This is a genomic window from Paenibacillus sp. MMO-58 (assembly GCF_037146255.1).
Classification (GTDB): domain Bacteria; phylum Bacillota; class Bacilli; order Paenibacillales; family Paenibacillaceae; genus Pristimantibacillus.
This window is the reverse complement of sequence record NZ_JBBCVY010000018.1, coordinates 1-57,671: the sequence shown is the minus strand read 5'-3', so window position 1 is coordinate 57,671 and position 57,671 is coordinate 1. Positions and strand designations below refer to the sequence as shown.

The 57,671-nt window shown below is 51.5% G+C and carries 54 protein-coding genes and 1 rRNA gene (1 of these 55 running past the window's edge); 53 read left to right on the top strand and 2 right to left on the bottom strand.

What is annotated here, in order from left to right; all coding sequences use genetic code 11:
* The 12 genes from purR to spoVT form a co-directional block, all read left to right on the top strand.
* Positions 1 to 145 carry the 3' portion of a pur operon repressor gene (gene purR, locus WFJ73_RS30830; protein WP_012772034.1) on the top strand. It extends 680 nt beyond the left edge of the window, so only the last 145 of its 825 coding nucleotides appear in the window; its start codon lies off the left edge, out of view; the stop codon is at positions 143 to 145.
* Between the two features lie 63 nt (positions 146 to 208).
* Positions 209 to 604, top strand: coding sequence for a RidA family protein (locus tag WFJ73_RS30825; RefSeq protein ID WP_127497020.1), 396 nt, complete (start codon positions 209 to 211; stop codon positions 602 to 604).
* Positions 605 to 733: 129 nt separating this feature from the next.
* Positions 734 to 1,018 (top strand): septation regulator SpoVG, encoded by a 285-nt coding sequence (spoVG, locus tag WFJ73_RS30820; RefSeq protein WP_012772036.1) that lies wholly within the window; start codon positions 734 to 736, stop codon positions 1,016 to 1,018.
* Between the two features lie 228 nt (positions 1,019 to 1,246).
* On the top strand, positions 1,247 to 2,647 hold the full coding sequence (glmU, locus tag WFJ73_RS30815) for a bifunctional UDP-N-acetylglucosamine diphosphorylase/glucosamine-1-phosphate N-acetyltransferase GlmU (RefSeq protein WP_336776689.1): 1,401 nt from the start codon (positions 1,247 to 1,249) through the stop codon (positions 2,645 to 2,647).
* A gap of 59 nt (positions 2,648 to 2,706) precedes the next feature.
* Positions 2,707 to 3,360, top strand: a complete 654-nt coding sequence (locus WFJ73_RS30810) for a 50S ribosomal protein L25 (protein ID WP_336776688.1) — start codon at positions 2,707 to 2,709, stop codon at positions 3,358 to 3,360.
* Positions 3,361 to 3,486: 126 nt separating this feature from the next.
* A complete protein-coding gene (gene pth / locus WFJ73_RS30805; protein ID WP_336776687.1) occupies positions 3,487 to 4,047 on the top strand; it encodes an aminoacyl-tRNA hydrolase in 561 nt (186 codons plus the stop codon).
* Between the two features lie 63 nt (positions 4,048 to 4,110).
* Positions 4,111 to 4,341: an anti-sigma-F factor Fin family protein gene (locus WFJ73_RS30800; RefSeq protein WP_012772040.1), complete on the top strand. Its 231-nt coding sequence runs from the start codon at positions 4,111 to 4,113 to the stop codon at positions 4,339 to 4,341.
* Positions 4,342 to 4,467: 126 nt separating this feature from the next.
* Positions 4,468 to 7,995 (top strand): transcription-repair coupling factor, encoded by a 3,528-nt coding sequence (gene mfd / locus WFJ73_RS30795; RefSeq protein WP_336776686.1) that lies wholly within the window; start codon positions 4,468 to 4,470, stop codon positions 7,993 to 7,995.
* A gap of 161 nt (positions 7,996 to 8,156) precedes the next feature.
* Positions 8,157 to 9,263, top strand: coding sequence for a peptidylprolyl isomerase (locus tag WFJ73_RS30790; protein WP_336776685.1), 1,107 nt, complete (start codon positions 8,157 to 8,159; stop codon positions 9,261 to 9,263).
* Between the two features lie 124 nt (positions 9,264 to 9,387).
* Positions 9,388 to 10,260, top strand: a complete 873-nt coding sequence (locus WFJ73_RS30785; RefSeq protein WP_336776684.1) for an SPFH domain-containing protein — start codon at positions 9,388 to 9,390, stop codon at positions 10,258 to 10,260.
* 12 nt (positions 10,261 to 10,272) lie between these two features.
* The gene (locus WFJ73_RS30780) at positions 10,273 to 10,458 is read left to right on the top strand and encodes a hypothetical protein (RefSeq protein ID WP_336776683.1); all 186 of its coding nucleotides are present in this window, start codon (positions 10,273 to 10,275) and stop codon (positions 10,456 to 10,458) included.
* A gap of 491 nt (positions 10,459 to 10,949) precedes the next feature.
* A complete protein-coding gene (gene spoVT, locus WFJ73_RS30775; RefSeq protein WP_336776682.1) occupies positions 10,950 to 11,489 on the top strand; it encodes a stage V sporulation protein T in 540 nt (179 codons plus the stop codon).
* A 70-nt stretch (positions 11,490 to 11,559) separates the two neighbouring features.
* Here spoVT and WFJ73_RS30770 read toward each other — a convergent pair whose 3' ends face one another.
* The gene (locus WFJ73_RS30770) at positions 11,560 to 12,414 is read right to left on the bottom strand and encodes an AraC family transcriptional regulator (RefSeq protein WP_336776681.1); all 855 of its coding nucleotides are present in this window, start codon (positions 12,412 to 12,414) and stop codon (positions 11,560 to 11,562) included.
* 186 nt (positions 12,415 to 12,600) lie between these two features.
* On the opposite strand from WFJ73_RS30770, the gene WFJ73_RS30765 reads away from it, so the two are divergent.
* Positions 12,601 to 13,899 (top strand): alpha-glucosidase/alpha-galactosidase, encoded by a 1,299-nt coding sequence (locus WFJ73_RS30765; protein WP_336776680.1) that lies wholly within the window; start codon positions 12,601 to 12,603, stop codon positions 13,897 to 13,899.
* A gap of 510 nt (positions 13,900 to 14,409) precedes the next feature.
* Here the strand turns inward: WFJ73_RS30765 and WFJ73_RS30760 are convergent.
* Positions 14,410 to 15,540, bottom strand: coding sequence for a glycerate kinase (locus WFJ73_RS30760; RefSeq protein ID WP_336776679.1), 1,131 nt, complete (start codon positions 15,538 to 15,540; stop codon positions 14,410 to 14,412).
* Between the two features lie 193 nt (positions 15,541 to 15,733).
* Here WFJ73_RS30760 and mazG point away from each other — a divergent pair, with 193 nt between their 5' ends.
* From mazG to WFJ73_RS30560, 40 genes are all read left to right on the top strand, one after another.
* The gene (mazG, locus tag WFJ73_RS30755) at positions 15,734 to 17,212 is read left to right on the top strand and encodes a nucleoside triphosphate pyrophosphohydrolase (protein WP_336776678.1); all 1,479 of its coding nucleotides are present in this window, start codon (positions 15,734 to 15,736) and stop codon (positions 17,210 to 17,212) included.
* A gap of 202 nt (positions 17,213 to 17,414) precedes the next feature.
* On the top strand, positions 17,415 to 17,687 hold the full coding sequence (locus tag WFJ73_RS30750; protein WP_012772051.1) for an HU family DNA-binding protein: 273 nt from the start codon (positions 17,415 to 17,417) through the stop codon (positions 17,685 to 17,687).
* A 3-nt stretch (positions 17,688 to 17,690) separates the two neighbouring features.
* Entirely contained in the window at positions 17,691 to 17,969 is a 279-nt protein-coding gene (locus tag WFJ73_RS30745; protein WP_012772052.1) for an RNA-binding S4 domain-containing protein, read from the top strand.
* Between the two features lie 159 nt (positions 17,970 to 18,128).
* The gene (locus tag WFJ73_RS30740; RefSeq protein WP_336776677.1) at positions 18,129 to 18,869 is read left to right on the top strand and encodes a hypothetical protein; all 741 of its coding nucleotides are present in this window, start codon (positions 18,129 to 18,131) and stop codon (positions 18,867 to 18,869) included.
* A 160-nt stretch (positions 18,870 to 19,029) separates the two neighbouring features.
* A complete protein-coding gene (locus tag WFJ73_RS30735; RefSeq protein WP_336776676.1) occupies positions 19,030 to 19,845 on the top strand; it encodes a DUF817 domain-containing protein in 816 nt (271 codons plus the stop codon).
* A 108-nt stretch (positions 19,846 to 19,953) separates the two neighbouring features.
* Positions 19,954 to 20,238 (top strand): sporulation protein YabP, encoded by a 285-nt coding sequence (gene yabP, locus WFJ73_RS30730; RefSeq protein WP_127496999.1) that lies wholly within the window; start codon positions 19,954 to 19,956, stop codon positions 20,236 to 20,238.
* Positions 20,235 to 20,840: a spore cortex biosynthesis protein YabQ gene (gene yabQ / locus WFJ73_RS30725; RefSeq protein WP_336776675.1), complete on the top strand. Its 606-nt coding sequence runs from the start codon at positions 20,235 to 20,237 to the stop codon at positions 20,838 to 20,840. Before yabP ends, yabQ begins: the two co-directional genes overlap by 4 nt.
* A gap of 30 nt (positions 20,841 to 20,870) precedes the next feature.
* Positions 20,871 to 21,182 carry an FtsB family cell division protein gene (locus WFJ73_RS30720; RefSeq protein WP_012772057.1) on the top strand — a complete coding sequence of 104 codons (312 nt, stop codon included), beginning with the start codon at positions 20,871 to 20,873 and terminating at the stop codon, positions 21,180 to 21,182.
* Positions 21,183 to 21,279: 97 nt separating this feature from the next.
* Positions 21,280 to 21,768 (top strand): S1 domain-containing RNA-binding protein, encoded by a 489-nt coding sequence (locus tag WFJ73_RS30715; RefSeq protein ID WP_127496997.1) that lies wholly within the window; start codon positions 21,280 to 21,282, stop codon positions 21,766 to 21,768.
* 712 nt (positions 21,769 to 22,480) lie between these two features.
* Positions 22,481 to 24,973: a stage II sporulation protein E gene (gene spoIIE / locus WFJ73_RS30710; protein ID WP_442956006.1), complete on the top strand. Its 2,493-nt coding sequence runs from the start codon at positions 22,481 to 22,483 to the stop codon at positions 24,971 to 24,973.
* Positions 24,974 to 25,200: 227 nt separating this feature from the next.
* Entirely contained in the window at positions 25,201 to 25,929 is a 729-nt protein-coding gene (locus WFJ73_RS30705; protein WP_127496995.1) for a vWA domain-containing protein, read from the top strand.
* Positions 25,913 to 26,830 (top strand): serine/threonine protein kinase, encoded by a 918-nt coding sequence (locus tag WFJ73_RS30700; RefSeq protein WP_336776674.1) that lies wholly within the window; start codon positions 25,913 to 25,915, stop codon positions 26,828 to 26,830. The genes WFJ73_RS30705 and WFJ73_RS30700 overlap by 17 nt, the downstream gene beginning before the upstream one ends.
* 54 nt (positions 26,831 to 26,884) lie before the next feature.
* Positions 26,885 to 28,312 (top strand): tRNA lysidine(34) synthetase TilS, encoded by a 1,428-nt coding sequence (gene tilS, locus WFJ73_RS30695; RefSeq protein ID WP_336776673.1) that lies wholly within the window; start codon positions 26,885 to 26,887, stop codon positions 28,310 to 28,312.
* A gap of 54 nt (positions 28,313 to 28,366) precedes the next feature.
* On the top strand, positions 28,367 to 28,906 hold the full coding sequence (gene hpt, locus WFJ73_RS30690; RefSeq protein WP_012772064.1) for a hypoxanthine phosphoribosyltransferase: 540 nt from the start codon (positions 28,367 to 28,369) through the stop codon (positions 28,904 to 28,906).
* Positions 28,907 to 29,008: 102 nt separating this feature from the next.
* Entirely contained in the window at positions 29,009 to 31,021 is a 2,013-nt protein-coding gene (gene ftsH, locus WFJ73_RS30685) for an ATP-dependent zinc metalloprotease FtsH (protein ID WP_336776672.1), read from the top strand.
* A gap of 331 nt (positions 31,022 to 31,352) precedes the next feature.
* Positions 31,353 to 32,420, top strand: coding sequence for a BMP family lipoprotein (locus WFJ73_RS30680; protein ID WP_336776671.1), 1,068 nt, complete (start codon positions 31,353 to 31,355; stop codon positions 32,418 to 32,420).
* Positions 32,421 to 32,530: 110 nt separating this feature from the next.
* Positions 32,531 to 34,075, top strand: coding sequence for an ABC transporter ATP-binding protein (locus tag WFJ73_RS30675; protein WP_336776670.1), 1,545 nt, complete (start codon positions 32,531 to 32,533; stop codon positions 34,073 to 34,075).
* 5 nt (positions 34,076 to 34,080) lie between these two features.
* Positions 34,081 to 35,175, top strand: coding sequence for an ABC transporter permease (locus WFJ73_RS30670; protein ID WP_336776669.1), 1,095 nt, complete (start codon positions 34,081 to 34,083; stop codon positions 35,173 to 35,175).
* Positions 35,172 to 36,134: an ABC transporter permease gene (locus WFJ73_RS30665; RefSeq protein WP_012772069.1), complete on the top strand. Its 963-nt coding sequence runs from the start codon at positions 35,172 to 35,174 to the stop codon at positions 36,132 to 36,134. Before WFJ73_RS30670 ends, WFJ73_RS30665 begins: the two co-directional genes overlap by 4 nt.
* A gap of 251 nt (positions 36,135 to 36,385) precedes the next feature.
* A complete protein-coding gene (gene nadA, locus WFJ73_RS30660; protein ID WP_012772070.1) occupies positions 36,386 to 37,324 on the top strand; it encodes a quinolinate synthase NadA in 939 nt (312 codons plus the stop codon).
* Between the two features lie 46 nt (positions 37,325 to 37,370).
* On the top strand, positions 37,371 to 38,987 hold the full coding sequence (nadB, locus tag WFJ73_RS30655; protein ID WP_336776704.1) for an L-aspartate oxidase: 1,617 nt from the start codon (positions 37,371 to 37,373) through the stop codon (positions 38,985 to 38,987).
* Entirely contained in the window at positions 38,980 to 39,864 is an 885-nt protein-coding gene (gene nadC, locus WFJ73_RS30650; RefSeq protein ID WP_336776668.1) for a carboxylating nicotinate-nucleotide diphosphorylase, read from the top strand. The genes nadB and nadC overlap by 8 nt, the downstream gene beginning before the upstream one ends.
* Positions 39,861 to 40,631, top strand: a complete 771-nt coding sequence (locus WFJ73_RS30645) for a type III pantothenate kinase (RefSeq protein ID WP_127496986.1) — start codon at positions 39,861 to 39,863, stop codon at positions 40,629 to 40,631. The genes nadC and WFJ73_RS30645 overlap by 4 nt, the downstream gene beginning before the upstream one ends.
* A gap of 2 nt (positions 40,632 to 40,633) precedes the next feature.
* Entirely contained in the window at positions 40,634 to 41,533 is a 900-nt protein-coding gene (hslO, locus tag WFJ73_RS30640) for an Hsp33 family molecular chaperone HslO (protein ID WP_336776667.1), read from the top strand.
* Positions 41,534 to 41,552: 19 nt separating this feature from the next.
* Positions 41,553 to 42,527, top strand: a complete 975-nt coding sequence (locus WFJ73_RS30635) for a peptidylprolyl isomerase (protein WP_336776666.1) — start codon at positions 41,553 to 41,555, stop codon at positions 42,525 to 42,527.
* Positions 42,528 to 42,688: 161 nt separating this feature from the next.
* Complete coding sequence (gene cysK / locus WFJ73_RS30630) at positions 42,689 to 43,627, top strand: cysteine synthase A (RefSeq protein ID WP_336776665.1); 939 nt, start codon at positions 42,689 to 42,691, stop codon at positions 43,625 to 43,627.
* A gap of 104 nt (positions 43,628 to 43,731) precedes the next feature.
* Complete coding sequence (locus WFJ73_RS30625) at positions 43,732 to 45,297, top strand: anthranilate synthase component I family protein (protein WP_336776664.1); 1,566 nt, start codon at positions 43,732 to 43,734, stop codon at positions 45,295 to 45,297.
* 33 nt (positions 45,298 to 45,330) lie between these two features.
* Positions 45,331 to 45,912 (top strand): aminodeoxychorismate/anthranilate synthase component II, encoded by a 582-nt coding sequence (gene pabA, locus WFJ73_RS30620; RefSeq protein WP_336776663.1) that lies wholly within the window; start codon positions 45,331 to 45,333, stop codon positions 45,910 to 45,912.
* On the top strand, positions 45,909 to 46,790 hold the full coding sequence (gene pabC / locus WFJ73_RS30615) for an aminodeoxychorismate lyase (protein ID WP_336776662.1): 882 nt from the start codon (positions 45,909 to 45,911) through the stop codon (positions 46,788 to 46,790). The genes pabA and pabC overlap by 4 nt, the downstream gene beginning before the upstream one ends.
* On the top strand, positions 46,787 to 47,671 hold the full coding sequence (folP, locus tag WFJ73_RS30610) for a dihydropteroate synthase (RefSeq protein ID WP_336776661.1): 885 nt from the start codon (positions 46,787 to 46,789) through the stop codon (positions 47,669 to 47,671). Before pabC ends, folP begins: the two co-directional genes overlap by 4 nt.
* A gap of 20 nt (positions 47,672 to 47,691) precedes the next feature.
* Complete coding sequence (gene folB, locus WFJ73_RS30605; protein WP_336776660.1) at positions 47,692 to 48,078, top strand: dihydroneopterin aldolase; 387 nt, start codon at positions 47,692 to 47,694, stop codon at positions 48,076 to 48,078.
* Positions 48,056 to 48,607 carry a 2-amino-4-hydroxy-6-hydroxymethyldihydropteridine diphosphokinase gene (gene folK, locus WFJ73_RS30600; protein ID WP_336776659.1) on the top strand — a complete coding sequence of 184 codons (552 nt, stop codon included), beginning with the start codon at positions 48,056 to 48,058 and terminating at the stop codon, positions 48,605 to 48,607. Before folB ends, folK begins: the two co-directional genes overlap by 23 nt.
* A complete protein-coding gene (locus WFJ73_RS30595; protein WP_012772083.1) occupies positions 48,559 to 48,768 on the top strand; it encodes a helix-turn-helix domain-containing protein in 210 nt (69 codons plus the stop codon). Before folK ends, WFJ73_RS30595 begins: the two co-directional genes overlap by 49 nt.
* 85 nt (positions 48,769 to 48,853) lie before the next feature.
* On the top strand, positions 48,854 to 49,870 hold the full coding sequence (dusB, locus tag WFJ73_RS30590; RefSeq protein ID WP_336776658.1) for a tRNA dihydrouridine synthase DusB: 1,017 nt from the start codon (positions 48,854 to 48,856) through the stop codon (positions 49,868 to 49,870).
* 262 nt (positions 49,871 to 50,132) lie between these two features.
* Complete coding sequence (gene greA, locus WFJ73_RS30585; RefSeq protein WP_251657645.1) at positions 50,133 to 50,609, top strand: transcription elongation factor GreA; 477 nt, start codon at positions 50,133 to 50,135, stop codon at positions 50,607 to 50,609.
* An 86-nt stretch (positions 50,610 to 50,695) separates the two neighbouring features.
* Entirely contained in the window at positions 50,696 to 52,222 is a 1,527-nt protein-coding gene (gene lysS / locus WFJ73_RS30580; protein ID WP_336776657.1) for a lysine--tRNA ligase, read from the top strand.
* 249 nt (positions 52,223 to 52,471) lie between these two features.
* Positions 52,472 to 55,912: a phospholipid carrier-dependent glycosyltransferase gene (locus WFJ73_RS30575; RefSeq protein WP_336776656.1), complete on the top strand. Its 3,441-nt coding sequence runs from the start codon at positions 52,472 to 52,474 to the stop codon at positions 55,910 to 55,912.
* 22 nt (positions 55,913 to 55,934) lie between these two features.
* Entirely contained in the window at positions 55,935 to 56,918 is a 984-nt protein-coding gene (locus WFJ73_RS30570; RefSeq protein WP_336776655.1) for a glycosyltransferase family 2 protein, read from the top strand.
* Positions 56,908 to 57,354 (top strand): GtrA family protein, encoded by a 447-nt coding sequence (locus tag WFJ73_RS30565; RefSeq protein ID WP_336776654.1) that lies wholly within the window; start codon positions 56,908 to 56,910, stop codon positions 57,352 to 57,354. The genes WFJ73_RS30570 and WFJ73_RS30565 overlap by 11 nt, the downstream gene beginning before the upstream one ends.
* Positions 57,355 to 57,561: 207 nt before the next feature.
* A 16S ribosomal RNA gene (locus WFJ73_RS30560) occupies positions 57,562 to 57,671 on the top strand; the annotation flags it as partial.

Genomic DNA, 57,671 nt, shown 5'->3' with positions numbered 1-57,671 from the left:
AGCGGGCGTGGGCGTATTTGTAGAATCGGGCGAAGTGGAGCATGAAGAGCGTCTGCTCGAGGATTACGTATCGCTTGCGACATTGACGGCCGTTGATCTGAAGACGAAGCAGACAAAAGTTATTCCGGGCAACTATTTCAAATAAATAAGCATAGCGGCGCAACCGTTTATGCTTGAATTACATGAATAGGAAGGTTGGGAATTCGCAATGACAGACAAAAAGCTGCAAGTAATTGCTACAGATAAAGCGCCGGCTGCAATCGGGCCGTATTCGCAGGCTATTAAGGTAGGGGATCTGCTATTCACCTCCGGTCAAATTCCGCTGGACGCATCGGGCCAACTGGTAGAGGGCGGAATCGAGGAGCAGACTCACCAAGTTTTTCGTAATTTACAGGCAGTATTAGAAGAAGCAGGAGTAACATTAAATAATGTTGTAAAAGCAACAGTATTTATGAAAGACATGAATCAATTTGCAATTGTTAATGGCATCTATTCTTCCTACTTCGGCGACCATAAGCCAGCACGCTCCGCCGTTGAAGTGGCGCGGCTTCCGAAGGATGTGCTTGTCGAAATCGAGCTCATTGCATCGACTGTTGTCGAATAGAAACGAAAAAAAATTATCTGTAAAAAAATATTTTAAATATCGCATATTTTTCCAAAAAAGCAGAAGGAATTAGCACAAAAATGTGGAAGTATACACCAAGTCTCAGATAGGCAAAGGTGGTGAACACAAGTGCAAATTACTGATGTCAGACTCCGCCGTGTAAATTCGGAAGGGCGTATGAAAGCTATTGCTTCTATCACCATTGACAATGAATTCGTTGTTCACGATATTCGCGTCATCGATGGTAACAATGGCATGTTTGTGGCTATGCCTAGCAAACGTACGCCAGATGGAGAATTCCGGGATATCGCTCACCCAATTTCTTCGACGACCCGGGAGAAAATCCAAGCTGCTGTACTCGCCGAATACGAGCGTGCGGCAGTGGAAGAAGTGGCAATTGAAGAAGGAGCTTAAGCCTATCCTTTAAGTAACGGAATTGCGTCCCTTTGTCAGGACGGCATACGCCGTTTTAACAAAGGGATAATAGAAAAGAGGGCCGCGAGGCTCTCTTTTCTTTTTTTGTATAATGGGATATAGTCTTTTACAAGGTGGCGGAACGCGTATTTTTGCGTATCTTTTTCATAGGATTTCAAAACTTATAAATATCAACATTCAAAATAGGTAGTGTAGGAGGAATTTCAATTGAAGGTAATGACGATTGTATTGGCTGCCGGTCAAGGCAAGCGGATGAAATCGAAACTATATAAGGTTCTTCATCAAGTGAGCGGCAAACCGATGGTTGGCCATGTGCTCGATACGGTTAATGAAGCAAAGAGCGAGCGGACGGTAGTTATCGTTGGTCACGGGGCGGAGATGGTAAAAGGCTATCTCGGCGATCGCGCGGAATACGTGCTGCAGGAGCAGCAGCTTGGCACCGGCCATGCCGTACGTCAAGCAGAAGCGCTTCTCGGTTCGGAGGAAGGAACAACGATCGTCATTTGCGGCGATACTCCTCTTGTGCGGGCGGAAACCATTCAATCGATGCTGGCTTTGCATACATCCAGCGGCGCGGCAGCAACGGTTCTGACGGCGTCCTTCGATAATCCTACCGGTTATGGACGCGTTATTCGCGGCGCGGATGGCGCCGTACAGCGCATTGTCGAGCAGAAGGACTGCTCTGCCGAGGAAGCGGCCGTGAAGGAAATCAACACGGGGACGTATTGCTTCGACAACAAAAAGCTGTTTGCGGCTCTCGCAGAAGTGAAGAACGAGAACGCGCAAGGCGAATACTATTTGACCGATGTTATCGGTATTTTCCGTGATGCGGGCGACACCGTTCAAGCCTACTGCACGCCGGACCTGGCGGAAGCGATTGGGGTAAATGACCGCGTAGCGCTGGCAGATGCCGAACGATTCATGCGTGAGCGCATTAACCGCAAGCATCTAATTGAAGGAGTAACGATTATTGATCCTGCCAATACGTACATTGAAGCCGATGTGCGCATTGGAGCAGATACGATTATATATCCGGGTACCGTTCTGCGCGGCAAAACGGTTATCGGCGAGGACTGCGTAATCGGGCCTCAGGCCGATATTACCGATTCCGAGATTCTAAGCGGCGCTGCCGTAAAATATTCGACGGTTGCCGATTCGGTTGTGGGCAAGGACAGCACGGTTGGTCCATACGCGAACCTGCGTCCCGGCTCGAAGCTTGGTGAAGGCTGCAAGGTCGGCGATTTCGTCGAGCTCAAAAACGCTACGCTTGGCGATGGCAGCAAAGTGTCCCATTTGAGCTATGTGGGCGATGCCGTAGTCGGCAAAGACGTTAATATCGGCTGCGGAGCGATTACGGTCAATTACGACGGCTTCAACAAAGCGATTACGGAGATCGGCGACAACGCTTTTGTAGGCAGCAACGTCAATCTGATCGCGCCGGTGAAGCTTGGCGAGGGAGCTTACGTCGTAGCCGGATCGACCATTACTCATGACGTTCCGTCCGGTGATCTGGCGATTGCGCGTCAGCGTCAAGAGAACAAAGCGGGTTATGCGGATAAGATCCGTGCCCGCGCGAAAGCGAAGAAAGAAAGAAGCAAGAAAGAATAGGTTTTCCAATGGTTGGGCAAAGTGATATGGAAATTGACTTTTAGGAGGTTCCTATCCCGATGTCCATACCGATGATGGCAGAACAAAGAACAACAACCATGAAAAGCGAGCTCCGCAGCTTACGGGCAAGCGGCAGAGTGCCTGGCGTAGTATACGGCAAACAGCTTGCTTCCCCGGCTTCCGTTGCCATTCAGGAGAAGGAGCTGCTCGCGTTACTGCGCAGCCACCCGAATGCGGTTATCGATCTTGATATTCCTGGAGCCGGCAAGCAGTCGGTCATGATTGCGGAGGTACAGCGCGAGAAGCTGTCGCATAAGCTGCTTCATGTTGATTTTCAACAAATTAATATGAATGAGGAAGTAACGACGCATGTCCGTATCGACCTGGTTGGCGATTCGCAGGGCGAGCGCGAAGGCGGTATCGTCCAGGCTTTGCTGCATGAGCTGGAGGTGCGTTGTCTGCCGGGCAGCATTCCGGATTCGATTCCGGTCGATGTAACGGGGCTTCTGATGGGCAGCAGCTATCTGGTTGGCGATGTTCAGGTACCGGCTGGCGTAACGATCGTAACCGATCCGTCGGCTGTGCTTGTCACGGTCCTGGTACCTCAGAAGGATCTGACGGCGGAGGAAGCGGAGGCGCAGGAAGTAGAAGCGAAGGAAGCGGTATCGCGTTCCACGGAGGCGCAAATGCACGAGGTCGATTTTGCAAAATAAAGCAACGGATAAACGGTATCTGCCCTTTGCGGGAAGATACCGTTTCTTCCTTTCGTGCAGGGAATATTGCCCATCGTGTAGAATGAATATAGACATACGCAAAATGAGATTGGAGAGCAGGATAGCATGAAGTGGATTGTAGGGCTGGGGAATCCCGGCACAACCTATCAAAGCACGCGGCATAATGTAGGCTTTATGGTCATAGACGAGCTGGCTCGGCGCTGGAACATTCAAGTGACGCAGAGCAAGTGCAAGGCTTTGATTGGCGAAGGAAATGTACATGGCACGAAGGTTGTCCTTATCAAGCCGATGACTTATATGAATCTGTCCGGGGAATCGGTGCGGGGGTTCATGGATTACTTCAAGGCTAATCTGGAAGACGGACTTATTGTTTACGACGATATGGATACGGAGGTCGGTAAAGTACGGCTTCGTTATCAGGGCAGTGCGGGAGGCCATAACGGCATCAAGTCGCTTATTCAGCATTTGGGCACGCAGCAGTTCAACCGGATCCGAATGGGCGTCTCGCGTCCGCAGCCGGGCCGCAACATTGCCGATTACGTGCTGGATAATTTCCCGAAGAGCGAGCAGGAAGCACTGAAGAGCATGATCGAGCAGGCCTGCGACGCGGTGGAGTATAGTCTGAAGGCGAGCTTCGACAATACGATGGCCAAGTTTAACAAGTAACCGCCTAAGCTCGGACAAAACGGGCATACTGAAGGGTATAACTATTCTTCAGGAGGCATACATATGGCTGTGAACTATATTTGCCGGCACTGCCGGACGCCGATGGGGACGATAGAGGAGAAGGAAATTTCCGAGTCGCGGCTCGGTTTCCATTTCTTGACCCCCGAAGAGCGCAGCGATATAATAGCGTATAACTCGAACGGCGATATTACGGTTAAGGTTGTTTGCGATTACTGCCGCGAGGCGCTGGAAGCAAACCCGGAGCTTTTGCTCGTCGTAAATCCGCTGCAGTAGTGTAACGCAATAGCGTTCGTAGCCTTGGCATTCGGCTGAGGCTTCTTTTCGATGATTCCTATTGTAAAATAAAGCTTCTATTTCTTTGCCTTTTGTCTTGTGTATAGAAACGGGGTGCCTTCACGATTGAAAGCGTTAGTACAGGCTTTTGCCGCGGATCCGGATGTACAATCGATTATAGCCGGCGTCCGCAAAGGAATGCGCGAACAGATGATATCGGGACTTGCCGGCTCTTCCAGGCAAGTACTCGTTGCGGCGGTGAAGGATGATTTAGACCGTCCGCTGCTTGTTGTCACGCATAATATGTATGCCGCACAGAAAATTGCAGAGGATTTGCAGGAATGCATCTCTGCCGATGATGTATTGTTATATCCCGCGAACGAGCTGGTAGCTGCCGAAGCGGCGATCTCAAGTCCTGAGACGCTGGCGCAGCGCATGGATGTGCTGATCAAGCTGTCCGAAGGCTTCCGCGGGATTATTGTCGTTCCGTTCTCCGGCATTCGGCGCTATCAGCCGATTAAAGGGGTTATGTCGGATGCTAAGATTACGGTAAAGGTTGGCGACACGATTGAACTGGATGATTTCCTGCGCCAAATGACCGGTCTTGGCTACGTCCGCGCGGACCGCGTGGAGTCCAAAGGCGAGATGAGCGTACGGGGCGGTATCGTAGACTTTTATCCGCTTACCGCGGAGCTCGCGTACCGGATCGAATGGTTTGGAGACGAGATAGATTCCATCCGTACCTTCGACCCTTCCGACCAACGTTCGCTTGATAACCTGCAGACGTTTACCGTAACGCCTTGTCAGGAGATCGTTGCCGACAAGCGGCGCTTTAGCGCTGCAGCGGAGCATGCAGCAACTCTCCTTGCCCAGCAGCTCGACAAAATGACGGATCGAATGGCGAAGGATCGCCTCCGTCAGGAAATCGGCGGCGAGATTGAGAAGCTGCGGGAGCAAGTCTATTTTCCTGAAATCTATAAATATATATCCATGCTGTACCCGGAAAGACAGACCATTCTGGACTATATGCCGGAGGATACGGTTCTTATCCTGGATGAGCCGACAAGGCTGATCGAGACGGGCCGCCAGCTGGAGCGGGATGAGGCGGAATGGTCGACCCATCTGCTCTCCAACGGCAAATCGCTGCCAAGCTTTACGCTCGCCCGGGAATCGGATGAGATTTTGCATCACCGGAAGTTCCAAACGCTGTTTATGTCGCTCTTCCTGCGTCAAATCCCGCATTCGCAGCCTCAAAATATCCTGAATATGACGAGCCGCGCGATGCAGAATTTCCATGGGCAGATGAATGTGCTTAAGGCGGAGATGGAGCGGTGGAAAAAGACCGGCGCGAAGGTGATGATGCTAGGCGGCAACGCCGAGCGGCTCGACCGGATCCGCCGCGTGCTGCAGGATTACCATATCGAGCCTCCGATCCTGATTGAAGGTAATCTTCAATCCGGCTTTGAGCTGCCATCCTCCCATCTTGTCATTATTACGGAAGGCGAGATGTTCTCGCAGAAGCAGCGCAAGGCGCGCCGGATGGACAAGAAGATCGACAACGCCGAGCGGATCAAGAGCTATACCGAGCTGAAGGTCGGCGATTATGTCGTTCATCAGAATCACGGTATCGGCAAATACGTCGGTATCGGCACGCTGGAGATCGGTGGCATTCATAAGGACTACCTGCATATCTTGTATGCTGGCGGAGATAAGCTGTCCGTGCCGGTCGAACAGGTCGACATGATTCAGAAATACGTCGGTTCCGAAGAGAAGGAGCCGAAGATCAATAAGCTGGGCGGCAGCGAATGGGTACGGGCAAAAAATAAAGTCCGAGCCTCCGTTCAGGATATTGCCGATGACTTGATCAAGCTGTATGCGGAGCGTCAGTCGGCGCCCGGATTTGCTTTCGGCCAGGATACGGCCTATCAGAACGAGTTCGAAGCGATGTTCCCGTATGATGAGACGCGCGATCAGCTGCGGGCGATCGAAGAGATCAAGAAGGATATGCAGAAGCCGCAGCCGATGGATCGTCTTCTGTGCGGCGATGTAGGCTACGGCAAGACCGAAGTGGCGGTTCGCGCCGCTTTCAAGGCCGCAATCGAAGGAAAGCAGGTAGCTATTCTAGTCCCAACGACCATTCTTGCCCAGCAGCATTACGAAACTTTCCGGGAACGATTCTCAGGATATCCGTTCAACATTCAGGTATTAAGCCGGTTCCGTTCCCGCAAGGAGCAGAACGATACGATGAAAGGCCTGAAGGCGGGTACGGTCGATGTAGTGATCGGCACGCACCGCTTACTGTCGCAGGATGTTATCTTTAAAGACTTGGGTCTGCTTATCGTCGACGAAGAGCAGCGGTTTGGCGTGTCGCATAAGGAGAAGCTCAAGAAGCTGAAGACCAATGTCGACGTGCTGACGCTGACCGCTACGCCTATTCCGCGGACCTTGCATATGTCTATGTTGGGCGTTCGCGATTTGTCGGTCATCGAGACGCCGCCGGAGAACCGTTTCCCGGTGCAGACTTATGTCGTCGAATACAGCACCTCGCTCGTGCGTGAAGCGATTGAGCGGGAGTTGGCGCGCGGCGGGCAGGTATATTACCTGTATAACCGCGTGCAAGGGATTTATCAAATGGCCGAGCAGATCAATGCGCTTGTGCCGGATGCCAAGGTTGCGGTCGGTCATGGCCAAATGTCGGAGCAGGAGCTGGAGAAGACGATTCTGGACTTCCTGGACGGCGAGTCCGACGTGCTTGTCAGCACGAGCATTATCGAGACCGGCGTCGATATCCCGAACGTAAATACGCTGATCGTGCACGATGCGGACAAAATGGGTCTCTCCCAGCTGTACCAGCTGCGTGGCAGGGTTGGCCGTTCAAACCGGATTGCTTACGCCTACTTCACCTATCAACGGGACAAGGTGCTCACCGAGGTGGCGGAGAAGCGCCTGCAGTCGATCAAGGAATTTACGGAGCTTGGCTCAGGCTTCAAGATTGCAATGCGCGACCTTTCCATCCGCGGAGCGGGTAATTTGCTTGGGGCGGAGCAGCATGGCTTTATTGCTTCCGTCGGTTTTGATCTGTATTCGCAGATGCTGGCTGACGAGATTGCGAAGCGCAAGGCGGAGATGGAAGGCGTGGAAGTGAAGGAAGAGCGCCGCGTCAGCACGCTGATCGACGTCAGCATCGATGCTTACTTGCCTTCCGATTATATTTACGACAGCATCCAGAAGATCGAGATCTACAAGAAAGTGGCTACCGTTACGTCTATTGACGAAGCGGAGGATCTGGCAGAGGAGCTGATCGACCGTTTCGGCAACCTGCCTCAGGCCGTGGACAATCTGCTCTCGGTTGCGCGGCTTAAGGTATACGGCACGCAATACGGCATTGAACAGATCAGCCAGAAGGGCGACGACCTTATCGTCCGCTTCGGCGAACGCGAGAAGAAACGGATTGACCGCAAGCTGGTGGATCAGCTGTGCGTGCAGTACGAGAACCGGTTCCGCCAAGGCGCGATTCAGGATGAGTATCCAACGCTTCTGCTGCGTGGCAAAGGGCTTGAGATGGATCAAAGGGTCCAGCTTCTGGAAGGTTTCCTGAAGAAATTCAAGGATGCAAGAAAAGGCGAAGAAGCACTGCAGGACGCAAAAGGCTAATGATAGATAAACGTATATTTTCCATATACTAAGCTTGCATCACGTCTAAAAGTAACAGGCAGCTCCTCCTTGCGAAGAGCTGCCTGTTACAAGCTTGTGGTCAAGCCTTGTCGTTTTCTGTTACAATACAATAAACTTCTCAAATTGAAAGGGGATTCAACATGTTGCACACAAAACGCAAATCGACATGGCGCAGAAGCGCACTGCTCGTAATCGCGGCAGTGCTGGTCATGACGATCATGGCGGCTTGCGGTGGCAAGAAAGAAAGCGAGGGCGGCTCCAATGGCCTCACTTTCGCAGGGGCGGGCAAAGGCACTGTCGTTGCAACTTACAAAGACGGCACCGTCACAGAAGCGGAGTTCAACAAGTACCTGGATATCTTCAACATCATGCAGCCGGGCTATGAGCAAGTGATTGCAATCCCGCAGTTCAAGGAGCAATTGCTCCAGCAATTCGTTTCGTACAAGATCCTTGCCAAGCAAGCTACTGAAGCAACGCTCAAAAAAGCAGGCGATGAAACGAACGACCAGATGAAGAGCTTTGAAGATACGCTCAAAACAAATGCCGACGTTAAAAAGACGCTGGACGACAAAAAAGTATCTACAGCTGACGTAAGAACCTACCTCAACCTGATGCTGGTTGTGGTTGAGCATATGAATTCGAAAGTAACGGACGACGAGATGAAAGCCGAGTACGAGAAAAACATCGGCAACTATAATCCGGTAACCGTTCGTCATATTCTCGTAGCAACAACGGATCCTTCGGATTCCACGAAGACGCTTCGCACGAAAGAGGAAGCTCTTGCCCGTGCAAAAGAAGTGAAAGCGAAGCTTGATGCAGGCGGAGACTGGACAGCCCTTGCTAAACAGTATTCCGACGATACAGGCTCGAAAGATAACGGCGGCGAATACAAAGACGCAAAAGCCTCGGATTGGGTAGAGGGCTTCAAAAATGCGGCTCTGACGCAGCCTGTCGGCAAAATCGGCGATCCGGTTGAGACGGAATACGGCTACCATGTCATTTTGGTTGAGAAACGCGACCAAGCAGCCTATGACAAAATTACGGAAGATCAAAAGAAAGAAGTTCAAAGCGCTGTTGCTTACAACCACATGAATACGTTCATGACGGATGAAATGCCGAAGCAGGACGTGAAAATTACGCTGCCTGAAGCATCCGCTTCACCAAATGCTTCCGCATCGCCAGGTGCTTCGGAGTCGCCAGCGGCTTCCGAATCCCCGGCAGCGTCGGAGTCTCCGGCAGCTAAATAAAGGCCTTTAAAGAAAGCTGATCTCATCATGCAAATGACGGATCAGCTTTTTTTTATGAAATTCTTTCTTGTTTTTGTAAAAAGTGATATCATAATTATATCAAAATAATATAAGGGGTGTTCTTATGAAGGAATATAAGGCTTGGCACGTAAACGGATTCCTCGCATTGCTCGCCGCGATTATTTCTTTTGCCGGAGGTATCGCATTTATTATATTTGGCGCCGATCAGCTGGACCCGAATGTTTTTCTGATTGTTCTTGGGATATTGCTTGAGGTGGTCTTTATCGTAGCGGTATCCTCGCTTACAATCGTTCAGCCAAATGAAGCGAAGGTTATTACCTTCTTCGGTACGTATGTTGGTACGGTCCGCGAGAGCGGTTTATGGATTGTTGTGCCGTTCACGAACAAGAGGAAGGTATCGATGAAGGTCCGCAACTTCAACAGCCAGACCCTGAAGGTGAATGATGCGGAAGGAAATCCGGTTGAGATTGGCGCCGTTGTTGTGTTTAAAGTGACGGAGACGGCAAAAGCGTCTTTTGACGTGGACAATTACGAGCGCTTCGTGGAAATTCAGAGCGAGACGGCTGTCCGTCATATCGCTGCCCAGTATCCTTACGATACCTTCTCCGACACCGCACAGCAGTCGCTGCGAGGCAATGCGGATGAAGTAGCGGCGGAGATGATGAATGAGCTGCAGAATCGCCTGGCCGTAGCCGGCGTAGAAGTACTGGAGACCCGCCTGACGCATCTGGCTTACGCGCCGGAGATCGCAAATGCCATGCTGCAGCGTCAGCAGGCGATTGCAATCGTATCGGCTCGTCAAAAAATTGTAGAAGGCGCGGTTGGCATGGTGGATTCCGCTTTGAAGCAGCTGGCGGAGAACGGAATCGAGCTGGATGAGGAGCGTCGCGCGGCAATGGTCAACAATCTGATGGTTGCCATTGTATCGGACCGGGGAGCAACGCCGGTTATTAATACGGGCACGCTGTACTCCTAAGAGGACAGTCCAATGGGGAAAGATAAGAAAGCTTTTGCGCTCCGGCTCGATCCAGATTTACACCGTGCCATCGAGCAATGGGCGAATGATGAATTCCGCAGCGTGAACGGGCATATCGAGTTTTTGCTCCGGGAGGCGCTTGGCAAAGCCGGAAGGCTTCCCAAGCCAGCGCCCAAGAATCCGGCTAATAATGAGTGATGTTTGGCAGCCGCCGTTCTATCCTTTAAAGGGTGAAACGGCGGTTTTTTTTGAATGGATTTTTTCACGTGGAACAATTAGCGGGGTTAATTATTAAAAAGAAGGAAATGAAGCAAGGTTTTTGCCATAGAAGGGAATGCTTTAAATGGTGCTTTACGGATTGTCTTACCACATCTGTCCGAGATCCCCTGGCTTCAGCAGGAAACCCGCAGGAAGCGGCGGATAGCCGTGCATAAGAAATTGGGAGCCGATGAATACTATGGTCAGATTCACAAAAGAATTCGTTATCGAACGCGCTAGACAGAAGAGCCGCCGAATCACAACCAGCATAACGGCAGCTTTAGAATAGGCGCTCCGCTAGCTGAATCATTCTTTTTCCGCGAGAACGCTTTAACCCTTGGATTATGAACGAGGAGGGCGGCAATCGCTTGTTATGAAGGCTAATCGTATCCAGTGACTTAAAATCCTCTAGGAAAGTGGGGCAACAAGAAATGAAAGCAACTGGAATTGTACGTCGCATCGATGATCTCGGGCGTGTGGTGATTCCGAAGGAGATCCGCCGTACTTTACGTATCCGCGAAGGAGATCCGCTCGAAATATTTGTTGACCGCGATGGTGAAGTAATCCTGAAGAAATACTCTCCAATCGGTGAGCTTGGTGACTTCGCCAAAGAGTATGCCGAATCCTTATTCGAGAGCACCAACCATGTTACCCTCATTACCGACCGCGATACGGTTATTGCCGTAGCCGGCGCTTCGAAAAAAGAACTGCTGGAGAAGCAGATCGGCTCGATTTTGGAAGGATGTATGGATAACCGCAAAACGACTGAAGGCGCTTCCGGCACATACGAGATCGTTAAGGATATGCACGACACATACTCCGCTTATGTAGCAGCACCAATCGTTGCAGGAGGGGATCCAATCGGCACCGTTGTCCTGCTCAGCAAAGACGATACGGTTAAAATGTCACAGATGGAAACCAAAATGGTGGAGACGGCGGCAGGCTTCCTGGCGAAACAAATGGAACAATAATCAAACGAAAATTAAGGCTTGGTTCCCGTTAACCGACTGCAGATTGCATCGTAACGGAAACCAAGCCTTTTCATGTGGCGGTGCGGTTGATATGATCGCGGGATGCCCGGGGAGAGCTGCCGATCACTCTCTTGAACATTTTCGAGAACAGGAACGGGTCGGTATAACCGACGGAGCGGGCGATGTCGCCAATGGTGAGCTCTTGATGATGCAGAAGCTCAACAGCCCGGTTCATCCGGAAACGGAGCAGGAAGGCCTGCAAGGAGACGCCTAGCTGCGTTTTGAATAATCCGGACAGGTAAGTGCGGTCGAGCCCCACGAAATTCGCGATGTCCTGAACGGAGATCGGAAGGCTGTAGCTGTTCTCGATAAAGGCAACCGCTTTGTTGATGTAGGCTTCTTTCGTATTAACGGCATGCGCCGGAGCAGAGGGCTGTTTATTGCAGGCGACCAGCCGGGCCATGTACTGGTACAGGAGACTTTGACTGAATAGATCCCCGCTGCCGGGATGATCCTCTAGGGCTTGATGGAATTGCTCATAGACGGATTCGAAAAAGTCCTTCTGCTCCGTCGCGTCAAATATCGGATTTGCAGGGCTAAGGCCGGCCCGCTGCAGAAGCGATTTCGCATGAAGTCCTTTTAATCCTACCCAGGAATAAGTCCAAGGGTTCTCCTCGTCAGCTTTGTAATGCACAAGCGAACCCGGAATGATAAGAAAGCCTTGGCCGGCATGCAGCTCATAGCTCAGCTCGCCTAACCGGAATTGACCGGTGCCGCTGTGGATGTAATGGATAATATACATATCGCGCAGTCCGGGGCCCCAATAGTGCCCGGGATCGCAATCCTGCTTGCCCCAAAAGAGCAGGCTTAAGTCCATATAACGCTCTGTTGCCGGACTGGGCAAATAAATTTCGGTTAACGGCATAGGGCGGTTCCCTCCAGTGTGGATGGTACACAGCTTATTTCTTTATTATAAACAAGGCGGCGCGGCTCGTCATAAGGAAATGGGATTATGACAAATAAATAAGAGGCTTTGCCATGTTCGCTTGCCTGCTTCGGATATATAGTGGAGGAGTCAATTCCTTTTACGAAAACGGAGGCGGAAGCAAAGATGTCTAAAATTACTTTTCTAGGTGCGGGAAGCACGGTATTCGCGAAAAATGTTCTTGGTGACGTAATGTCAACGGAGGCCCTGCAAGGCTTCGAGCTTGCCTTATTCGATATTGATGCGGGGCGGCTGCGCGATTCCGAGCAGCTGCTGTTGAATATGAAAGCATCCCTCGGAAGCAGCTGTGTCGTTAAAGCCTATTCCGATCGGAAAGAAGCGCTCCGCGGAGCTAAATATGTGGTCAACGCCATTCAAGTCGGCGGATATGATCCATGTACGATTACGGACTTTGAGATTCCGAAAAAATACGGGCTTCGCCAGACCATTGCCGACACGGTTGGTATCGGCGGCATTTTCCGCAACCTGCGCACGATTCCGGTCGTGCTTGATTTCGCAAAGGATATGCGTGAGGTATGCCCGGACGCTCTGTTCATGAATTATACCAATCCAATGGCGGTTCTGACGAACGTGCTGTCGACGGCGGGCGGCGTTAGAACGGTGGGCTTGTGCCACAGCGTACAGGCTTGCGTGTCCGATCTGTTTAAAACCTTGGGGATGGACGCTACGGGAGTGGAATCCAAGATTGCGGGCATCAACCATATGGCCTGGCTGCTTGAAGTGAAGAAGGATGGCGTGGATCTGTATCCGGAGATCAAGCGCCGTGCGGCGGAGAAGCAGAAGGAGAAGCATCATGACATGGTCCGGTTCGAAATGATGCTGAAGTTCGGCTATTACATCACGGAGTCGTCCGAGCATAATGCGGAGTATCATCCGTACTTCATCAAGCGCAATTATCCGGAGCTGATCGAGCGCTTCAATATTCCGCTGGATGAGTATCCGCGCCGTTGCGTCGAGCAGATCAAAGGCTGGAATAATATGCGTGAATCGCTGCTTGCCAACAGTAATATCGAGCATAAACGCAGTCATGAATACGCTTCCCATATTATGGAGGCCATTGAAACGGGCAAACCGTTCAAAATCGGCGGCAACGTCATGAACACCGGTCTGATTACCAACCTGCCGAAGGAAGCCTGCGTCGAGGTTCCGTGCCTTGTTGACCGCTCGGGCATCAATCCGACGTATGTCGGCGATCTGCCGCCGCAGCTGGCCGCGCTCAACCGCACGAACATCAATACGCAGCTGCTGACGATTGAAGCGGCGCTGACGCAGAAGAAAGAGCATATTTACCATGCGGCTATGCTGGATCCTCATACTTCGGCGGAGCTATCGATGGATGATATTGTGGCTTTGTGCGACGATTTGATCGAGGCTCATGGGGATTGGCTTCCTGCGTATAAGTGATGCGAGATGATCGATGGTGGGCGGGGGCAGAAAATATACTTCCTTCCAGTTGCTGTTGTACCCATGAAATTTTGAATTAACTCGCTCAGGCGAGATTTCATGGGTACAAAGGCAAGCGCTACGCTCCTCCAGTAAGTATATTTCCTTTACCCTATCTATCGATCGCAGCGCGATCAAAAACCGCACAAAGCGCGGTTTTTATAGGCAAATAAGGCCGCCCACTCCTATTGGGCTGCCTTATTTTTTTCTTGGCGGCCTGGATGGGCTCAGGCCGTCTCTAAAATAGCTCGGCTGCCCGGGTCAGTAGGCAGCCTATTGCAGTTTATAAAGCAATTGATGGAGGGGAGGAATTGTATCCCTTTAAGGAGCGGAGCGTTTGCCTTTGCCGTCTAAAAGCCTCGTTTACGAGCTTATTCAAGCTTTTAGACGGCAACAGCAACCGAAAGAGATACGATCCTGGACTGAGATCGCATATGCGTCAAAATGTTCAGCTCATCTCCGTACGGAAAATCAATTGCGCCCCGCCAGGAAAGTACGGATAACTTGCTCGGCCGCCTGTTCAAGCAGGATGGGGGCACGCTCCATCGCTTCCCGCAAGGTCATCGGCGTATTCATGATGCTATGCACGCTGCTAATGCCCTCCGCATGCAGAACATCCATGCCGGGGCCGACGAATCCGGCCAACGCAATCGCAGGTACTCCATTTTTCTTGGCCAGTTGAGCGACGCCCATCGGCGCTTTGCCGGAGGCCGTCTGGTGATCGATACGGCCTTCCCCGGTTATGACCAGATCCGCTCCGTTTAAATGCTCCTCCAGATGCACATGCTCCAGAACGACATCAATGCCGCGGCGAACGGAAGCGGGGAAGAAGGCCAGATAGGCGCCGCACAAGCCGCCGGCTGCACCTGCGCCAGGGCGATCGTGGAGTCGGATTCCCGTCTTTGCTTCGATTAAATTCGCCCACACCGTCATCCCTTGCTCAAGCTGGTCTACCTTCTCGGGAGACGCGCCTTTCTGCGGACCAAAGACGCGAGCAGCCCCTTGCTCCCCTATAAGCGGGTTTTGCACGTCAGTGGCGATAACAAAGGAAGATTCCGCAATGCGCGGATCCCATAGACTGTCGTCAATCGCCGCAATATCCGCTAGAGCCCCTCCGCCGGGCGGTACGGGCTTGCCCTGCCGATCCAGCAGTCGCATTCCTAGCGCCTGCAGCATGCCGGTACCTCCGTCATTGGTGGCACTGCCGCCTACGGTGAGCAGAAACCGCCGGCATCCAAGGTCTAGCGCATGGCGAATAAGCTCGCCTGTCCCGTAGGTTGTCGTCAGGGAGGGATCACGCTGCTCCTCCGTCAGCAAGCAAAGGCCGGAAGCTTCCGCCATCTCAACAACGGCAGTCTGTCCGATTATTCCGTAAGAAGCGCTAACGCTTGCCCCAAGCGGGCCGGTTGCGTTAACGGTTATGCGCTCACCGCTCGTAGCCGCGAGCAGGCTGTCGAGCGTTCCCTCACCGCCGTCAGCGATCGGAAGCTTGACGATGTCGGCATCCGGCGCGCAACGCCTGATGCCTTGAGCAATAGCTTCCGCCGCCGAAGCGGCGGACAAGCTGCCTTTGAAAGAATCCGGTGCTATAACGATTTTCACGAGCAGCCATCTCCTTTTACGTTTCTTATTGCTTTTAGTATACCTGATTCCCGGGTCTCTGCGCCGCACCTCGGCGTAGCAGATAAAAAGCCTGCCAATTGCCCTCTCCAGCATCCGGGCATTATTAATCCCCACGCAAGAAATGGTATACTACCTGTAGAATCTGCATGTGGCAGGGAGGAGCATTGCGAAAATGGCACAAACGATAACGGTAGTTGGCCTGGGATCGGGCGATCCCGATCAATTAACGCTTGGCGTGTGGCGGAGGCTGCAGGAGGCGGAGACGATTTATGTCCGCTCGGAGCAGCATCCGGTGATGTCGCTGCTGCGGGAGCATCAGCTGGCTTACACGTCCTTTGACAGCGTTTATGAACAGCATGACACCTTTCCGGAGGTTTATGATACAATAGCGGATACGCTTGTCCGCAAGGCGCTGGAGGCATCCGCGCCAATCCTGTATGCCGTGCCGGGGCATCCGATGGTAGCGGAGCGCACGGTACAGCTGCTGCGCGAGCGCTGCTCGCTGGCTGGTATAACGCTCGAAATTATTGGCGGGGAAAGTTTCCTTGACCAGACTTTTATCCGTCTTGGCATTGATCCGATCGAAGGGTTCGCGCTGCTTGATGCAGCCGAGCTGAAGGCGGCTCACGTGCAGCCGCGCGTACATACGATTATTGGGCAGGTCTATGATGCTTATACGGCATCGGATGTAAAGCTCGCGCTTATGGAGCGCTACCCGGATGACTACGAGGTTGTCGTTGGTCATGCGCTTGGCGTAACGGGCGAGGAACAGATCCTTAAGGTTCCGCTGTACGAGCTCGACCGGACGCCGGGCTTCGGCAATCTGTCGCTGATCTGGGTGCCGCGTACGGAAGAGGATGCCGTTCTTAACCGCACGTTCGACCGTCTGCATGAGATCGTTGCTATTCTGCGCAGCCCCGGAGGCTGTCCGTGGGACCGCGAGCAGACGCATCAGTCCATCCGCAAGAATTTCATTGAAGAGCTGTATGAAGCGCTTGAAGCCATCGATAACGATGATCCCGACAATATGCGGGAGGAGTTTGGCGACGTGATCCTGCAGGTGATGCTGCACAGCCAGATGGAAGAGGAGACGGGAGCGTTCTCTGTCTATGACGTTATCGAAAGCCTGAACGAGAAGCTGATTTTCCGCCATCCGCATGTGTTTGGCGACCGCAGCGCCGGGGATGCCGGCGAAGCGCTTGTCAACTGGGAGCAGATGAAGGCCGAGGAGAAGAAGCTTAAGGGCGAAGCCGATGCCCGCAAATCGCAGCTGGACGGCATTCCGAAGGATCTGCCGGCGCTTATGAAGGCCTACCAGCTTCAGAAGAAGGCGGCGAAGGTTGGCTTTGATTGGGAGGAGCTGGAACCGGTTCTGACCAAAATAGAAGAGGAGCTTCGCGAGCTGCGCGAGGCGATAGATTCGAAGGATTCGGAAGAGCAGGCAGGAGAGCTGGGAGATTTGCTGTTTGCGGTTGTGAACGCTTCTCGCTTTATCCACGCTGATCCTGAGGAGGCACTCTCTCGCACCAATGCAAAATTTAAGAGCCGATTCTCTTATATTGAGGAGCAGCTTCGTATAAACGGCAAAACTTTTGACCAGACTGATTTAACAGAAATGGATCGTTGGTGGGAAGAAGCGAAGCGACAATAGAGCCTCGGATTCGCCACGAATCGCAACATTTCTGCATCTTTCGGTAAATTTTTTTACTCGTGCAGCAGGATTTTTTTACTGACAAGCAGAATAAGTATCAACGTGTTTGTGTTTATGCTTAAAATTACCAAACAAACGGCAGCGCCCATTAGCAGCGCTGACCGAACAAAACAGGCGAATTGAATTTAGGAGGATATTAATAATGAACAAAACAGATCTGATCAACAACATTGCAACAAAAAGCGGTTTGACTAAACGTGACGTAGAAGCAGTATTGAACGGCTTCCTCGGCGAAGTTACTGACGCGCTTGCAGGCGGAGACAAAGTACAACTGATCGGCTTCGGTACTTTCGAAACTCGTAAACGTTCCGGCCGCGTTGGCCGCAACCCGCAAACGGGTAAAGAAATCTCCATCCCAGAATCCAAAGTTCCTGCATTCAAAGCAGGCAACAAACTGAAAGACGCTATCAAGTAATACATGCGTCTCGATAAATTCCTCAAAGTATCCCGGTTGATCAAGCGCCGTACGGTAGCAAAGGACGTGTCCGAGCAAGGGCGCGTCTGGATCAACGGCCGTGAAGCGAAAGCTAGCAGCACGGTTAAAGCAGGGGATGAGCTTACGATCCAATACGGACAGAAGACGGTAACCGTTCGTGTCGAACGAATTGCCGAAACGACCCGTAAGGATGAAGCCGGTGAGCTTTACACTTTGATCAAGGAAGAACAACGCCCGCGCGAGGATAACCTCGGCTGGTAAACAATAAAGAGCTGTCACCTTTAGTGGCAGCTCTTTTTTCAATTCTAAGAGTTTATTTGTTTCATGTAGACAGGGCTTATAATTGACCGGATTGAAACGCGCCCTCCGTCTAAGGACGGCGAAGCCGTTTCACCTTGATGCTCAGGAGGTAGACAAGCCTTGATTCCAGCCATGACGAATTTGCCCGAAGTCCGTCCTTCAAAGGGCGGAGGCGTATTGGGACTGACCTTTTCTCTCTTTATAAAAAATGCCGCAGTGCTGCTGCTCATAACGGCAATTACGATCGTGCCGGTTGAACTCATAATTTGTTACGGTTTTTCTAACCTGTCTATCGATAATATTGTCAAAGACATCATGATCTCTCAGCTATTCTTAACCCTGCTGACCCCCGTTGTCGTTTACTACTTGATTGAGAGACTTCGGGGCGGCAAGGGCAGCGTTGCCGATGCTTACCGATGGGGGCTCCGCAAGTGGCTGAGGATGATCATGTATAATTTTCTCCAGGGCGTCATTCTTTCGGCGGGGCTCCTGTTTTTCATCGTTCCGGGTTTGTTCATGTATGTAAGGCTTCTGCTGCTCCCCGCTGTCGTCTCTATCGAGAATACTTCCGTGACGAATCCGCTCGAGAGCAGCCGCAATATGGCCGTAGGACAATTCTGGCGTTTTCTCGGACTTGGCGTCGTCATCAATCTATTTAGCTTTCTCCTAGGCTTGGGTGCAAGCAAATTGCTGCTAGAATCGGGGAATATCAACGGGATTACGGTTACGCTTTATTATCTGTTCATAGACTGGGTATCGCTGATTGGAGTTATTCTATCTCTCGTGCTTTATCTCAAGATCAGAACGGAGCAATATGCGGCTGCAGCCCAAGCAGCTGAAGAAGCTGCCGTAACGGCATAACCGGTTAAGGGAAAGAGCATTTCTCTCAAAGAGAGAAGTGCTCTTTTTGTTTCTCTAAAACAAAAATATCAATGATATCATTAAATATTTATTGTAAAACGATAAATATTTATGGTACTTTAATGGTGGTTTTCCATTATGCAGAGGAGGGGGCATACTTATGGAATTGCAGCCCTTATTGAATGCGGTCTGGATCCGTCGTATTTGGCAGCTTTTTATTTTTGGTTATCAGCAGGCCATGTCCTGTATTTTTCCGGTTATTATTTTCGCGTCTCTGGCTTTAACCAAGGTTATATCTATACCTTACGTTCATCGTTACGATCTGCTGCTGCTGATCTGCCTGTTTACCCAGGTTGGCATGGTGGTATTTAAGCTGGAGACCATTGACGAGCTTAAAGTAATTTGCATGTTCCATATTATTGGATTGATGCTTGAGCTGTACAAAGTGCATATGGGCTCCTGGTCTTATCCGGGCGAAGGCTGGTCGAAGCTGTTTGGGGTGCCGCTTTACAGCGGATTTATGTATGCCAGCGTCGCCAGCTACATCTGTCAGGCATGGAGGAGGCTGTCGATTTCCGTATACGGGTGGCCGCGGCAGCGTTATGCCGTAATAGTCTGCATCGCTATTTATTTGAACTTTTTTACTCACCACTATTTGTGGGATATGCGGTGGGTGCTGACGCTGCTTCTGGTTATTGTCTTTTACCGGACTTCTTTTGCCTATAAGGTGGGGGGGAGGGAGTACCGCATGCATGTTGTGTTGTCCTTTCTGCTTATCGGCTTCTTCATCTGGCTTGCGGAAAATATTTCGACGTTTATGGGGGCATGGGCCTATCCGGATCAGGAGCATACCTGGCATATCGTCCATTTGGGAAAAATCAGTTCCTGGTACTTGCTTGTTGTCATCAGCGTCATTATCGTGGCGCAGCTGAAGCGCGTAAAAAGCGCAAGGGACGGAGGCAATCCTTCGCTCTAGCGAAACCGATATGAAAGAGTAGATTTGCCCTCGCGCGGATGTTCTAAAGTTCGTCCAACCCCCATAAGCTAGTCTCAAGCTATGCTTTCGAAGTGGAGGGACGGGTCAATGGTTGAACAAAGCAAAGGGCAGAAGCGGCAGGAAGTCAAAATGCTGAACCGCAAGCTGCTCGAAATTACCGGCGTGCTAAATGTGGAAAGTTTCGACAGCGAAGAGTTTCTGCTCGATACCGATCTTGGCTTCTTGATGATAAAAGGGCAAAACCTGCATATCAAGCATCTCAATCTGGAACAAAACCTTGTCGCCATCGAGGGGTATGTCCATTCACTCGCCTATTTGGACGCCAATACCTCTACCAAAACTAAAGGCTTATTCGGTAAGCTGTTTAAGTGACCTCCTTAAGCCTACAGTTTCTCACAATGGGGATGATGCTGCTATCAGGCATCGGGATGGGCGTGGTCTTCGACGGCTACCGGGTTGTGTCGAATGAATTACGCTTCCCGCGGTGGACGCTGCCGGTACTCGATATGGTGTACTGGCTAGCCGCATCGCTCCTTGTATTTCGTGTGCTGTACGCCAGCAACTATGGCGAGGTGCGGGCGTATGTTTTCCTCGGCTTGCTTATTGGCGTGTTATGTTATTACTGGCTGCTGAGCAAACCGGTCATTCGTACGGTAAAATGGCTGATTGATGCGGTACGAGCCCTCATCCGGTTCACGCTGCGGACATTTGACCTTCTAATTGTGAAGCCGGTCGTCCTGTTATACCGGTTTATCCGCGTCTTAATCGGATTTGGGACCGCGCTCACTATTTTCCTGTTAAAAATTGTGCTACAATTGGTTCGTCCGTTCTGGTTTTTGCTGCGTTTTCTGCTTGGTCCGCTTACGCGCCCGCTATGGCGATGGCTTGGTCCAATGATTTCCAGACTGCAGCTCAAAGAAAGATGGGACAAGATCCTATCGGGTGTTATAAAATTATGGAAACGCCTGTTTTAACGTGTTATTCATTTTAGGAGGTTTACCGTTATGACGACTGCCACAGCCAATCCATCGACAGGGAACGCAGGATCCAAACGCCGTCTGCGTATATGGGCCATGTGCATCACTCTATTTTTGTGCTGGGCGGCGTATACCTTTATTGGTCAAATCAAGGATGCGCGTGCCACACAGGCGCAATTGACGGAGATCAAGAAGCAGGTAGATGATTCCACTCTTCAGTCCAAGCAGCTTCAACAACAGATAGATCGGCTTAACGATCCGGAATATATCAGACAACTTGCAACGAAGGAACAAGGAATGGTAACACCTGGAGAACAGCAGATTCAGGTCATTAAATAGACGCAACAACGGGTGAACGTCTGTTGACCTTACTTTGACGATTCGGTTATAATCACGATAGTAACGCTATTTAGCTTAGGGAGGAACATTTTATTTTATGGCAATTGAAGTAGGAGCCAAGTTAGAAGGCAAAGTGACAGGCATAACGCATTTCGGAGCATTCGTTGATTTGTCCGGGGGTGTCACAGGGCTCGTTCACATCTCGGAAATTGCCGATAACTACGTCAAAGACGTGAAGGATCACCTGAAAATTGACGATGTTGTTAAAGTCAAAGTGATCAACGTTGATAAAGACGGTAAGATCGGACTTTCCATCAAACAGGCAGTTGACCGGCCTGAGGGCCAGGCAGCACCACAACGTGAACCACGTGCAGGCGGTGGCGGCGGTTTTAATCGTGGAGGCGGCGGCGGTCAAGATCGCGGTGGACGTCCTTTCAACAAGCAGTCGGCTGGCAGACCGTCTTACAACAAACCGTCATTCGAGGATAAAATGTCTCGCTTCCTGAAAGATAGCGAAGAACGTATCTCCTCCCTGAAGAAAAATACCGAAGGCAAACGCGGCGGCCGCGGTGCTAAACGGGTCTAAGCTGGATTTTATACAATCATATGAGGGCAGAACCTAAACGGTTCTGCCTTTTTTACCACAAAAGACCTTATAAATTCCGAGAGTCGGAACTTATAAGGTCTTTTTGGCGATAAAACCTACCGCTAAACGCGGTCGCCCATCTTCGAATTGCATGGATAAGGGTTTTCTCACGGCAGCACGCCTTCTCGCCACTCCCCAAACTCTAAGTTTATAAGCGACTTAAGCGGGGTAATAAAGATCATCCCGTATAGAGCGACAAACTTCCTCATAAAAGCAGACTCCAGCAGTCTCCGTGATGCTGTTAACGGAGTTCCGCTAAGCCCTTGCTGGCCCCAAACGCCAGAAAAAAACGCTCAATTCACGTTTTTCAGCCCCCGCTATGCGCTTTTTTCAAAAAATATACCTCATTTCAAAAAAAGTTTTAGCTTGTTTCCCCGATACTCCCTGCAATCCCGACAGCAGAAAACAAAGATTTCGCGGACAGAACGAGGCGCGAAGCGACGGTTTTTGTTGAAGCGGCAGTAGTGCCAATAGTCACGTGTCAGGTTTAAATCCAGTAACGGCGCGGATTTGAAAGCGTTGACAATTTGTGGGTGAAGGATTTCTCTTTTGTCGGAAAAAACTTTGGCACGCCCACGGTAAACTGACAAACTTCATACGGACATGCTCCTATAATGAGAACCACAACAAAACGAAATGGGTGGTGTTCGATATGAAAAAAGAAAACGTGATTATGTTTCCTGCAGGCGAGCAACAAATGGGATGGGGACGTTCCATTATGGAGAAGGGCCGTGGATGGTTATCTTCGAGAAGGCTGGTCCAGCTGGTGCTAGCGAAGAAATGGACAATCATGCTTGTGGGGCTTGGCTTCCTGCTCGGAAGGGCGGTGATCCTGGAATCCCTGATGCCCTTCGCTGCGGCTTACTTTGCGGTCGTCTACTTTCTTCGAAAAGACGCGTTCGCCTGGACAGCCGTATCGCTCGTGGCCGGGAGCTGGTTCGCGGTTACGCCCGCACCCTTATGGATCGGGATGGAGCTCGCCGTTCTATTCTTATTATTTAAAGGCCTGGAGGCTTACGAGAAGGCGGAGCTCGGGACTGCTCCCTTACTCGTCTTTATCTCCACCTTACTTGTGCAGCTATTTGGACTCTTCATAGGAGATACGATGAGCTGGTATGGGTTCATGATGGTGGTGGTGGAGGCAGCGCTCAGCTTTGTGCTTACGCTTGTCTTTATTCAGGCCATACCGGTTCTGACCATGGCGAAAAAAACCGCCTCTCTCAAGAATGAAGAGATTATCTGCCTGATGATTCTGCTTGCCTCCGTCATGACCGGAGCGGTAGGCTGGCAAATTTACGGTCTGTCCGTTGAACATATTATGTCGCGCTTCCTGCTGCTGTTGTTTGCTCTTGCAGGAGGGGCTCCGCTTGGAGCCTGTGTCGGCGTAGTTGCCGGACTTATTCTTAGTCTCGCCGACTTTAACGCGGTTGTGCAAATGAGCTTGCTTGCTTTCGCGGGGTTATTGGCCGGCCTTCTGCGCGAAGGCGGTAAAGCCGCGGTTGCTTTCGGCATGCTGCTCGGCACCTCTATCCTCGCTATCTATGTGGGAAGCGGATCGGATGTGATGACCTCGACATGGGAGTCGGTCACCGCAGCTGTCCTGCTTATGCTTACCCCCAAAATTATGATTCGAACCATCGCCCGCTATGTTCCGGGTACAAACGAGCATGCCAAGTCGCAGCATGAGTATGCCAAGCGTGTACGCGATGTAACGGCGGAGCGGGTATCCCAATATTCGGAGGTGTTCCGCCAGCTCTCGAAGAGCTTTGGCCAGCTCAATAACACGGCAGGGGCCGTGAAGCAGGAGGAGGAGCTTAATCATTTCATGCAGGCGGTGTCGGCGCGAAGCTGCGCAGACTGCCACCGGAATAAGGCTTGCTGGGAGGGCAAGTATTTTCAAACCTATCAAATGATGAAGGACATGATCTCGGCTGTGGACGAGGATCGCATTCCAACGCACAATATGCCGCGCACATGGGCGTCCCATTGCGCGAAGCCTGCTCAGGTGCTTGGCATTATCGAGCAGGAGTACGAGCTTTATAAGAATGATATGCATTGGAAAAAGCAAATATTCGATTCAAGGCAGCTTGTGGCGGATCAATTATCGGGCGTATCGCAGGTGATGGAGGACCTGGCGCATGAAATTAAAAGGGAGGGGCAGACCCTGCATCTGCAGGAGGAACAGATCCGTGAAGCATTGGAGGGACTAGGATTATCCATACAGGAAATTGAGGTCATTAATCTGGAAGAGGGGAATGTGGAAATCGAACTGTATCACCATTTTGCCAGGGGTTACGATGAATGCCGTAAAATTATCGCTCCGCTCTTATCGGATATACTGGGCGAGCATGTGGCCGTCAAATCGGAGAGACCGGCAGAGAAGAATGGCGAGCCAACCCTTGTCGTGTTTGGTTCGGCTAAGGAATTCGAGGTGGAGACAGGCATTGCCGGTGCCGCCAAAGGAGGCGACCTGCTGTCGGGAGACAGCTTCAGTATGCTGGAGCTTGGCAATGGCAAATTCGCCGTAGCCATTAGTGACGGCATGGGCAATGGAGAACGCGCGCGCCAGGAGAGCAGCGCAGCCCTGTCGATTTTGCAGCAGCTTTTGAAGTCCGGGATGGATGAGAAGCTTGCCATCAAATCGGTCAATTCGATTCTTCTCTTGCGATCGCCGGATGAGGTGTTCGCGACAATCGATCTGGCGATGATCGATTTATATACGGCGAGGACAACCTTCATGAAGATCGGCTCGACGCCAAGCTTTATTAAACGAGGAAACGAGGTGATTCCGGTAACGGCAAATAATTTGCCGGTTGGTATTTTGCAGGATATCGAATTCGACCTGATCTCCATGCCGCTGGAGCCGGGCGATACGATCGTCATGATGAGCGACGGAATTTATGACGCGCCGGGACATGCGGTCAATAAGGAGATGTGGATGAAGAGAATTATTCAGGAGCTGAAGACCGAAGAACCGCAGGAAATGGCCGATGCCTTGCTGGAGACCGTGGTGAGGTATCATGAGGGCGATATTAAAGATGATATGACGGTGCTTGTCGCAAAGATCGATAAGCATTTGCCGGAATGGGCGTCGTTCCGATGGCCGGGAATTAACCGGTTGGAGCGGCCGCGGACGGTAAGCTGAAGGAGGCAGATGACAAATGGGTGGATGCAGGCTCTTAGACTAAAGCGCGGCAATTTGCGCTTTGGCTCCGAGAGCCTTTTTGCTTGGCATAGGCTTGATTATAAATTATTCTTTGCAACGGCTGCATAATTTCTCGGGAAATAGGGCAATCTAGCGGTTTATCCCTCGCTTCAAACGGCAAAACTAATAGAGAGGTTATGCTTGTTTTGAAGAGGAGGCAAGGAATAATGAAACAAATATTGCTGGTGACGGACGGCTGCTCCAACGTCGGAATGAGTCCGGTTGTAGCGGCGGCGCATGCGAAGTCGGAAGGTATTGCGGTCAATGTAGTAGGTATTCTTGATTATGGCGATGTAGGGGAACTCGGTGCATCCGAAATAGAAGAGATTGCTCGCGCAGGAGGGGGGCTTAGCAGGCTTGTAAATATGCGGCAGCTGTCGCAGACGGTTCAAATGATGACGAGAAAAACGGCGGTTCAAACGATTCAGCTGGCGGTCCAAAAGGAACTGAAGCAGGTGCTTGGCAACGGCTCGATCGAAGCGCTCCCACCCGAGAAGCGGAGCGAGGTCGTCCGTGTAATCGACGAGCTTGGCGAGACATCCAAGCTGCAGGTTGCCCTGCTGATAGACGCAAGCGCCAGCATGAAGCCAAAGCTTCGCGCGGTGGAGGAAGCAATTCATGATCTTATGCTAAGCCTGCAGGCGCGTCAGGGGCAGAGCGAGATTGCCGTATTCCATTTTCCAAGCAGCAAGCATGGCGAGGACTGCAAGCTGGATCTGGATTGGACCGATAATCTGAAAGGGATTTCTTCTATATTTACGAAATTCCCTATGAGCGGGACGACGCCAACGGGTCCGGCGATGATGCAAGTCATTGATTTTTACCGGCAGGGGGATTATGGTAAGAAGAGCAGAAACGATGAAACGGATGGGATGATGAGTGACTACGTCGTTTAAGTTGAATCTCCGCCGCGGTGCCGTTGTTACGGGGAAATGGAAGCATTCCCGTTATCGAGTCGAGCGGTTGCTTGGAGAGGGAGCGAACGGCAAGGTTTATCTCGTTCATGCTGACCGCGGCTGGTGCGCATTAAAAGTTGGGATGGACGCCATTGATCTGCAGTCGGAGATCAATGTTCTGCAGGCTCTCGAGAAGCAGGACCGGAAGCAGACCTACCTTTATGAAGTGGATGACCTGCTTGGAGAGGGCGGCAAAGAGTATCCTTTCTATATTATGAGATACGTGCGCGGCGTAACGATTTCCGACTTCCTGGAGAAAAACGGGCCTGAGTGGTTCCCGCTCATTGGTCTTAACCTGCTTGGCAAGCTGGCCGAGCTTCACCGTAGGGGCTGGGTATTTGGCGATCTGAAGATCGATAACGTGCTGGTCGCCGACTACGGGTATGTGGAGCTAGTCGATTACGGCGGCGTTACGGCGATGGGCAAAGGGATCCGCCAGTTCACCGAAATTTATGACCGCGGCTTTTGGAATGCGGGATCGCGTTCGGCGGATGCCAGATACGATCTGTTCTCCTTCGCCGTGCTTTGCATCATGCTCCATGAGCCGAAGAAGCTTCACGCGCTGACGGGAGGGTTGCCGCAAATCCGCTCAACTGAAGAGCTGGAACGTTTAATTAGCGAGTGTAAGGGGCTGGCTCCTGTAGCGGGATGGCTCAAGCAAGCGCTCGGCGGGCAATTCTTTGACGCTTCGGAAGGAGCGGAGGCCTGGCGGAGGCTGCTGCACCGCAGGGATACGCGGGTAAAAAGCGCGAAGACGCCCGGATGGCTGAAAGGGCTTGCCGCCGTTTCGGCCGTTGTGCTTGGTGTTTCGGTTTACTGGCTGCTCCGTAGTGGTATATAGCTGATATATAGAAGAAACATATACTAAAAGGGGAATGGGGAGATACATACGCATATGGAAACGGGAGACCATAAGCTGCTGACCGACATGATGAAATATAGAACAACCGAACAGCTATGGTCAAAGGGCGACCGGATCGTGGCCGCTGTATCCGGCGGTCCCGATTCAATGGCTCTGCTGCATCTGCTCTGGCTGGCAGCCCGGCAGGAACAGCTTACAGTTATTGCGGCCCATGTTAATCATGGCTTTCGCAAGGAGGCATCCCGGCAGGAGGCGGAGGTTGTCCGCCAATATGCGGAGAAGCTGGGCGTACCCTTCGAGATGATTGAGCTCGATATGCCCGCATACATAGAAGAAACGGGAAAAAACGCGCAATCCGCGGCGCGGGAAAAGCGTTATGCTTTTCTACACGAAATTGCGGCAAAATACGATGCGTCTGCCATCGCGCTTGCCCATCATGCCGATGATCAGGCGGAGACGGTTATGATGCGGGTCATCCGCGGAGCGGGCCTAGCCGGCCTTGCAGGAATGGCTCCAAAAAGGAAAGAAAAAAACGTGGAACTTATTCGACCATTACTTCGTATGAACAAGTCAGACATTGTGCGCTACTGCTCCGGGCAGGATGTTCCTTATTGCTTGGACGGCAGTAACAATGAGCGATATTACTTTCGGAATGTCGTTCGGCTGGATGTTATCCCTTATCTTTCGCAATTTAATCCTCAGCTTACCCACTCGCTAAGGCGGATCGCCGATGTGGCGGGGGCGGAGGATGATTGGATGGAGCTTGAAGGACAGCGGCTCTTTGCATCGCTTGTAACGTCATCGCCGGATGAATGCAAGCTTAATGCCGGTGAACTGATCGGTCTTCATGTCGCTTTACAAAGAAGATTGATTAAACTAATATTAAATTATCTTTCGAAGGATGCAGAAATTGCCTCCTTTGACGCGATTGAGACGATGCGGCTTGCGGCAGCCCCTGCAGCCCCGAGTACCTGGCGATACGATGCAGGCTCGGGTGTTCGGTGCATCCGCGAGTATAGCAGCATCCGATGGGTGCGAGTGCTGAACGCATCGGAAACCTCCGAAGATAGCTATGCCTTTTCCATTTCCGGGGATTCGAGGTCGGCGTTTATCACAGCCGGCGGAAGAACGCTGCATATCGAGCGGCTGAAGCGGGGTGAAGCGGTAAGACCAGCGGGACGGAGCGAGGTTTGCTTTGATGCGGACCAGCTTGATTTTCCGCTTACGGTACGAAATCGGCAGCCTGGCGACCGAATTCAGGTTTTAGGATTAAATGGGTCTAAAAAAGTGCAAGATATGTTCGTTGACGAAAAGATCGCGCCATCCGAGCGTGAGCGATATCCGCTGCTGGTTGATGCGAATAACCGCCTGCTCTGGATTCCGGGGATACGACGTTCGAGCCATGCGCAAACCGGTCATGAGACAACGGACTTCCTGTTCATTCGAATGGAGAACGAATAAGAAGCACTGCTGTATTCATAATTATAAAGTGAAAGATATAGGAGGATTTACATTTTGTTGAACGATATTAAAGAGGTACTCTACGACGAAGGGCAAATCAAGGCGAAGGTGAAGGAGCTTGGGGAAACGTTAAGCCGCGACTTCGACGGGCGTAATCCGCTCGTTATTTGCGTCCTCAAAGGTGCGTTTATTTTCATGTCCGACCTGGTCAAAGAGATGCCGATTAAACTTGAGATCGATTTTATGGCGGTATCGAGCTACGGGGCTTCGACCAAATCGTCGGGAGTCGTGAAGATTATTAAAGATCTTGATGCTTCCGTAGAAGGGCGTGACGTTCTGATCGTCGAAGATATTATTGACAGCGGTCTGACGCTGAGCTACTTGATCGATGTACTGGAGCGCCGTAATGCCAAGTCGGTAACGGTTGCCACGCTGTTCGACAAGCCTGCACGCCGTTCGGTTGATCTTGAAGCAGACTACACCGGGTTCTCGCTGCCGGATGAGTTTGTTGTCGGCTATGGCCTCGATTACGCAGAGAAATACCGCAACCTTCCGTTCATCGGAATTCTGAAGCCGGAAGTTTACGAGAAATAGAATTTGCGGTTAAACCGGCATGTCTCCCCTCACCTTAGTTCTATTGAGATGGAAAGTCATGCTATGTTAAAATATTAAAAGCGTCTTGAGAGGAGGTAGGGGATGAATCGGATCATCCGTAATACTGGATTTTATTTGATCATCTTTTTAGTAACGGTTGGGATTATTCAGTTTATCAGCAGCCAAAATAATACTACCGTCGGAATACGTTACGATCAGCTTCGCCAAGCAATCAGTTCCAACAACGTAGAAGAACTGACCGTGAAGTACGATGGCTATACTTATTTGGTTTCAGGTAAATATAAAGAACCGCCTGCGGACTCCAAAAACGGAGAGAAGAATTTCTCTTCGCGAATTGGTTTGGAAGCGGGGCAAGACATTCTTGATGCAGAGAAGCAATACGGATTTAAGCTGAACTACAAGCCAATGGATACACCCAGCATCTGGCTTACGTTCCTTACTTCCATAATTCCGTTTGTGATCATATTTATTTTGTTCTTCTTCCTGATGAATCAAGCTCAGGGCGGCGGCGGCAAAGTGATGAACTTTGGCAAGAGCCGCGCAAGGCTGTACAACGAAGAGAAGAAGCGCATCACCTTTGAGGATGTGGCAGGTGCCGACGAAGAGAAGCAAGAGCTTGTCGAGGTCGTTGACTTCCTGAAAGACCCTCGCAAATTCAACGTCGTGGGTGCACGTATTCCGAAGGGCGTATTGCTTGTGGGTCCTCCGGGTACCGGTAAAACGCTCCTTGCCCGTGCGGTAGCCGGCGAGGCAGGCGTACCATTCTTCAGCATCTCCGGTTCGGACTTCGTGGAAATGTTCGTCGGTGTCGGCGCATCCCGTGTCCGTGACCTGTTCGAGAATGCGAAGAAAAACGCCCCATGTATCATCTTTATCGACGAGATCGATGCGGTTGGTCGTCAGCGCGGCGCCGGACTTGGCGGCGGACATGACGAACGCGAGCAAACGCTCAACCAATTGCTCGTTGAGATGGACGGCTTTGGTGCTAACGAAGGCATTATTATCGTCGCTGCGACGAACCGTCCGGATATTCTGGACCCGGCGCTTCTTCGTCCGGGGCGCTTCGACCGTCAAATCACGGTTGACCGTCCAGACGTAAAAGGCCGCGAAGCGGTACTGAAAGTCCATGCGCGCAACAAGCCGCTTAACAAAGATGTGAAGCTTGATGTGATTGCAAAACGTACGACAGGCTTTACAGGCGCGGATCTTGAGAACCTGCTGAACGAAGCAGCGCTCCTAGCAGCCCGCCGTAACAAGAAAGACATTGCCATGCAAGAGGTTGACGAGGCGATTGACCGCGTAATCGTTGGTACGGAGAAGAAGAGCCGTGTCATCAGCGACCGCGAGAAACGTATTGTCGCTTACCACGAAGCTGGCCATACCATTGTCGGCTACTTCCTGGAGCATGCGGACATGGTACACAAGGTAACGATTATTCCACGCGGCCGTGCCGGCGGTTACGTCATTATGCTTCCGAAGGAAGACCGTATGCTCGTAACGAAGCAAGAGCTGCTTGATAAAGTAACGGGTCTGCTTGGCGGACGCGTTGCAGAAGAATTGTTTATCGGCGAGATTGGTACTGGCGCATACAGCGACTTCAAGCAAGCGACCGGTATCGTCCGCAGCATGATCATGGAATACGGTATGAGCGATAAGCTTGGTCCGATGCAGTTCGGCCAATCGCAAGGCCAAGTATTTCTCGGCAGAGATCTTGGTCACGAGCAGAACTACTCGGATAAGATTGCTTATGAGATTGACCAAGAGATGCAAAACTTTATCAATGATTGCTACACTCGTGCGAAGCAGTTGCTTACAGAGAAGAGCAGAGAAGTACATTTGATCGCTCAAACGCTGCTTAAAGAAGAAACGCTCGAGCTTGAGCAAATCAAGAATTTGATCGAATCCGGCGGTCTTGAAGGCGGAGATGCGCCTTCAGGAGAAGGAAGCGGTGCGGCGGAATCCTCTTCCGAGCCAATCGTAGATACGATCGGCGGCGTGAAGGTCCGTATTCAAACCCGCGATGCAGGCGAGATTACGCCTCCTGAGCTGGATGAACAAAAACCAGACGACGAAGATCCGAACAAAGGATCATAATTAGAAAACAGCCGTCCGATGTTTGCTTGATAGCAAACGAAGGACGGCTGTTTTTTGTTTGCCGTTCGGGTTTTGAGGGTATTAATCAGAAGACGAATCAGGATTATGTTAGCTATTTATCCGAAAATTCCGAATGTTTATCGCACAAATGTTACATAATCGACATGATGTTTAGTGAACAAAATTTCTGTGTCAAATTAGTTGACATAATGTGATTGACGGCTGTTAGATTGTAATTATAATTAAGGAGAATAGTGGCGCTGGACATCAAGAATAATAAAGATAGTGCAATTGCCCTAAACACAAATATAAAGCAGGGGAGAGAACAGGTATGAAGAAACAAGTTGGTTTAATGCTTATGATCATCCTGGCGTTGACATTTGTCTTGTCCGCATGCGGCAGCAAGAGCCATGACAACTCCAATAACTCTAACAAAGGCAGCAACGAGGGTGCTGCATCCCCGGGTACTTCTGGAGCGGCCTCCAAACTTAAAATTGGCATGGCTACAGACGTTGGCGGCGTTAATGACAAATCCTTTAACCAAAGCGCTTGGGAAGCTCTAAAGAAAGTAACGGCTGATACCGGTGCTGAAACGAAATATCTTGAATCTAAAGGCGATGCCGACATGGAGCCGAACCTGAAGGCTTTCGTATCGGAGAAATATGATCTGACTTGGGGCATCGGCTTCCTGTTTACGGACGCGATGACGAAAGTCGCAACTGAGAATCCAAACTCCAAATTCGCTCTTATCGATGCTGAAGTAGATCTGCCTAACGTTGAATCCGTATCTTTCGCGGAAAATGAAGGCTCCTTCCTCGTTGGCGTTGTTGCCGGTCTGATGACGAAAACAAACAAAATCGGTTTCGTTGGCGGCATGGAAATTCCGGTTATCAAAAAGTTCGAAGCCGGCTTTAAAGCTGGTGTAGAAGCGGTTAACCCTGAAGCTGCAAAAAGCATGAAAATTAACTATGTAGGCGACTTCTCCAAGCCTGACCTTGGGAAGCAAGCGGCTGCAACGATGTATGACGCTGGCGTCGACATCATCTTCCACGCTTCGGGTGCATCCGGTAACGGTGTATTCAACGAAGCTAAATCCCGTAAAGACGCTGGCAAAGATGTATGGGTAATCGGCGTAGACAAAGACCAATCGCTTGAATTCGGCGACGAAATCACACTGACTTCCATGATGAAGGGTGTAGAAGCGGCTGTTTATAAAGTTTCGACAGACCTGATCAACGGTACATGGCAAGGTGGCCAAGTCGTAACGCTTGGTCTGAAAGACAATGGCGTAGGTTTGCCAGAGACTTCTACGAAAAACGTTCCGGCTGATGTTCTTGCGAAAGTTGAAGAGTACAAACAAAAAATCATCAGCGGCGAGATTACGGTGCCAGTTAAATAATTTTCTTTGAGAAAATCATTTAATGTCGCTGTGTCAAGGCAAGGCCGGCAGTAAGCCGGTCTTGTCCTTTTTTGCCATACAGGTAGAAACCCCGGGGGGATGATGAAAGAATGGACCGGAGCACAACGGCTGTTGAACTAAAAGGGATAACGAAACGTTTTCCAGGGTTAGTGGCCAATGACAACATTAATTTTGAACTGAAAAAAGGCGAGATTCATGCACTGCTCGGAGAGAACGGGGCGGGCAAATCGACGCTAATGAACATTTTGTTCGGCTTGTATCAGCCTGAAGAAGGCGAGATTTGGGTTAACGGCAAGAAAACCGTCATTGACGGTGCAGGTAAAGCAATCGAACTTGGGATCGGCATGGTCCATCAGCATTTCAAGCTTGTGCAGCCGTTTACGGTTGCAGAGAATATCGTGCTCGGCAACGAGCCATCGAAATTTGGTTTTCTGAAATATAGACAAGCAAATCAGAGAGTTCGGGATCTCTCCGAACGTTACGGATTGAAAGTAGATCCGCAGATGCGGATTCAAGATATTACAGTCGGCATGCAGCAGCGGGTAGAAATTCTGAAAACCCTGTACCGCGGGGCCGACATTCTCATCTTCGATGAGCCTACGGCTGTACTGACCGTCCAGGAAATCGAAGAGCTGATTGAAATTTTGCGCAATCTGTCGGCTGAGGGCAAGTCGATTATTCTGATTACCCATAAGCTGAAGGAAGTTATGGCGCTGGCAGATTCGGTAACCGTTATCCGCAGAGGCAAGGTTATTCGAACCCTTCCAACGTCGGAAACAAACGAACGGCATTTGGCCGAGCTGATGGTCGGCAGAGACGTCACCTTCGAAGTCGAGAAATCGAAAAAGGAGCCTGGCGATGTTGTGCTGTCCGTTGATTCGCTGCGCATGAAGGGCGATCAAGGCAAGCAGGTTCTCGATGGCATCAGCCTTGATGTACGCGCCGGCGAGATTCTTGGTATCGCAGGGGTTGACGGCAATGGCCAAAGCGAGCTTATTTACGCCATTACGGGGATGCGAGGGGTTAACGGCGGAAGCGTAAAACTGAACGGCAAGGATATTACGAACCGAACGCCTCGCGAAGTGTCGCTGGCCGGCGTGAGCCATATTCCGGAGGACCGGCATAAGCATGGTCTCGTCCTTGATTTTACGCTAAGCGAGAATATGATTCTCGGCAGTTATTTCGACCCGCAGTTCGGCAAGAACGGCTTTATCGACTTTAAGGCAATGGACACGCTGGCCGATAAGCTGGTCAACGAGTTTGATGTCCGCGGCTCCGGTATTCATGCGAAAGCACGCTCGCTCTCCGGCGGTAACCAGCAGAAGGCGATTATCGCCCGTGAGCTCTGGAAAAACCCGGACCTGCTTATTGCGGTTCAGCCAACGCGTGGTCTCGATATCGGCGCGATTGAATACGTACATAAGCGGCTTGTCGAAGCGCGGAATGAAGGCAAAGCGATTCTGCTCGTTTCCTTTGAGCTGGATGAGCTGTATTCCTTGTCCGACCGAATCACGGTTATGTACGAAGGACGTTTGATGGGTGAAGTGGATGCCGATCATCGCGATGATCAGCAGCTTGGCCTGATGATGGCGGGCGATGCATCCGCTGCCGCCACAGCAGAAGGGAGGAAGTAGAACGAATGAACACGATGAGAAAAATATTCGACAAGTCTTCCTTCCTTGTGCCGCTGGTGGCGATCATCCTTGGTCTCATCTGCGGCGCGCTTGCGATGCTTGCGGGCGGATATGATCCTTGGATGGCTTATACCGCTTTGGTGAAGAAGCTGTTCGGCAGTCCTTACGATATCGGTGAAGCGATCCGGGCGATTACGCCGCTTATCTTTACCGGTATTTCGGTAGCTTTTGCTTTCCGTACGGGCCTCTTTAACATTGGCGCTGACGGTCAATTTCTGATGGGGATGACGGGCGCAACGATTATTGGGGTAACGCTTGATCTGCCATGGTATATTCATGCGCCGCTTGCGATTATCGTTGGCGGATTGTTTGGCGGATTGTGGGCGGCGCTCGCCGGTTACCTGAAGGCAGCGAGGGGCGTTAATGAGGTTATCTCCTCCATTATGCTGAACTGGATTGCCCTCTTCCTGTCCAACTATATCGTAGGCACGTATCTCGTCATGGAAGGGCAGCAGAAATCAAAGCCGGTTCACGAATCGGCGCTTGTATCGATTAAGTGGCTGTCCGAAAGCATGGGCAATGCCCGTATGCACTGGGGAACGCTGTTTGCGATCATCGGCGTGATTGTGTTTTACGTTATCTTGTGGCGCACGAAGAAAGGCTACGAGCTCCGCGCGGTTGGCCTCAATCCGAATGCTGCCCTGTATGCGGGGATGAACGTTAACCGCACGATTATTACTTCGATGTTTATCAGTGGCGTGTTCGCCGGGCTTGGCGGCGTATTCGAGATTCTTGGCGTCTTTGGTTACCAGACGGTTATGGCCGCATCATGGGGTTATGGCTTTGACGGCATCGCGGTTGCCCTTCTTGGCGGCAATACGCCAATCGGCGTATTCCTTGGCGCTGTGCTGTTCGGCGGATTGAGCTACGGCTCGGCCGGCATGAGCTTCGGAGCGAATGTGCCGCCGGAGATTGTACGGATCGTTATCGGATCCATTATCTTCTTTGTCGCTTCACATGGACTCGTGAAGTTCTTCCTGAAGCCGTTTATGGCTCGCCGCTCGAATAAAGGCAAGTCGGAAGGAGGCAGTGCCCTGTGAACGCACTAGATACTATCGGACAATTAATTAGCATTACGCTTGTCTTCTCAACCGCTTTGATCTTTACCGGTCTTGGCGGCGTGTTCTCGGAGCGATCCGGCGTCGTGAACATCGGTCTTGAGGGACTTATGATTGCAGGCGCTTTTGGGGCTGCCGTATTCGCCGATCAAGCCATTCAGGGCGGAATGAAGCATGGCGCTCCATGGATCGGGCTTCTTGCCGGTCTGGTTCTGGGACTTGTGGTGTCTCTGCTTCATGCGGTTGCCACGATCACCTTTAAAGCCGACCAGACCATTGTAGGCGTCGTTATTAATATTTTGGCGGCGGGCCTTGCCATCTACCTGACGAAAAGCCTTTATGAAGGCTCCGGTCAAACACCAACGCTGGAATACGTGTTTAATCCGGTCGCTATTCCGGGATTATCGGATATACCTTTGCTCGGCAAAGGTATTTTCACGGCTTACCCAACCACGTATATTGTGATCGGGGTTGTCATTCTCAGTTATATCGTTCTCTACCGTACAACCTTTGGCCTCCGCCTCCGTGCGGTGGGCGAACATCCAAGCTCGGCTGATACGGTTGGCATCAGCGTAACGAAGTACCGTTATATCGGCGTCATGCTGAGCGGTGCATTGGCCGGACTTGGCGGTGCAACGATTGCTCTGACAACAACAAGCAACTTTGCCCATAATACGATCTCCGGGCAAGGCTTTATCGCGATTGCTGCCGTTATTTTCGGCAAATGGAATCCGCTTGGCGTGGCCGGCGCGGCGATCTTCTTCGGGATGGCGCAAGCGCTTCGGAACTGGGCCCAGCTGTTCGAATGGTCGCATCATATTCCGAACGAATTTTTCTATATGCTGCCGTACCTGCTGACGCTTATTGTGCTTGCAGGCGCAGTGGGACGCTCGGCGGCGCCAGGCGCGCTTGGCGAGCCGTATGATCCGGCAAAAAGGTAGCCGGAATCCCTTTACAGCAGTTGTTTATGCCCTCTTCTCCACTTCATGCAAAATTTGCTGTGGAGAAGAGGTTTTTTTATTGTCTAAATACATTGACAGCATCCTGCACCTGGAGTAAATTAAACCTTAACAAAAGAATCATAAATAGGCCATTGACTTTGAAATAGTTTGTGCATCAATTCACAAAGTCTGGATAGCCATAATCGGAATGGGACTCATCGCCCATCCCTCATAAGAGGAGAGGATCAACTGTGGAAGCACTGGCGCTGGAACGCAAGGCGGAACAGAATCGTGAACTGCGTGAAAGGCTCATGCAATTGAAGAAGGAACGCAATGCCATCATTCTTGCCCATTATTATCAACGAGACGAAATTCAAGAGGTGGCCGATTTCCGCGGGGATTCGTTCCTGCTTGCGCAAAAGGCTGCACAAACCGACGCGGACGTTATCGTTTTTTGCGGCGTTCATTTTATGGGAGAGAGCGCGAAAATTCTAGCTCCTAACAAAACCGTCATTATCCCCGACGAACGCGCCGGCTGCCCAATGGCCGATATGGTTAACGTGGATGGTTTGCGCAAGCTGAAGGCGCAGCATCCGAACGCGACTGTCGTTACGTATATTAACTCTTCTGCAGAGATCAAGGCAGAGACGGATATTTGCTGTACCTCGGCCAACGCCGTTAAAGTGGTGAACTCGGTTGAAGGCGATGAAGTCATCTGGGTACCGGACAAAAACCTTGGCCATTACGTGCAGCAGAACACCGACAAAAAAATGATTATCTGGGAAGGTTATTGCAACACCCATGACATGCTGACCGTGAAAGACGTTGAAGAGATGAAAGCGAAATATCCGAACGCTCAATTCGTCGTGCATCCGGAATGCCGTCCTGAGGTTGTAGAACTTGGCGATTTCGTCGGCAGTACAACAGCTATTATTAAATATTGCAAAGAGTCGGATTGTCAGGAGTTTATCGTTGGCACGGAAGACGGTACCGGCTACCAGCTGCGTCTGGACAGCCCGAACAAGACATTCCATTTTGCATCCAAATATTTGGTTTGCCCGAACATGAAAGTGAACAACTTGAAGAAGCTGGTGAAATGCCTGGAAACCATGCAGCCTCAAATTTACGTTCCTGATCATGTTGCGGATGAGGCCCGTAAGTCCCTGGAGCGCATGTTACTCGTTAAATAGGAGGAGCATGCGCTACTCCTATGCTTGGAGGCGCATTACGAAGATGATGATACCAAGATACCTTGTTGATCTGTCACTCGAGGACTTGCCGGTAATAGAGAAGGACGTTATTGTGATCGGGGCCGGCATCGCCGGTCTTTTTACCGCACTTCGGGCAAGCGAGAATAACCAGTCTGTCTTAATGATTACGAAAAAATCACTGCTGGACAGCAATACGCGTTACGCGCAGGGCGGTATTGCGGCCGTCATCTCGGATGACGATTCCCCGGCTTACCACCGAGAGGATACGCTAATTGCGGGAGCTGGACTTTGCTCCGAGGATGCCGTTAACGTTCTGGTTCACGAAGGGCCGGAAGGGGTTAACAATCTGATTAGAATGGGCACGCAGTTCGACCTGGAGAACGGTGAATTTGCGCTGACCAAGGAGGGCGCGCATAGCCAGCGCCGTATCCTTCATGCCAATGGCGATGCGACGGGCTACGAGATTGTGCGTGCTCTCTCGGAGAAGGCGACAGCCGACCCGGGCATTGACGTGTGGGACGATCATTTCGTGATCGATCTTGTTACGCAGGACGGCGAATGCTGCGGAGCGATCGTGCAGAAGCCGGACGGTCACCGCTTGTACGTACGAGGCAAAGCGACGATTCTCTGCTCCGGCGGGACTGGACAATTATATCGTTATACAACGAATCCGGATGTTGCAACCGGAGACGGTATTGCAATGGCTTACCGGGCCGGCGCGCTTATTCAGGATATGGAGTTTGTGCAATTCCATCCGACTTCGCTGTGTTATCCCGGCGCTCCGCGTTTCTTGATTTCGGAGGCCGTACGCGGAGAAGGCGCTTATCTGCGTAATATCCGGGGCGAGCGGTTTATGGATCGTTATCATCATCAGCTGGAGCTTGCGCCGCGCGATGTCGTGGCACGCGCGATAGTAAACGAGATGGAAGAGACGAAATCGACTTTCGTCTATCTGGATATCACGCATGAGTCGCCGGAAATGGTGAAGCATCGTTTCCCTACGATTTACGAATTCTGTCTGCAGTACGGACTGGATCTGACAACCGACTGGATCCCGGTTGCGCCGGCAGCCCATTATATGATGGGCGGAGTCAAAACCGACCTGTTCGGGGAAACCAATATAAGAAGACTGTTTGCATGCGGAGAAGTATCGTCTACCGGCGTTCACGGCGCGAACCGCCTGGCAAGCAATTCGTTGTCGGAAGCGATTGTTTTCGGCAAACGGATTGTAGACAGCATTATGAAGCTGCCGCAGCTGTTGACGAAGCCTGTCATAGAAAAGGATCAGCCGCGCAGCGGCGCGCCTATGCAGGCGGTAGTCGAGAAAAGACTGAAGCTGCAGAAGGTGATGGTACGGTATGCCGGGCTTCGCCGTGACGCGCATGGTCTTGAGAGAGGGCTCGAGGAACTGAAGCGGCAGCTGCCGTTTTTCCAATCGGTTCTTACCAAACGCGAGGAATACGAGTTCGCCAACCTGCTGACCTGCGCGGTTCTGACTACGGAATCCGCGCTTCAGAGGGAAGAAAGCCGAGGCGGTCATTATCGGGAGGACTTCCCGGAGAAGAATGACGAGGTATGGCGCAAGCATACCGTCATGCACCGGCTGCAAGGAACGACAGAGGAGCGAATTATTCATGTTTGATACAACATTTGGCACCTATAACCATGCCCTGCGCGAGCAAATCCGCAGCTGGCTGGCCGAAGATATCGGAAGCGGCGATATCACGACGGCAACAACCATCCCGATGGGCTCGCAGTCGACTGCGGTGATTCATGTGAAGGAGAGCGGGATTATTGCCGGTCTACCGGTTGCGCAGATCGTTTTCGAAATCGTGGATCCGGCGCTTCAGTTCGAGGCAAAAGTAAAAGACGGCGAGTACGTAGAAAAGGGTACGGTCATCGCAACCGTAGAAGGCAGTACCCATAGTCTGCTTACCGGCGAACGTCTGGCGCTTAACCTGATGCAGCGTCTGTCCGGCATCGCAACAAAGACGAATGCTTTCGTAACGACTCTGGAGGGCTTACCAGTCCGTCTGGTGGATACGCGCAAAACAACGCCTGGCCACCGGATGCTGGAGAAGTATGCGGTCCGAGTTGGCGGAGGGGCAAATCACCGTTTTGGTTTATATGACGCCGTAATGATCAAAGATAATCATATCAAGGGTGCAGGCGGAATCCGCCAGGCTGTTGAAGCATCCCGCGCGGCGATTCCACATACAATGAAGATCGAGGTAGAGGCGGAGTCTCTTGAGCAGGTGGAAGAGGCTCTGGCTAGCGGTGCGGATATTATAATGCTCGACAATATGGTACCGGCGCTGATGACGGAAGCGGTAAGCCTCATTAAGTCGCGCTCGCCTCATGTTATAGTAGAAGCATCGGGCAACGTGCGTTTGGATACGGTTCGCGCCATTGCAGCCTGCGGCGTAGACGTCATTTCCGTCGGCGGCTTGACCTATTCGTTTAATGCCCTTGATATCAGTCTGGATTTGAATGAGAAAAAAGGAGGCGCGCGGACGTGATTTTAGTAATCGATGTGGGCAATACAAACATCGTTCTGGGCGTCTATAAAGGCAAGGAACTGCTGCACCATTGGCGGCTCAGCACGAATCGCTCGGCGACCGTGGACGAGTACGGCATGAACATTCATAATCTGTTCCACTACGCGGGAATTCGGATGGAGCAGATCGAAGGCGTTATTATCTCCTCGGTTGTTCCGCCGCTCATGCGTGCCCTCGAGCAGCTGTGCATGAAATATTTGCGCAAGACGCCGCTTGTCGTTGGTCCCGGCATTAAAACAGGGCTTAACATCCGCTATGAGAATCCGCGCGAGGTTGGAGCCGACCGGATCGTGAACTCCGTTGCGGGTATCGTGAAATACGGCTCGCCGCTTATCGTTGTCGATTTCGGCACGGCCACAACGTTTGATTATATCGATGCTTCGGGAAGCTACCTGGGCGGAGCGATTGTGCCCGGCATCGGCATTTCCACGGAAGCCTTGTACCAGCGTGCGGCAAAGCTGCCGCGTATTGAACTAGTCAAGCCGAAGAGTGTCATCGGCCGCAATCCCGTTACGTCCATGCAAGCCGGTATCATCTACGGTTACGCCGGACAAGTTGACGGTATCGTGAACCGGATCAAAAAAGAGTTTCAAGTGAGCCCCCGCGTTGTAGCAACGGGCGGGCTAGCGGAGTTAATTAGCACGGAATCGGAAACGATAGAAGAAGTCGATCCACTTCTGACGTTGGAAGGATTGCGCATTATTTACGAACGGAATCAGGAGGGATAACCATGGAGCAGTTACCAGACGTACTCGTCCGGGGTACGGCGTGGGGAGGTAAAATTCGCGTTTTTGCAGCCTGCACAACGCAGCTTGTAAACGAGTTGCAGCGGCGTCATCAGACATTGCCGACGGCAACAGCCGCCTTCGGGCGCACGGCGACGGCGGCCGCAATTATGGGAGCCATGCTGAAAGGCGAGGAGCAGCTGACGGTAAAAGTAAAAGGCGACGGTCCAATCGGCCAAATCGTGGTTGACGCGAATGCGCATGGCGAGGTGCGCGGGTATGTCGATAACCCGGATGTCCTGCTGCCAAACAATGAGCACGGGAAGATTGACGTTGCCGGCGGGGTTGGCCGGAACGGTTATCTCCACATTATCAAGGATCTGGGCCTCAAGGACCCTTATCTAGGCAGCGTACCGATTATATCGGGCGAGCTGGGCGAGGATTTCACTTATTATTTTGCCGTATCCGAACAGACGCCTTCCGCAGTTGGACTTGGCGTACTTGTTGAGCCGGATGGAAGAGTCACTCATGCAGGCGGCTTTATTTTGCAGCTTCTGCCGGGTCTTACCGACGAAGAGATTACCCGTCTTGAGCAGGCTATCGGTTCCATTCCGCATGTGACGAAGCTGATGGAGCAAGGAGAAACTCCGGAAGGTATCCTGCGGCGCCTGGTAGGCGATGATCTGCACATTCATGACTCGCTCGGGCTGAAGTTCCAGTGTAAATGCTCGCGTGATCGTGTAGAGCAGACGCTCATCAGTCTAGGGGTATCGGAGCTGGAGCAGATTATTCAGGAAGACGGCAAGGCAGAGGTGGTCTGCCATTATTGCAATGAGGCTTATACGTTTGACGGGGAACAGCTGCAAGAGCTGATAGACCAGGCGAAGCCAAATCTGGTGCAATAATGCCGGGGACATCGGGGAAATGAAGAAATACGGGGTATTAAAAGCAGTTGTTGTTCTTCAAGCGATCTGTATGATCGTATTAAGCGTGGCCGTTATTGTGAAGTTGTCTCCGTTCTCGGACGATCCCGACAAGCATGATCCCGATTCGGAGACAAAAGCGCAAGCCGGAGATACGCCAAGCGATTCCGATCATGTATACAGCGATGGAATAGTTGCAACGGTAGGCGGGTTACCGATTACGGCCGCGGATCTGGTCGATCAGCTCAAGCGGCAGTATGGCGATAATGTGCTGCGGACAATGATGGTTCACAAGGCGATTGACCTGGAAGCAGGGGCTCAGCAGTTAAGTCTGTCCTCCGAGGAAGAGGAGAGGGAGCTTACCGCTATGATGGACGGCTATGATAGCGAGCAAGTTTTTTATGAAGTGATGAAAGAACAGCTTGGCATGACGAAGAGTGATGTAGAGGAAGATGTAAGGTACCGTCTGCTGCTCGAGAAGATTGCTATTCTAACCGTTAATCTATCCGAAGTGGAGATCGAGAATTACATAGCAACTCATCCGGAGCAATTCGCGGACCGGCTAAGGCTTCATGTGCAGTGGATTGTCACGGATACGAAAAAAGAAGCGGACGATGTGCTTGATAAGCTTACGGCCGGAGATACGTTCGAACAGCTTGCGCTGGAGTATTCGAAGGATACGAATACATCAGATACGGGCGGCGACCTTGGTCTTATCGATTCGGATGACCCGTTCTATGATGCCGATATGCTGGAGGAAGCCAGCAGGCTGCAGACCGGGGAATCAACCGGACCCATTAAGGTTCCGGAAGGCTATGCGGTTATTCGCGTGCTGGAGCGGCAAAAGACGGACGGCCTGACCGGCCATGTCCTGTACGATACCGCCCGCAAGGAGCTGGCGCTGTCCAAAGCTAAGCCGCTTAATGAGATCGAGGATGATTTGCTCGAGAAATACAACGCGGAGATTACCCCATAAGAGCACTTATCTATTATCTGGAAGCCGCCCGACAGGGCGGCTTCTCCCTTATCCTGTCAATTCAAGAAAGAAACTATTGACAACGGCTACGAGAGATTGATAAGATGTTAGTAGTGAAAAAACCAACTAAATTAGTCGGAATAAGGGAGGCAATTATTCTCATGGCTAGAATCGTTAACAGCGTAACTGAACTTATTGGTGATACACCGCTTGTCCGTTTGAACCGTCTTGTACCGGAGGACAGCGCGGAAATCTATGTGAAGCTTGAGTACCAGAACCCGGGCGCAAGCGTTAAAGACCGTATCGCGATCAGCATGGTCGAAGTAGCGGAGCAACAAGGCGTTCTGAAGCCTGGCGATACAATTGTCGAGCCTACAAGCGGCAACACAGGTATCGGTCTTGCTATGGTAGCTGCGGCAAAAGGCTACAAAGCGATCCTCGTTATGCCTGAAACAATGAGTATCGAGCGCCGCAACCTGCTTCGTGCTTACGGTGCTGAGCTTGTTCTGACTCCAGGATCCGAAGGCATGAACGGTGCTGTTCGCAAAGCGGAAGAGCTGGCGAAAGAGAACCCGTCTTACTTCATCCCGCAACAGTTCAAGAACCAAGCTAACGTAAAAGTACACCGCGAAACAACGGGTCCGGAAATCGTAGAAGCGATTAACTCGCTTGACGGCAAGCTGGATGCTTTTGTTGCCGGTATCGGTACTGGCGGTACAATCTCGGGTACAGGCGAAGTGCTGAAGAAGAACTTCGAAGGTATCAAGATTTACGCGGTTGAGCCTGCTGCATCCCCGATCCTGTCGGGCGGCAACCCAGGTCCTCACAAAATCCAAGGTATCGGCGCTAACTTCGTGCCGGATATCCTGAACCGTGAGATCTACGACGGCGTGATTACCGTTGAGAACGAAGAAGCATTCGAATACGCACGCCGTGCTGCGAAAGAAGAAGGGCTTCTGGTCGGTATTTCTTCCGGTGCTGCTATCTATGCTGCTCTGAAAGTAGCGAAGGAACTCGGCAAAGGAAAACGCGTTATTGCGATTATTCCATCGAACGGCGAGCGTTACCTGTCGACACCTCTGTTCAACTTCGAGAACTAATATTGTCTCCTATAAGTCCCCTGTTCTTAGGAACGGGGGCTTTTTGACGTTTGCAGAGGCTTTTTGTATACTTAGCAAATCATACCTGATCGGAGGAAATCGACATGTTCACCGCACTAGGGCAGTGGGCTTTATGGCAGGCAGAGCGCAAATACACAACCTTGCCGCTGCTGAAGCGCATTCCGCTTCATGCCATCACGGTTGATTCATGGGAGTCGGCATGGCGCGCGGCTTCACCACATGCTTTCGTATTGGAGAGCGGCAAGGATGGACGTTATACCTATTTGGGGCTGCATCCGGATGGGGTTATCCGCGGTAAAGGATACAGTGCCCAGTCATCGGAATGGGACCGGCAGGGGCATGTCCTGTCGGAACAGCTCTGGGAAGGCAAGCCGCTTGAGGTTGTTCGGCGCTGGATGGAGCCGCACCGTTCCCCTAAACTTGCGGAAGGTCCTAAGTGGACGGGAGGCTGCGTAGGCTTCTGGAGCTATGATGTGATCCGCTCAATTGAGCGGCTGCCTGAGCTTGCGGCGGATGATACGGGACTTCCGGATTATCTGTTCATGCGGATGAACCGGATCTGGATTGTGGACCAGCAAGAGAGGATGCTCTACTGTGCGGTCCATACGGCGGTTACCGGGGGAGAGAGCGAAGCCGAGCTGCAAGCTAAGTATGACGAGGCGGTTGCGTTAGCTGAGGAGATGGCCGTATTTTGGCAGCAGCATGTTCAGCCTCAAGGCGGCGAGGCGTCAGCCATGCGCGAGGAACGCAGTCAATTCACCGCAAGCGATAGTCTTCACATTGACGTAGAGTCGGTGGAAGGCATCACCTCTCCTTTCCGGAAGGAAGCATTTATGGAGGCAGTCCGCAAGATTCAGCACTATATCGGCCAGGGGGACGTATTTCAAGTGAACCTGTCGCAGCGGCAGAGCCGGAAGGTCAGCTCTTCGCCGGAAGAGCTGTACGAATGGCTGCGTATTTTTAATCCGTCCCCTTATATGGGCTTTCTACGCTGTCCGGACTTCCAGCTGGTCTCCGCCTCCCCGGAGCTTCTCGTCGAGCAGAACGGCGACAAGCTTGCAACTCGCCCGATAGCGGGCACGCGCCGCCGGGGCCGCTCGGAGGAAGAAGACCGCATGATGGCGGAGGAGCTTCGTACAAGCGAGAAGGAGCGGGCCGAGCATATTATGCTGGTTGACCTGGAGCGGAACGATCTTGGACGGATATCGGAATTTGGAACGGTTAAAGTGGAAGAGCTTATGGTCATCGAATATTATTCCCATGTGATGCATCTGGTCTCCCAGGTGGAAGGACGCCTCGCGGAAGGAAAGGATGCCTTTGACGTCATCGCCGCGACATTCCCGGGCGGAACGATTACCGGCGCGCCTAAGATCCGGACCATGGAAATCATCGAGGAGCTTGAGCCCGTGCGGCGCGGGGCCTATACGGGATCGCTCGGATGGATTGACTATAATGGCGATATGGAATTTAATATAATAATAAGAACGATGGCGGTGAAGAACGGTATCGTTAATATTCAAGCGGGAGCGGGTATCGTTATTGATTCCGATCCGGAGCGGGAATATTACGAATCGTTGAATAAAGCAAAAGCGCTATGGAAGGCGATACAGTATAGCGAACGGTTTGCGGAGCGGACGAGCCGGATATAGCGCGGAGCGATATACAAAGGGGGAGCAGGAGCGATGATTCTAGTAATTGATAATTATGATTCGTTTACGTACAACTTGGTGCAGTATTTGGGTGAACTGGGCGAAGAGGTTGTCGTGAAACGGAATGACGAGACTGATCTTGCGGGCATTGAGGCGTTGAAGCCTGACCATATTCTGATCTCGCCGGGACCTTGCTCTCCGAACGAAGCAGGGATCAGCCTGTCGGTCATTGAGCATTTCAAAGGCATTATTCCGATCTTTGGCGTATGTCTTGGCCATCAGTCGATCGGACAAGCGTTTGGCGGCGACGTTGTGCGCGCGGAGAAGCTGATGCACGGCAAGACGTCTGAAATCCTGCACGATGGCAAAACGATCTTTGAAGGAATCCCTTCTCCGTATACGGCTACCCGTTACCACTCTCTCATCGTGAAGCGCGAGACGCTTCCGGATTGTCTGGAGATTAGCGCGGAAACGGCGGAAGGCGAAATTATGGGACTGCGCCATAAAGAATATCCGATTGAAGGCGTACAGTTCCACCCCGAATCGATCATCACGCAGCACGGTCATGACATGCTGCGCAATTTCTTGAAAATCCGGACAGGCGCGGCTCGATGAAGATCGGGCTGAATGGTACGGTAATGGAATCTGGCGAAGCTGTGATCTCGGTATACGATCACGGCTTTTTGTACGGTATGGGGTTATTTGAGACGTTCCGCACGTACGGCGGCCAGCCGTATTTGCTGGACCGGCATATGAAGCGCCTGGTGGAGGGCTGCGAAGCAATCGGTATCCGTTACAAGCCGGATATGGATGCGCTGCGGAAGATGATAGCCATCCTGCTGAGAGAGAACGGGCTTACAGAAGGTTATATTCGTCTCACCGTTACGGCGGGAACCGGGGAACTGGGACTTCCGTCGGGGGATTACGAGCAGCCAACGGAGTTCATGCTCGTTAAGGCGCTTCCGCCCCATAACGAGAGCCTGTACAGCCAAGGTAAAGAGTTACGGCTGCTTAAGACCGCAAGAAATACCCCGGAAGGGACCATTCGATTAAAATCGCTCCATTATATGAACAATATAATTGCTAAGCGGGAATTGCTGGCAAGCGATGCATCGTCGTCGTCGGAAGGGCTTATGCTGAGCCAAGAGGGACTTCTTGCGGAAGGCATCGTCAGCAATTTGTTTTTTGTGCAGGAGGACACGATTTATACTCCTTCGACCGATATCGGCATTTTGCCGGGAATAACAAGGCAGCGGGTTATCGAGCTGGCTCGCGGGCATGGCTATACCGTGAGGGAAGGGCATTATTTGTTTGAGGAGCTTCTTGCCGCGAATGAAGTATGGCTGACGACTTCTATACAGGAGCTTGTACCGGTAACGCGCGTAACCGATCATCATGGCGGCAGAACGGTGGTTGGTACCGGATCCGCAGGACCCGTGCTGCGGGAGCTGCTGCTCGCCTACCGCCAAGATACGGAGGAACAACAACAATGAGCGAACAAGAACAAGGACAGGAACATACAGGCTATAAGCCGACCTTTTGGAATAGAAGCTATGAGCTTGACGGCGGATTAAAGCTGGAGCTTGGGAAGCGAACGTTGATTATGGGCATTCTGAACGCTACGCCGGATTCTTTCTCGGATGGCGGACGGTATAACCATGCGGAGGCTGCCGCTGCTCGTGCGGCGGCTATGGTTGAGGAAGGCGTCGATATTATCGATATCGGCGCGGAATCGACGCGTCCCGGCTTTGAGCCGGTCAGCGTGGAAGAGGAGCTACGCCGCCTGCTGCCCGTTATCCGAGCCGTACGCGAAGCGGCTCCTCGCGTTCCGATCTCCATCGACACGTACAAAGCCGAGACGGCGCGCCAGGCGCTTGAAGCGGGCGCGCATATTATCAACGACATTTGGGGTCTGAAGCATGACCCCTTTATGGCGGCCGTGGCGGCCGAGTATGGCTGTCCGGTTATTATCAGCCATAACCGCCCTGCCCGGGACTACGGCGACCTTGTCCCGGATGTGCTCGCCGACCTGCAGGCGAGCGTGGCCATTGCGCTTCAGGCTGGCGTTGAAGCAAGCCGGATCTGGCTCGACCCGGGTCTTGGTTTCGCGAAGGACCATGACGACAACCTCGAATTTATGGGCCGGTTGTCGGAACTGAACGCGCTTGGCTACCCGGTGCTGCTTGGCACCTCGCGCAAACGGTTTATCCGGCAGACGCTTGGCCTGCCGGTTGACGATCTTGCGGAAGGCACGGCAGCAACTACGGCGCTTGGCATTGCCCAAGGCTGCCAAATCGTACGCGTGCATGATGTGCGCGCGAATAAGCGGACAGCGATGATGACCGACGCGATCATGTACCGCCGTTCTAAATAGAAAGCGAGGAAGCGAAAAACATGGACAGCATGATCATGAAGGGCATGCAATTTTATGGTTATCACGGTGTTTTTCCGGAGGAGAACCGGCTGGGACAGAAGTTTATCGTTGACCTTGAACTGAAGCTGGACCTCGAGAAAGCGGCGGCAACCGATGATTTGGACGCAACGATCAACTATGCCGAGCTGTACGAGCAGATTAAATCCGTCGTGCAGGGAGAGCCATATAAATTAATCGAAGCATTGGCCGGCGGCATTGCAACGCGGGTTTTGGAAGCTTATACTATGATAAATGAAGTGACGGTTCGCGTAACGAAGCCAAATCCGCCGTTCGAGATCCATTTTGACGGGGTTACGATTGAGCTTCGCCGCAAGCGGGACGGGAATGGACGTGTTGTCCGTGCCTAACACCTTGGCGGAAGCGTACATTGCTCTAGGCTCCAACCTTAACGATCGTGAGGGACTGCTTCAGCAGGCGGTTGAATACCTCCGGCAGCAGCCCGGCGTTCAAGTGTTAAGGATATCCGGTATTTACGAGACTGACCCTGTCGGGTATACGGATCAGCCGGCTTTTCTGAATATGGCGATGGCCGTTAAGACCACTCTTCCGCCTCTAGAGCTTCTTCACGTGTTATTTACAGTGGAACAGCTTCTTGGACGCGTAAGAGATATACGCTGGGGACCGCGCACCATAGATCTAGATCTGCTGTTATATGGAGATGTTACGATGGATGACGAGGAGCTGACGCTTCCTCACCCCCGTATGCTGGAGCGGGCATTTGTGCTTGTTCCGCTTGCGGATGTCATCGATTCGTCGCATCCTCTGCAGGAACGTGTTTCGACTACTGCAGCAGCGGCGCTTCAGGATGGAAAGGAAGGCATCACGTTATGGAAAATCACCAATTGGCTCAGCGAGTACGGGCATTCCGGAAGCTGAAGGGCTACACCCAGCAGGAGCTGGCAAAGGTATTAGGCGTATCGGTTGCGGTCCTTGGATCGCTGGAGCGGGGAACCCGCAAGCCCGATGCCCGGCTTATGATGAATATAGCGAATACGCTTGGCATCAGCTATGAAGAATTAATGGATACGGAATCATAACGTACCTTTCATATGACGCGCTAGAACTTCATTACTTCCGTCATTAAGGCGGCAATTCAATTTAAGAAGGAGGGACAGAAGCAGCATGTTGAAAATCGGAGACATCGAGATGAAAAATAAAGTCGTGCTTGCGCCGATGGCTGGCGTCTGCAACCCGGCTTTCCGATTGATTGCCAAAGAATTCGGAACAGGCCTTGTATGCGCGGAGATGGTCAGCGACAAAGCGATCCTGCACGGCAACAAGCGTACGATGGAAATGTTGTTTGTAGACGAGCGCGAAAAGCCGCTTAGCCTGCAAATTTTCGGCGGCGACCGTGAGTCGCTCGTTGAAGCGGCCAAGGTCGTGGACCAACAGACCAATGCCGATATTATTGATATCAATATGGGATGCCCGGTGCCAAAGGTTACGAATTGCGACGCTGGTGCGCGCTGGCTGCTTGACCCTAACAAAATTTACGAGATGGTGTCGGCGGTAACCGCCGCTGTCAGCAAGCCGGTTACCGTGAAGATGCGGATCGGCTGGGACGACGAGCATATTTACGCGGTAGACAATGCGAAGGCTGTCGAAAGCGCGGGCGGCAAAGCGGTCAGCGTTCATGGACGTACCCGCGAGCAGCAATACACCGGCAAAGCGAATTGGGACATTATCCGCGACGTGAAACAGGCGGTTTCCATTCCGGTTATCGGCAACGGCGACGTCTTCTCGCCGGAGGATGCCCGCCGTCTGCTGGACCATACCGGCTGCGACGGCGTTATGATCGGACGCGGAGCGCTCGGCAATCCTTGGATGCTGTACCGTACGATTCAATACTTGGAATCGGGCCAGCTGCTGCCGGATCCGCTTCCGCGCGAGAAGCTGGAAGTTGCGATTTTGCATATGGACCGTCTCGTAGCCTTGAGAGGCGAAGCGACTGCCGTACGCGAAATGCGCAAGCATATGGCCTGGTACCTCAAAGGACTTCCGGGCGCGGCACGCGTGAAAGATGTCATTATGGAAGAGACAGGACGCGACAGGCTTGTCGAAATTATGGAGCAGTACATTGCTTCTTTGGATGAAGAAGCGCTTGCCGGTATGGTAGGAAGCACTAACAAAGCACATTAAGAGAGCGAAGAGGATTATCGGTCTGCAAATCGATAATCCTCTTAAGTCTATTTCTGATAAAGCGGTTACAACACAAATTTGGCTTTGATTGACATTCGGGGTGTCTTTGAAATATAATCTTGCAATATACATCAACGACATCGTCGTTTCCGCGCTAGCTGCCCCGCAACTTGGCATGAGGAACGGGGAATGCAATATATTTAAATAACAGTGAATTCATACGCCGTATGAATAATATGTCACACGACAGGAGAATCGGAAGATGAGCGATAAGGAAATCATTCTGACTCAGGACGGGTTAAAGAAACTTGAAGAGGAACTGGAAAACCTCAAGTCGGTCAAGCGTCGTGAAGTAGCGGAACGTATTAAGGTGGCCATTGGCTACGGCGACATCAGCGAGAACTCGGAATATGAGGATGCCAAAAATGAACAGGCTTTCATCGAAGGCCGTATCATTACGCTTGAGAAAATGCTCCGCAACGCGCGGATTATCAATAATGATGAGATCGACACCGATACGGTAAGTATTGGATCGGTTGTAACGGTGGAAGATTTGGAATTCGGTGATACAATGGAATATGCAATCGTAGGATCAGCGGAATCCGACCCTCTTCGCAACAAAATCTCGAACGAGAGCCCTGTAGGCAAGGCGATATTGGGTAAGAAGAAGGGTACAGTAGTGGACGTTAGCGTGCCTGCCGGCATCATTCAATATAAAATCGTCGATATTAAAAAATAAGGTCTGCATTGCCATTTGCGCATATTTTTCGAAAGCTTCCTTAGCGGAAGCTTTTTGAACGTTCAGCAGTGCCTTTAATTTAGGAGATGAATGAAGTGGATCAGCAAAACACGGGAGTGGAACAAGAACAAGAACTAAGCGAACTTCTGCAAATCCGCAGAGATAAATTGGACGAGCTGAGAGCTCTTGGCGTTGACCCGTTTGGCGTCAAATTCGAGCGTACGCACAATGCGAAAGACATTGTGTCCGCTTATGAGGAGCTCAGCAAGGAAGAGCTGGAAGAGAAAGCAATCAAGGTAAGCGTTGCGGGCCGTATTATGCAAAAGCGCGGCATGGGCAAAGCTTCTTTTGCGCATATCCAGGATCTCTCCGGCAAAATCCAGATTTACGTTCGTAAAGATACGGTTGAAGCGAACAAATACGCGGCGTTTGAAATGCTCGATATCGGCGATATTGTAGGCATCACGGGCGTCGTTTTCAAGACGAATACCGGCGAAGTATCGGTAAAAGCTTATGAAGTGGAAGTGCTGACGAAATCTCTGCTCCCGCTGCCTGATAAATATCACGGCTTGAAAGACGTAGAACTGCGCTACCGCCAGCGTTACGTCGATCTGATCGTGAACCCGGACGTACAACAAACGTTCATTACGCGTTCCCGCATTATTCAATCGATGCGCCGTTACCTCGATTCGAAGGGCTACCTCGAAGTGGAAACGCCAACGCTGCATTCCATTGCCGGCGGTGCTGCGGCTCGTCCGTTCATTACCCACCACAATGCGCTTGATATGCAGCTGTACATGCGTATCGCGATTGAGCTTCACCTGAAACGCCTTATCGTAGGCGGTCTGGAGAAAGTATACGAGATCGGCCGCGTTTACCGGAACGAAGGTATCTCGACGCGCCATAATCCGGAGTTTACGATGATTGAGCTGTACGAGGCTTATGCCGACTACAAGGATATCATGGCATTGACGGAGAACCTGATCGCCCATATCGCGCAAGAGGTTCTCGGCACGATGAAAATTTCTTACCAAGGTCAAGAGATCGATCTGACGCCGCAGTGGCGCCGTGTTTCGATGGTGGACCTGGTTAAAGAGGTTACCGGCGTAGACTTCAGCGTAGAGATGAGCGACGAAGAAGCTCATGCCCTTGCGAAGGAGCATAAAGTACCGGTTGAGCCGCATATGACATTTGGCCATATTCTGAATGCGTTCTTCGAAACGCATTGCGAGCATACCTTGATTCAGCCGACATTCGTTACGGGACATCCGGTTGCGATCTCGCCGCTGGCGAAAAAGAATCCGGTAGATCCGCGCTTTACGGACCGCTTCGAGCTGTTTATCGTAGCGCGCGAGCATGCGAACGCGTTCACCGAGCTGAACGATCCGATCGACCAGCGTCAGCGTTTTGAAGCTCAGCTTGTCGAGAAAGAACAAGGCAATGACGAAGCGCATGAGATGGATGACGACTTCATCCGCGCCCTCGAGTACGGCATGCCGCCTACAGGCGGACTTGGCATTGGCGTTGACCGCCTTGTTATGCTGCTTACCGATGCGCCTTCCATCCGCGACGTTCTGTTGTTCCCGCATATGCGCGAGCGTGCAGGCGAATAAGAAGTTAACGACAGCACCGCTTGGACTTACAGGTCCGGGCGGTGTTTTTTTTGCGAATATAAGACAGTATACGTTTTTACTATACTTTGCTTATATTTCATTCGCGCAACGTATGCTGCCCTTCCTATGGACGGCATAGCCGTTTTCACTTGGATAGGAGCACACATTGACATTTGATAGGGAAAGTGAGAATGTATTTTACAGGAAAAACAAGCTCGAAAACTTAACGTTTGAGGTGAACCGCGGAAAATGTGGAAGAGTGGCTTGCGTGCAATCATTTGTTTATTATTTGTTCTCGTTGTTGGCCTTTTGCCTGCCATGAACGGTTATGTATCCGCTGAGGGGAGTGCCAGCGCAGAAACCAATGCTTTAGGCAATATTGCGACAGAAGCTTTCTCGCCTGTCATTACTCTGCAGTCGGAACAGACCGCTTCGGCTACACCTCAAAATCAGGAGAAAATAGACCCGAAGAAAATATCGGCTTTTCCGGTACTATCGATATCGGCTTTGTTTGGCGCCTTATTCGCTTACCTGTATAGCAGATGGCTGCGTGCCCGGGAATTTACGGTGAGCGGTAAACCTCTTGCGGCTGGCGGCAAGCCGTCCCTGAACGGACTATGGATCGCGCTTCTAGCGGCATTCGCTTTCAGGTTCTACATAGCGGCCACGAATCCAGGCTATACGAATGATATCAATACGTTTATTTATTGGGCGAATCATGCCTTCAAGGACGGACTCGGCAACTTCTATCAGGAAGGCCTGTTTGCCGATTATCCGCCCGGCTATATATATGTGCTCTATGTCATGGGGGCACTGCAATCATGGATCGGGATTGGGTCAGCCAGCGATGCGGCAATCGTATTTTACAAGCTTCCGGCTATTATCACCGATCTTATTACCGGTTATCTCATTTATCGTACAGCGGCAAAAAAACTCGATCACCGCGCTGCCTTCGGCCTGGCGATGATTTTCGTCTGGAACCCTGCCGTTTGGATCAACTCGGCCGGATGGGGACAGGTTGATTCCTTTTTTGCGCTGATTCTTGTATTGGCCATTCGCGCTATCACGGACGGCAAGCTGGAGCGCGGTTCGATCTGGTTTGCGCTGGCCGTGCTTGTGAAGCCGCAGGCGCTGATTTTTACGCCGGTTATGCTTCTCGCTTACGGTTACAACCTCAGGCATTGGAAGCGTGTTGCCGCGGGGATTGGTTACGGCGCTGTTGCGTTCCTGTTGCTCGCCGCACCGTTTATTTGGAAGAACGGGGGATTATCCGCGCTCTATCACCTTTATAAATCAACCTTGTCTTCTTACCCGTACGCGACGCTGAACGCATTTAATCTCTATGCTTTAACCGGCGGCAACTGGGCGAAGCTGGACGCGCATTGGCTAGGACTGGAATACTCCGTTTGGGGGAATATCGGGATCGTTTTCGCGACAGTGGTCTCCGTCCTCTTCTTTGCCTTCCGGAAGCAGCAGAAGGACCTGACCGGCTCCTTCTACATGGCTATGATTTTAATCGTTACCGTCTTTATGTTTGCTGCCAAAATGCACGAGCGCTACATGTTCCCGGCACTCCTGCTGATGATCTTCGCTTATGTGGAAGCGAAGGATCGCCGGATTCTGCATCTGCTGCTTGGCTTTAGCATTACGCATTATATTAATGTCGGCTATGTCCTGGCCTTCAGCCAGGAGAATACGTTCCTGCCTTCTTCGAACGGCATTATGATCGTAACTTCGCTTGTTAACATCGGTTTGTATTTGTATATGATCTATATCGGTTATGATAGATATATCAAGGGCCGCCAGCAGCCGGTTCCAGCGGTGACGAAAGACGAGCTTGCCATGTCCGAAGAGCGGCTGCTGCAAAGCGTAAGGGCACAGGAGCAGCCTGCAAGCAGACTGCACCGTAAGGACTGGCTATGGATGTCCGTCATTACGGGGATTTATGCCGTTATCGCGCTTGTGAATCTGGGGTCTACGGTTAGCTTCGACAGCGGTTGGAAGGCGGACCGGGACGGCCAAAGCTTCTATGTTGATTTTGGCAAGCCGGTACAAATCGGCCAGATCAACAGCTTTAATGGAGTTGGCGTTGGTAAGTACAAGTGGGAATTCAGCAGCAGCGCGCCGGATCAATGGAGCAATTCGATCGAGATTGAGCAAAAGGTTGGCGATGACCTGAAGTGGACGGTTAATCCGGTCAATCAGACGGTCCGTTATGCGAAGCTGACGGTAACCCAGTGGGGCTTCTCCATGCAGGAGGTTGTCTTCTACCCGGAAGGAAGCGACAAGCCGATTCCGGTTGAGCAAGTTGTTGATCTTGGCGATGGAAGCGACGTGCAGCAGGATGCGGCTCTTGCAGGCAGCCGGTTGTTTGATGAACAGCAGGATGCCGTATATAAGCCGAACTACCTGAACAGCTCATATTTTGACGAGATTTATCATGCCCGTACCGCTTACGAGAATCTTCATGGCATGAAGGCTTACGAGAATACGCATCCGCCGCTCGGCAAGCTGCTAATCGCGGTAGGGATCAAGCTGTTTGGGCTTAGTCCGTTTGGCTGGCGAATTGTAGGCACGCTGTTTGGTATCGGGATGCTGCCGATCATTTACTTGTTTGCCTTGCAGCTGTTCCGCAAGACGGGCTATGCGGCGACGGCAACGATCCTATTCGCGGCAGACTTCATGCATTTCACGCAGACAAGGATTGCGACAATTGACGTGTATGGCGTCTTTTTCATCATGCTGATGTTCTACTTCATGAATAAATACAGGGAAATGAGCTTTTACCGCTCTCCGCTTCGAAAAACGTTAGTGCCATTATTTTGGGCAGGGCTGCTGTTCGGGATCGGGGTCGCTTCCAAATGGATTGTCATTTACGGCGGGGCCGGACTGGCGGTTATGCTGGCGCTTGTCCTGATTGAACGTTACCGCGAGCACGCTGCGGCTAAGCGTGCTCTGGCGAGCAGGGAAGAAGGCTATCACCATCCGGATGACGGGGCTTACCAAAAGGCTTCCCGGGGGTTTATGCGCAATACGCTGCTGACTCTGGCAAGTTGTCTTGTTTTCTTCGTCGCGATCCCGTTAGTTATCTATTGCTTGTCCTATATTCCGGTTCTCCACGTCAAGGGAGATACGTATACGGCGGAACGGCTTGTCGAGTACCAGAAACATATGTATGACTATCACAGCAAGCTTGTCGCGACGCATCCGTATTCGTCCCAATGGTGGGAGTGGCCGTTTATGAAACGTCCTGTCTGGTATTATAACGGCAAAAATCTCGAACCTGGAATGGTCTCGTCCATTTCGGCATTCGGCAATCCGCTTATATGGTGGACGGGGATTTTTGCGGTCATAGCAGCGCTGTATATAAGCGTCAAACGCAAGGATAAGAGGATATACGTGCTCTGGCTCGCTTATCTATCGCAATACCTGCCATGGATGCTCGTTCCGCGGCTGACGTTCTTATATCATTATTTTGCCATGGTGCCATTCATGATTCTGGCTATCGTTTATATATTCACCCGTATTGAAGAAGGACGCGAGAATAAAAAATGGATCCGCTGGGTATATGCCGGCATAGCGGTCGTTCTGTTTATAATGTATTATCCAGTTATTTCCGGTATGGAAGTAAGCAAGGACTATGTGATGATTGCTCTAAGACATTTTGACTCTTGGGTCTTTTACAGCTGATGAACGGAAGGGGTAGACGGGCATGAAGGCGAGATACAGCATTATAGTGCCGATGTATAACGAAGAAGAAGTGATTCGCCATACGTATGTCAAACTGAAAGAAGTTATGGACGGTTACGGCGAGCTTTATGAGCTTGTATTCGTTAACGACGGCAGCAAAGACCGGACGGTCGAAATCGTGGAAGCCATATGTCAGCAGGACGGCAATGTCCGTCTGATCAACTTTTCGCGCAATTTTGGCCATCAGATCGCCATTACGGCCGGTATGGATTACGCGCAGGGCGATGCCATCATTATAATAGATGCGGATCTTCAGGATCCGCCGGAAGTAATGCTCGAGATGATCGCGAAGTGGAAGGAAGGCTACGAGGTTGTCTACGGGAAACGGCTGAAGCGCAAAGGCGAAACGATCTTCAAGAAACTAACCGCTATGATGTTCTACCGCACAATGCGGAGCCTGACGAATTTCGATATTCCGATGGACACCGGCGATTTCCGTCTGATCGACCGCAAGGTCTGCGATGTGCTGCGCGGATTGAAAGAGAAGAATCGCTTCGTGCGCGGTCTTGTCAGCTGGGTAGGCTTCCGCCAGACGATGGTGGAGTATGTCCGCGAGGAGCGTTTTGCGGGCGAAACTAAGTATCCGCTGAAAAAAATGATTAATTTTGCGGTGGACGGCATCACCTCCTTCTCTTATAAGCCGCTCAAAATCGCAAGCTATATCGGCTTTACCCTGTCGGCCACAAGCTTCGTTTATTTATTGGTCGTGCTGTGCCAGCGCCTCTTTACTACAAGCACGGTAGCGGGATGGACAACCATTGTCGCCATTAATCTCTTGTTTAACGGGATTATTTTGATGCTGCTTGGGCTTATTGGCGAATATATTGGCCGGATCTATGATGAATCCAAGAACCGTCCTCTATATATCGTAAGAGAAGCCAGAGGGTTTAGCGAAGAGAAGGAACAAGCGGAGAAACAGGAGAAGGAACGCGATTATGTCCATTGAGCAGCCGCAGCAGCAGGTTAGCCCTAGAAAACAAAAGCTTGGCGCATTAAAGCAATTCGTCTTATTTAATATGATCGGACTGCTCAATACCCTCGTGGACTTTGTTGTCTACAGCATGCTAGTGTGGGCGGGACTGTATGTCCTCCCCGCGCAGGTTATCTCTTATAGTGCCGGCATGGTGAACAGCTATGTGCTCAATTCTCTTATTACCTTTAAAGGGGCTTCAAAAAGGGATAGCGAGTACAAAGCAGATCGCGGAAGGGCAATACGCTTCATTTTGCTGAATGCGGCGGTACTGGGAGTGTCTATGTTGCTTCTATATGAGCTGACGAAGGCAGCGGGATTAGGTCCGTTCACGGCTAAGCTGCTGGCAACGGGGGTAACCGTTGTGCTTAACTTCGCGGGCAGCAAGTGGTGGGTATTCAAGCAGTCATAAATAGGAGATCAACATGTATCAAAAAAACTTTTAAAAAGTGCTTGCATTCAACTAGGCGTTCATGATATATTATCTCTTGTCGCCGCTGAGAAACACGTGAACGACACGAAAAACAAATTGTTCTTTGAAAACTGAACAACGAGCGAAACTGCCCCGTTAGAAATAACGGAAAAGCGATAAAACAAAGTTTGAGCAAGTCAAACACTTTTAATGGAGAGTTTGATCCTGGCTCAGGACGAACGCTGGCGGCGTGCCTAATACATGCAAGTCGAGCGGACTTTGCCTTCGGGTAAAGTTAGCGGCGGACGGGTGAGTAA

Coding starts and splice junctions, on each gene's coding strand:
- WFJ73_RS30825 (WP_127497020.1), top strand. CDS start 209: ATGACAGACAAAAAGCTGCAAGTAATTGCTACAGATAAAGCGCCGGCT.
- WFJ73_RS30810 (WP_336776688.1), top strand. CDS start 2,707: ATGTCCATACCGATGATGGCAGAACAAAGAACAACAACCATGAAAAGC.
- pth (WP_336776687.1), top strand. CDS start 3,487: ATGAAGTGGATTGTAGGGCTGGGGAATCCCGGCACAACCTATCAAAGC.
- WFJ73_RS30800 (WP_012772040.1), top strand. CDS start 4,111: ATGGCTGTGAACTATATTTGCCGGCACTGCCGGACGCCGATGGGGACG.
- WFJ73_RS30790 (WP_336776685.1), top strand. CDS start 8,157: ATGTTGCACACAAAACGCAAATCGACATGGCGCAGAAGCGCACTGCTC.
- WFJ73_RS30785 (WP_336776684.1), top strand. CDS start 9,388: ATGAAGGAATATAAGGCTTGGCACGTAAACGGATTCCTCGCATTGCTC.
- WFJ73_RS30780 (WP_336776683.1), top strand. CDS start 10,273: ATGGGGAAAGATAAGAAAGCTTTTGCGCTCCGGCTCGATCCAGATTTA.
- spoVT (WP_336776682.1), top strand. CDS start 10,950: ATGAAAGCAACTGGAATTGTACGTCGCATCGATGATCTCGGGCGTGTG.
- WFJ73_RS30770 (WP_336776681.1), bottom strand. CDS start 12,414: ATGCCGTTAACCGAAATTTATTTGCCCAGTCCGGCAACAGAGCGTTAT.
- WFJ73_RS30765 (WP_336776680.1), top strand. CDS start 12,601: ATGTCTAAAATTACTTTTCTAGGTGCGGGAAGCACGGTATTCGCGAAA.
- mazG (WP_336776678.1), top strand. CDS start 15,734: ATGGCACAAACGATAACGGTAGTTGGCCTGGGATCGGGCGATCCCGAT.
- WFJ73_RS30750 (WP_012772051.1), top strand. CDS start 17,415: ATGAACAAAACAGATCTGATCAACAACATTGCAACAAAAAGCGGTTTG.
- WFJ73_RS30745 (WP_012772052.1), top strand. CDS start 17,691: ATGCGTCTCGATAAATTCCTCAAAGTATCCCGGTTGATCAAGCGCCGT.
- WFJ73_RS30735 (WP_336776676.1), top strand. CDS start 19,030: ATGGAATTGCAGCCCTTATTGAATGCGGTCTGGATCCGTCGTATTTGG.
- yabP (WP_127496999.1), top strand. CDS start 19,954: ATGGTTGAACAAAGCAAAGGGCAGAAGCGGCAGGAAGTCAAAATGCTG.
- WFJ73_RS30720 (WP_012772057.1), top strand. CDS start 20,871: ATGACGACTGCCACAGCCAATCCATCGACAGGGAACGCAGGATCCAAA.
- WFJ73_RS30715 (WP_127496997.1), top strand. CDS start 21,280: ATGGCAATTGAAGTAGGAGCCAAGTTAGAAGGCAAAGTGACAGGCATA.
- spoIIE (WP_442956006.1), top strand. CDS start 22,481: ATGAAAAAAGAAAACGTGATTATGTTTCCTGCAGGCGAGCAACAAATG.
- WFJ73_RS30705 (WP_127496995.1), top strand. CDS start 25,201: ATGAAACAAATATTGCTGGTGACGGACGGCTGCTCCAACGTCGGAATG.
- tilS (WP_336776673.1), top strand. CDS start 26,885: ATGGAAACGGGAGACCATAAGCTGCTGACCGACATGATGAAATATAGA.
- ftsH (WP_336776672.1), top strand. CDS start 29,009: ATGAATCGGATCATCCGTAATACTGGATTTTATTTGATCATCTTTTTA.
- WFJ73_RS30680 (WP_336776671.1), top strand. CDS start 31,353: ATGAAGAAACAAGTTGGTTTAATGCTTATGATCATCCTGGCGTTGACA.
- WFJ73_RS30675 (WP_336776670.1), top strand. CDS start 32,531: ATGGACCGGAGCACAACGGCTGTTGAACTAAAAGGGATAACGAAACGT.
- WFJ73_RS30670 (WP_336776669.1), top strand. CDS start 34,081: ATGAACACGATGAGAAAAATATTCGACAAGTCTTCCTTCCTTGTGCCG.
- nadB (WP_336776704.1), top strand. CDS start 37,371: ATGATACCAAGATACCTTGTTGATCTGTCACTCGAGGACTTGCCGGTA.
- nadC (WP_336776668.1), top strand. CDS start 38,980: ATGTTTGATACAACATTTGGCACCTATAACCATGCCCTGCGCGAGCAA.
- hslO (WP_336776667.1), top strand. CDS start 40,634: ATGGAGCAGTTACCAGACGTACTCGTCCGGGGTACGGCGTGGGGAGGT.
- WFJ73_RS30635 (WP_336776666.1), top strand. CDS start 41,553: ATGAAGAAATACGGGGTATTAAAAGCAGTTGTTGTTCTTCAAGCGATC.
- cysK (WP_336776665.1), top strand. CDS start 42,689: ATGGCTAGAATCGTTAACAGCGTAACTGAACTTATTGGTGATACACCG.
- WFJ73_RS30625 (WP_336776664.1), top strand. CDS start 43,732: ATGTTCACCGCACTAGGGCAGTGGGCTTTATGGCAGGCAGAGCGCAAA.
- pabA (WP_336776663.1), top strand. CDS start 45,331: ATGATTCTAGTAATTGATAATTATGATTCGTTTACGTACAACTTGGTG.
- pabC (WP_336776662.1), top strand. CDS start 45,909: ATGAAGATCGGGCTGAATGGTACGGTAATGGAATCTGGCGAAGCTGTG.
- folP (WP_336776661.1), top strand. CDS start 46,787: ATGAGCGAACAAGAACAAGGACAGGAACATACAGGCTATAAGCCGACC.
- folB (WP_336776660.1), top strand. CDS start 47,692: ATGGACAGCATGATCATGAAGGGCATGCAATTTTATGGTTATCACGGT.
- folK (WP_336776659.1), top strand. CDS start 48,056: ATGGACGTGTTGTCCGTGCCTAACACCTTGGCGGAAGCGTACATTGCT.
- WFJ73_RS30595 (WP_012772083.1), top strand. CDS start 48,559: ATGGAAAATCACCAATTGGCTCAGCGAGTACGGGCATTCCGGAAGCTG.
- dusB (WP_336776658.1), top strand. CDS start 48,854: ATGTTGAAAATCGGAGACATCGAGATGAAAAATAAAGTCGTGCTTGCG.
- greA (WP_251657645.1), top strand. CDS start 50,133: ATGAGCGATAAGGAAATCATTCTGACTCAGGACGGGTTAAAGAAACTT.
- lysS (WP_336776657.1), top strand. CDS start 50,696: ATGAATGAAGTGGATCAGCAAAACACGGGAGTGGAACAAGAACAAGAA.
- WFJ73_RS30575 (WP_336776656.1), top strand. CDS start 52,472: ATGTGGAAGAGTGGCTTGCGTGCAATCATTTGTTTATTATTTGTTCTC.
- WFJ73_RS30570 (WP_336776655.1), top strand. CDS start 55,935: ATGAAGGCGAGATACAGCATTATAGTGCCGATGTATAACGAAGAAGAA.
- WFJ73_RS30565 (WP_336776654.1), top strand. CDS start 56,908: ATGTCCATTGAGCAGCCGCAGCAGCAGGTTAGCCCTAGAAAACAAAAG.